51 protein-coding genes (1 of these 51 only partly in view) are annotated in these 54,062 nt (G+C 64.7%); 28 read left to right on the plus strand and 23 right to left on the minus strand.

What is annotated here, in order from left to right:
- On the minus strand, nucleotides 1-667 hold the 5' portion of the coding sequence (ispB, locus tag B552_RS0113565; RefSeq protein WP_019449571.1) for an octaprenyl diphosphate synthase. It extends 263 nt beyond the left edge of the window; the window shows 667 of its 930 coding nt (coding positions 1-667); the start codon lies at nucleotides 665-667; its stop codon lies beyond the left edge, outside the window.
- A 547-nt stretch (nucleotides 668-1,214) separates the two neighbouring features.
- Between ispB and rplU the strand changes: the two genes are divergently transcribed.
- From rplU to proB, 4 genes are all read left to right on the plus strand, one after another.
- Entirely contained in the window at nucleotides 1,215-1,526 is a 312-nt protein-coding gene (rplU, locus tag B552_RS0113575; protein ID WP_008647259.1) for a 50S ribosomal protein L21, read from the plus strand.
- 52 nt (nucleotides 1,527-1,578) lie between these two features.
- The gene (rpmA, locus tag B552_RS0113580; RefSeq protein WP_019449572.1) at nucleotides 1,579-1,839 is read left to right on the plus strand and encodes a 50S ribosomal protein L27; all 261 of its coding nucleotides are present in this window, start codon (nucleotides 1,579-1,581) and stop codon (nucleotides 1,837-1,839) included.
- Between the two features lie 118 nt (nucleotides 1,840-1,957).
- Nucleotides 1,958-3,055, plus strand: a complete 1,098-nt coding sequence (gene cgtA / locus B552_RS0113585) for an Obg family GTPase CgtA (protein WP_019449573.1) — start codon at nucleotides 1,958-1,960, stop codon at nucleotides 3,053-3,055.
- A 39-nt stretch (nucleotides 3,056-3,094) separates the two neighbouring features.
- Nucleotides 3,095-4,213 (plus strand): glutamate 5-kinase, encoded by a 1,119-nt coding sequence (gene proB, locus B552_RS0113590; RefSeq protein WP_019449574.1) that lies wholly within the window; start codon nucleotides 3,095-3,097, stop codon nucleotides 4,211-4,213.
- 77 nt (nucleotides 4,214-4,290) lie between these two features.
- On the opposite strand, the gene B552_RS0113595 is transcribed toward proB, so the two are convergent.
- The gene (locus tag B552_RS0113595) at nucleotides 4,291-4,896 is read right to left on the minus strand and encodes a CNP1-like family protein (protein ID WP_019449575.1); all 606 of its coding nucleotides are present in this window, start codon (nucleotides 4,894-4,896) and stop codon (nucleotides 4,291-4,293) included.
- Nucleotides 4,889-5,644 carry an RNA pyrophosphohydrolase gene (locus B552_RS0113600; RefSeq protein WP_019449576.1) on the minus strand — a complete coding sequence of 252 codons (756 nt, stop codon included), beginning with the start codon at nucleotides 5,642-5,644 and terminating at the stop codon, nucleotides 4,889-4,891. Before B552_RS0113600 ends, B552_RS0113595 begins: the two co-directional genes overlap by 8 nt.
- A 184-nt stretch (nucleotides 5,645-5,828) precedes the next feature.
- Between B552_RS0113600 and B552_RS0113605 the strand changes: the two genes are divergently transcribed.
- The 4 genes from B552_RS0113605 to B552_RS0113620 all read left to right on the plus strand — a co-directional run bounded on the left by B552_RS0113605 (nucleotide 5,829) and on the right by B552_RS0113620 (nucleotide 9,982).
- Nucleotides 5,829-7,550, plus strand: coding sequence for a proline--tRNA ligase (locus tag B552_RS0113605; RefSeq protein WP_019449577.1), 1,722 nt, complete (start codon nucleotides 5,829-5,831; stop codon nucleotides 7,548-7,550).
- 15 nt (nucleotides 7,551-7,565) lie between these two features.
- Nucleotides 7,566-8,324, plus strand: coding sequence for a transglycosylase SLT domain-containing protein (locus tag B552_RS0113610; RefSeq protein ID WP_019449578.1), 759 nt, complete (start codon nucleotides 7,566-7,568; stop codon nucleotides 8,322-8,324).
- A complete protein-coding gene (locus tag B552_RS0113615) occupies nucleotides 8,321-9,214 on the plus strand; it encodes a 2OG-Fe(II) oxygenase (protein ID WP_019449579.1) in 894 nt (297 codons plus the stop codon). The genes B552_RS0113610 and B552_RS0113615 overlap by 4 nt, the downstream gene beginning before the upstream one ends.
- Before the next feature lie 141 nt (nucleotides 9,215-9,355).
- The gene (locus tag B552_RS0113620) at nucleotides 9,356-9,982 is read left to right on the plus strand and encodes a LysE family translocator (protein ID WP_019449580.1); all 627 of its coding nucleotides are present in this window, start codon (nucleotides 9,356-9,358) and stop codon (nucleotides 9,980-9,982) included.
- A gap of 133 nt (nucleotides 9,983-10,115) precedes the next feature.
- On the opposite strand, the gene B552_RS0113625 is transcribed toward B552_RS0113620, so the two are convergent.
- Both B552_RS0113625 and ffh read right to left on the minus strand, forming a co-directional pair.
- Nucleotides 10,116-10,658 (minus strand): hypoxanthine-guanine phosphoribosyltransferase, encoded by a 543-nt coding sequence (locus B552_RS0113625; protein WP_019449581.1) that lies wholly within the window; start codon nucleotides 10,656-10,658, stop codon nucleotides 10,116-10,118.
- Nucleotides 10,659-10,719: 61 nt separating this feature from the next.
- Nucleotides 10,720-12,111 carry a signal recognition particle protein gene (gene ffh / locus B552_RS0113630; RefSeq protein ID WP_019449582.1) on the minus strand — a complete coding sequence of 464 codons (1,392 nt, stop codon included), beginning with the start codon at nucleotides 12,109-12,111 and terminating at the stop codon, nucleotides 10,720-10,722.
- 118 nt (nucleotides 12,112-12,229) lie between these two features.
- Between ffh and ccsA the strand changes: the two genes are divergently transcribed.
- The 8 genes from ccsA (at nucleotide 12,230) to B552_RS0113670 (ending at nucleotide 23,949) form a co-directional block, all read left to right on the plus strand.
- A complete protein-coding gene (gene ccsA / locus B552_RS0113635) occupies nucleotides 12,230-13,174 on the plus strand; it encodes a cytochrome c biogenesis protein CcsA (protein WP_019449583.1) in 945 nt (314 codons plus the stop codon).
- A 15-nt stretch (nucleotides 13,175-13,189) separates the two neighbouring features.
- Nucleotides 13,190-13,480: a PP0621 family protein gene (locus B552_RS0113640; RefSeq protein WP_019449584.1), complete on the plus strand. Its 291-nt coding sequence runs from the start codon at nucleotides 13,190-13,192 to the stop codon at nucleotides 13,478-13,480.
- Complete coding sequence (locus tag B552_RS0113645; protein ID WP_019449585.1) at nucleotides 13,477-15,486, plus strand: histidine kinase dimerization/phospho-acceptor domain-containing protein; 2,010 nt, start codon at nucleotides 13,477-13,479, stop codon at nucleotides 15,484-15,486. Before B552_RS0113640 ends, B552_RS0113645 begins: the two co-directional genes overlap by 4 nt.
- Nucleotides 15,487-15,537: 51 nt before the next feature.
- Complete coding sequence (locus B552_RS27490; protein WP_019449586.1) at nucleotides 15,538-17,187, plus strand: sigma-54 dependent transcriptional regulator; 1,650 nt, start codon at nucleotides 15,538-15,540, stop codon at nucleotides 17,185-17,187.
- Nucleotides 17,180-17,785 carry a 1,6-anhydro-N-acetylmuramyl-L-alanine amidase AmpD gene (gene ampD, locus B552_RS0113655; protein WP_019449587.1) on the plus strand — a complete coding sequence of 202 codons (606 nt, stop codon included), beginning with the start codon at nucleotides 17,180-17,182 and terminating at the stop codon, nucleotides 17,783-17,785. Before B552_RS27490 ends, ampD begins: the two co-directional genes overlap by 8 nt.
- Before the next feature lie 710 nt (nucleotides 17,786-18,495).
- Entirely contained in the window at nucleotides 18,496-21,441 is a 2,946-nt protein-coding gene (locus tag B552_RS0113660) for a ribonucleoside-diphosphate reductase subunit alpha (RefSeq protein WP_019449588.1), read from the plus strand.
- A 129-nt stretch (nucleotides 21,442-21,570) separates the two neighbouring features.
- Nucleotides 21,571-22,758 (plus strand): ribonucleotide-diphosphate reductase subunit beta, encoded by a 1,188-nt coding sequence (locus tag B552_RS0113665; RefSeq protein ID WP_019449589.1) that lies wholly within the window; start codon nucleotides 21,571-21,573, stop codon nucleotides 22,756-22,758.
- A 228-nt stretch (nucleotides 22,759-22,986) separates the two neighbouring features.
- A complete protein-coding gene (locus tag B552_RS0113670; protein ID WP_019449590.1) occupies nucleotides 22,987-23,949 on the plus strand; it encodes a zinc-binding alcohol dehydrogenase family protein in 963 nt (320 codons plus the stop codon).
- A gap of 33 nt (nucleotides 23,950-23,982) precedes the next feature.
- Here B552_RS0113670 and B552_RS0113675 read toward each other — a convergent pair whose 3' ends face one another.
- Complete coding sequence (locus B552_RS0113675; RefSeq protein WP_019449591.1) at nucleotides 23,983-24,921, minus strand: recombination-associated protein RdgC; 939 nt, start codon at nucleotides 24,919-24,921, stop codon at nucleotides 23,983-23,985.
- A 211-nt stretch (nucleotides 24,922-25,132) separates the two neighbouring features.
- Nucleotides 25,133-25,720 carry a YSC84-related protein gene (locus tag B552_RS0113680; RefSeq protein WP_019449592.1) on the minus strand — a complete coding sequence of 196 codons (588 nt, stop codon included), beginning with the start codon at nucleotides 25,718-25,720 and terminating at the stop codon, nucleotides 25,133-25,135.
- Between the two features lie 193 nt (nucleotides 25,721-25,913).
- Here B552_RS0113680 and B552_RS0113685 point away from each other — a divergent pair, with 193 nt between their 5' ends.
- Nucleotides 25,914-26,423, plus strand: coding sequence for a hypothetical protein (locus tag B552_RS0113685; protein WP_237718212.1), 510 nt, complete (start codon nucleotides 25,914-25,916; stop codon nucleotides 26,421-26,423).
- Between the two features lie 72 nt (nucleotides 26,424-26,495).
- Here B552_RS0113685 and B552_RS0113690 read toward each other — a convergent pair whose 3' ends face one another.
- Both B552_RS0113690 and B552_RS0113695 read right to left on the minus strand, forming a co-directional pair.
- Nucleotides 26,496-27,329 (minus strand): aldo/keto reductase, encoded by an 834-nt coding sequence (locus B552_RS0113690; protein ID WP_019449594.1) that lies wholly within the window; start codon nucleotides 27,327-27,329, stop codon nucleotides 26,496-26,498.
- Between the two features lie 114 nt (nucleotides 27,330-27,443).
- Nucleotides 27,444-27,842 (minus strand): 4-oxalocrotonate tautomerase, encoded by a 399-nt coding sequence (locus B552_RS0113695; protein ID WP_026035636.1) that lies wholly within the window; start codon nucleotides 27,840-27,842, stop codon nucleotides 27,444-27,446.
- Between the two features lie 145 nt (nucleotides 27,843-27,987).
- Between B552_RS0113695 and B552_RS0113700 the strand changes: the two genes are divergently transcribed.
- On the plus strand, nucleotides 27,988-28,878 hold the full coding sequence (locus B552_RS0113700; RefSeq protein ID WP_019449596.1) for a LysR family transcriptional regulator: 891 nt from the start codon (nucleotides 27,988-27,990) through the stop codon (nucleotides 28,876-28,878).
- Nucleotides 28,879-28,915: 37 nt separating this feature from the next.
- Here the strand turns inward: B552_RS0113700 and B552_RS0113705 are convergent, their stop codons facing one another.
- The 4 genes from B552_RS0113705 to B552_RS0113720 form a co-directional block, all read right to left on the minus strand.
- Complete coding sequence (locus B552_RS0113705) at nucleotides 28,916-29,602, minus strand: Fe2+-dependent dioxygenase (RefSeq protein WP_019449597.1); 687 nt, start codon at nucleotides 29,600-29,602, stop codon at nucleotides 28,916-28,918.
- Nucleotides 29,603-29,675: 73 nt separating this feature from the next.
- Nucleotides 29,676-31,931 carry a TonB-dependent siderophore receptor gene (locus tag B552_RS0113710; protein WP_026035637.1) on the minus strand — a complete coding sequence of 752 codons (2,256 nt, stop codon included), beginning with the start codon at nucleotides 31,929-31,931 and terminating at the stop codon, nucleotides 29,676-29,678.
- A 274-nt stretch (nucleotides 31,932-32,205) separates the two neighbouring features.
- Nucleotides 32,206-33,177: a tripartite tricarboxylate transporter substrate binding protein gene (locus B552_RS0113715; RefSeq protein ID WP_019449599.1), complete on the minus strand. Its 972-nt coding sequence runs from the start codon at nucleotides 33,175-33,177 to the stop codon at nucleotides 32,206-32,208.
- A 206-nt stretch (nucleotides 33,178-33,383) separates the two neighbouring features.
- Complete coding sequence (locus tag B552_RS0113720; RefSeq protein WP_019449600.1) at nucleotides 33,384-33,845, minus strand: DUF2147 domain-containing protein; 462 nt, start codon at nucleotides 33,843-33,845, stop codon at nucleotides 33,384-33,386.
- Nucleotides 33,846-34,374: 529 nt separating this feature from the next.
- Here B552_RS0113720 and B552_RS28865 point away from each other — a divergent pair.
- Both B552_RS28865 and B552_RS0113730 read left to right on the plus strand, forming a co-directional pair.
- Nucleotides 34,375-34,542: a hypothetical protein gene (locus B552_RS28865; protein WP_019449601.1), complete on the plus strand. Its 168-nt coding sequence runs from the start codon at nucleotides 34,375-34,377 to the stop codon at nucleotides 34,540-34,542.
- A gap of 1,019 nt (nucleotides 34,543-35,561) precedes the next feature.
- Nucleotides 35,562-36,140 (plus strand): histone H1-like DNA-binding protein, encoded by a 579-nt coding sequence (locus B552_RS0113730; protein WP_019449602.1) that lies wholly within the window; start codon nucleotides 35,562-35,564, stop codon nucleotides 36,138-36,140.
- Nucleotides 36,141-36,386: 246 nt separating this feature from the next.
- Here B552_RS0113730 and B552_RS0113735 read toward each other — a convergent pair whose 3' ends face one another.
- The 10 genes from B552_RS0113735 to B552_RS0113780 form a co-directional block, all read right to left on the minus strand.
- The gene (locus B552_RS0113735; protein WP_019449603.1) at nucleotides 36,387-36,854 is read right to left on the minus strand and encodes a membrane protein; all 468 of its coding nucleotides are present in this window, start codon (nucleotides 36,852-36,854) and stop codon (nucleotides 36,387-36,389) included.
- 63 nt (nucleotides 36,855-36,917) lie between these two features.
- On the minus strand, nucleotides 36,918-37,865 hold the full coding sequence (locus tag B552_RS0113740) for a carbohydrate kinase family protein (protein ID WP_019449604.1): 948 nt from the start codon (nucleotides 37,863-37,865) through the stop codon (nucleotides 36,918-36,920).
- Between the two features lie 103 nt (nucleotides 37,866-37,968).
- Nucleotides 37,969-38,469, minus strand: coding sequence for a thiol peroxidase (gene tpx, locus B552_RS0113745; protein ID WP_019449605.1), 501 nt, complete (start codon nucleotides 38,467-38,469; stop codon nucleotides 37,969-37,971).
- 80 nt (nucleotides 38,470-38,549) lie between these two features.
- A complete protein-coding gene (locus B552_RS0113750) occupies nucleotides 38,550-40,253 on the minus strand; it encodes a DUF3426 domain-containing protein (protein ID WP_019449606.1) in 1,704 nt (567 codons plus the stop codon).
- Between the two features lie 9 nt (nucleotides 40,254-40,262).
- Complete coding sequence (gene prmA / locus B552_RS0113755) at nucleotides 40,263-41,183, minus strand: 50S ribosomal protein L11 methyltransferase (protein WP_019449607.1); 921 nt, start codon at nucleotides 41,181-41,183, stop codon at nucleotides 40,263-40,265.
- 49 nt (nucleotides 41,184-41,232) lie between these two features.
- The gene (accC, locus tag B552_RS0113760) at nucleotides 41,233-42,600 is read right to left on the minus strand and encodes an acetyl-CoA carboxylase biotin carboxylase subunit (protein ID WP_019449608.1); all 1,368 of its coding nucleotides are present in this window, start codon (nucleotides 42,598-42,600) and stop codon (nucleotides 41,233-41,235) included.
- Nucleotides 42,601-42,712: 112 nt separating this feature from the next.
- Entirely contained in the window at nucleotides 42,713-43,177 is a 465-nt protein-coding gene (gene accB, locus B552_RS0113765) for an acetyl-CoA carboxylase biotin carboxyl carrier protein (RefSeq protein WP_019449609.1), read from the minus strand.
- 155 nt (nucleotides 43,178-43,332) lie between these two features.
- A complete protein-coding gene (gene aroQ / locus B552_RS0113770) occupies nucleotides 43,333-43,821 on the minus strand; it encodes a type II 3-dehydroquinate dehydratase (RefSeq protein ID WP_026035638.1) in 489 nt (162 codons plus the stop codon).
- A 232-nt stretch (nucleotides 43,822-44,053) separates the two neighbouring features.
- Nucleotides 44,054-44,596, minus strand: coding sequence for a TlpA disulfide reductase family protein (locus B552_RS0113775; protein WP_019449611.1), 543 nt, complete (start codon nucleotides 44,594-44,596; stop codon nucleotides 44,054-44,056).
- Between the two features lie 69 nt (nucleotides 44,597-44,665).
- On the minus strand, nucleotides 44,666-45,397 hold the full coding sequence (locus tag B552_RS0113780; RefSeq protein ID WP_051003561.1) for a hypothetical protein: 732 nt from the start codon (nucleotides 45,395-45,397) through the stop codon (nucleotides 44,666-44,668).
- A gap of 151 nt (nucleotides 45,398-45,548) precedes the next feature.
- Here B552_RS0113780 and mpl point away from each other — a divergent pair, with 151 nt between their 5' ends.
- From mpl to mtgA, 8 genes are all read left to right on the plus strand, one after another.
- Nucleotides 45,549-46,928, plus strand: a complete 1,380-nt coding sequence (gene mpl, locus B552_RS0113785) for a UDP-N-acetylmuramate:L-alanyl-gamma-D-glutamyl-meso-diaminopimelate ligase (protein ID WP_019449613.1) — start codon at nucleotides 45,549-45,551, stop codon at nucleotides 46,926-46,928.
- Between the two features lie 12 nt (nucleotides 46,929-46,940).
- Nucleotides 46,941-47,540, plus strand: a complete 600-nt coding sequence (locus tag B552_RS0113790; protein ID WP_019449614.1) for a YqiA/YcfP family alpha/beta fold hydrolase — start codon at nucleotides 46,941-46,943, stop codon at nucleotides 47,538-47,540.
- Nucleotides 47,541-47,554: 14 nt separating this feature from the next.
- Nucleotides 47,555-48,199, plus strand: coding sequence for a chorismate lyase (locus B552_RS0113795; RefSeq protein ID WP_026035639.1), 645 nt, complete (start codon nucleotides 47,555-47,557; stop codon nucleotides 48,197-48,199).
- Nucleotides 48,196-48,936, plus strand: coding sequence for a 3-oxoacyl-ACP reductase FabG (fabG, locus tag B552_RS0113800; RefSeq protein WP_019449616.1), 741 nt, complete (start codon nucleotides 48,196-48,198; stop codon nucleotides 48,934-48,936). The genes B552_RS0113795 and fabG overlap by 4 nt, the downstream gene beginning before the upstream one ends.
- 156 nt (nucleotides 48,937-49,092) lie before the next feature.
- On the plus strand, nucleotides 49,093-51,243 hold the full coding sequence (locus B552_RS0113805) for an RNB domain-containing ribonuclease (protein WP_019449617.1): 2,151 nt from the start codon (nucleotides 49,093-49,095) through the stop codon (nucleotides 51,241-51,243).
- Between the two features lie 230 nt (nucleotides 51,244-51,473).
- Entirely contained in the window at nucleotides 51,474-52,295 is an 822-nt protein-coding gene (locus B552_RS0113810) for an energy transducer TonB (protein ID WP_237718214.1), read from the plus strand.
- The gene (aroE, locus tag B552_RS0113815; RefSeq protein WP_019449619.1) at nucleotides 52,295-53,194 is read left to right on the plus strand and encodes a shikimate dehydrogenase; all 900 of its coding nucleotides are present in this window, start codon (nucleotides 52,295-52,297) and stop codon (nucleotides 53,192-53,194) included. Before B552_RS0113810 ends, aroE begins: the two co-directional genes overlap by 1 nt.
- A gap of 66 nt (nucleotides 53,195-53,260) precedes the next feature.
- The gene (mtgA, locus tag B552_RS0113820) at nucleotides 53,261-53,962 is read left to right on the plus strand and encodes a monofunctional biosynthetic peptidoglycan transglycosylase (protein WP_019449620.1); all 702 of its coding nucleotides are present in this window, start codon (nucleotides 53,261-53,263) and stop codon (nucleotides 53,960-53,962) included.
- The last annotated feature ends 100 nt before the right edge of the window (nucleotides 53,963-54,062 follow it).

Below are 54,062 nucleotides of genomic sequence, written 5' to 3' on the forward strand. Positions count from 1 at the left end.
GTTTGCCTTCGCGCAGGTCGTCGCCGGCGTTCTTGCCCATCTGCTCGGCGCTGGCCGTGTAGTCGAGCATGTCGTCGATCAGCTGGAATGCCGTGCCGATGCGGCGGCCGTATTCGGCTGCGGCTTCTTCCATGGCCGGTTCCGCGCCGGCAAGCACCGCGCCCAGTTGCGCCGAGGCTTCGAACAGCTTGGCGGTCTTGTAGCGGATCACCTGCAGGTAGCGCTCAACCGTGACTTCGGGGTCGTGCATGTTCAGGAGCTGCAGCACCTCGCCTTCGGCAATCACGTTGGTGGCGTTGGAGAGAATCTCCATGATGCGCATGCTGCCGGCCTCCACCATCATCTGGAAGGCACGCGAATAGAGGAAGTCGCCTACCAGTACGCTGGCTGCGTTGCCGAACACCGCGTTGGCGGTCTCGCGGCCACGGCGCAGTTCGGATTCGTCCACGACATCGTCATGCAGCAGCGTGGCGGTGTGGATGAACTCCACCACCGCGGCAAGCTCGTGGTGGCGATGGCCTTCGTAGCCAAACGCGCGCGCCGACAACAGCAGGATGACCGGGCGCAGGCGTTTGCCGCCCGCGCTGATGATGTATTCGCCGATTTGTTCGATCAGCGGTACTTCCGACGACAGGCGTCGGCGGATGACTGCGTCAACGGCGCGCATGTCGGCAGCGACCGGGGCAAGCAAGGCAGTAGCGGAAGACTGGGACAAGATGAATCACCGTTTCGCAAAACCGGTGGATTATATGCGATGCGGGTGTGCGTTTGGCTGTCGCGGGTAGCAAGGTGGAAGGGAATGTCAGGGTGTGTGGCGGCGCCGCACACCCGGTGCGTGGCCCCGCACACGTCCGGCCTGTTCAGTTCGGCCTATTTATAATGCCGCCATGAACAAGCCTCGCGATTCCCGCCGGCCCGCCCGCCGCACGGCCTGGTGGATGGCGTTTGCCGCCCTGGCTGGGTTTCTGCTGGCCGACCTGACCTGACGTTCCGCGCGCTGGATGTGACCCGGTCGCCGCCGGAAGTGCCTCTGCAGGCTATCTCATTGTTTTCTTTGCGAATTTCCTGGAACTGGTCTATAATCGCCGGTTCCTTCGGTCGCGTTCGTCTACGCGCACCGTCTGCGGCGCACGAAACGGCGCCAACCCCGGGGCGCCGGCACCGGTCTCCCAGGGCAGCATTCAACGTTTCATTCAACATCGAGAGGTTCGACAATGTACGCGGTCGTAAAAACCGGCGGCAAGCAATACAAGGTTGCTGCTGGCGAAAAACTGAAAGTAGAACAGATACCGGCTGACATTGGCGCAGAAATCACGCTGGACCAGGTGCTCGCAGTGGGCGCTGGCGACCAAATCAAGTTTGGTACGCCGCTGGTGAGCGGGGCTTCCGTCAAGGCTACCGTTATCGCCCAAGGTCGTCACGACAAGGTGAAGATCTTCAAGATGCGCCGTCGCAAGCACTACCAGAAGCGTCAGGGCCATCGTCAGAATTACACCGAACTGCGCATCGAAGCCATCGTCGCCTGAGCATCGGCTCGGACACTGGCAACATCGCAATAGGTCTAACAGGAGTTAAGACATGGCACAGAAAAAAGGCGGCGGCTCTACGCGGAACGGCCGGGATTCGGAATCGAAGCGCCTGGGCGTGAAGGTTTACGGCGGTCAGGCCATCAACGCTGGTGGCATCATCGTTCGCCAACGCGGCACGCGCGTGCACGCTGGTGAGAACGTGGGTATTGGCAAGGACCACACCCTGTTCGCGCTGGTCGACGGCCACGTGCAGTTTGCCGTCAAGGGCGCTGCCAAGAAGCAGCAAGTCAGCGTCGTTCCGGCGGCCTGATAACAGCCTTTGCAGCACGAAGGCCCCGCATGCGGGGCTTTTTTTATTCCTGGCGAATATAATCGTTGCGGCAACATTGGCCGGCGATCACGCGCCGGAACCACCACGGAAAACCAACATGAAGTTCATTGACGAAGCCCGTATCGAAGCGATCGCCGGCAATGGCGGCAACGGAAGCGCTTCGTTCCGGCGCGAGAAATTTGTGCCCTTCGGTGGCCCCGATGGCGGTGACGGCGGCCGCGGCGGCAGCGTGTTTGCGCAGGCAGACCGCAATATCAATACGCTGATCGATTTCCGCTACGCCAAGAAGCATGTGGCCCGGAACGGTGAGAACGGCCGTGGCTCCGACTGCTATGGCGCGGCGGGTGAGGACGTTACGCTGCGCATGCCGGTGGGCACGCTAATCACCGACATGGACACCGGCGAGGTCATTGCCGACCTGACCGAGCATGGTCAGCAGGTTTGCCTGGCCGAGGGCGGCATGGGCGGCTGGGGCAACCTCCACTTCAAGTCGAGTACCAACCGTGCGCCGCGCCAGCAAGTCGACGGCAAGCCGGGCGAGCGCCGCATGCTCAAGCTCGAACTGAAGGTGCTGGCCGACGTGGGTCTGCTGGGCATGCCCAACGCGGGCAAGTCCACGTTCATCACGCATGTGTCGAACGCACGCCCGAAGGTGGCGGATTACCCATTCACGACGCTTCATCCGAACCTCGGCGTGGTGCGCGTGGACCACGAGCAGTCGTTCGTCGTCGCGGACATTCCCGGCCTGATCGAGGGTGCGGCGGAAGGCGCCGGCCTGGGTCACCAGTTCCTGCGTCACCTGCAACGTACCGGCCTGCTGCTGCATATCGTCGATATCGCGCCGTTCGACGAGAACATCGACCCGGTGGCCGAAGCACGCGCGATCGTCAACGAACTGAAGAAGTACGACGAAGAGCTTCACGACAAGACGCGCTGGCTGGTGCTGAACAAGCTCGACATGGTTCCCGAGGAGGAACGTGCCGCGCGTGTGAAGGACTTCATCAAGCGCTTCAAGTGGAAGGGCCCGGTGTTCCATATCTCGGCCCTGACCGGCGAAGGCTGCCGCGAACTCATCTACGCGATCAAGGACCACCTGGCCGCGCTGAAGGCCGAGGAGGCCGCCGCGCTGGCCGAACCCGATATCCGCCTCGACGACCGGCTCCATAACGTCGATCGCGACGACAGCGAAGCGTAAGGCAACTACAACAAGGCACCACGGAGACAGGATTCCGCCATGCAATCGGTCATCGCCCAGGCAAAACGTATTGTCGTCAAAGTGGGTTCAAGCCTGGTCACCAACGACGGTAAAGGGCTCGATCACGACGCCATCGCGCGCTGGGCGGCACAGATCGCCAAGCTGCGTGGCACGGGCAAGGAAGTTGTGCTGGTCAGCTCGGGCGCCATTGCCGAAGGCATGCAGCGGCTGGGCTGGGCGCGCCGGCCGAAGGAAATCCATGAGCTGCAGGCCGCTGCGGCCGTGGGCCAGATGGGCCTGGCGCAGGTCTATGAAAGCCAGTTCGGCCGATACGGCATCCGCACTGCACAGGTGTTGCTGACGCACGCCGACCTGGCCGATCGCGAGCGCTACCTCAACGCCCGCTCCACGTTGCTGACGCTGCTGGCGCTCGGCGTGGTGCCGATCATCAATGAGAACGACACAGTCGTCACCGACGAAATCAAGTTCGGCGACAACGATACGCTTGGCGCGCTGGTGACCAACCTGATCGAAGGCGACGCGCTCGTGATCCTGACCGACCAGCGCGGCCTGTACACGGCCGACCCGCGCAAGGACCCGAACGCCGAGTTCGTCCATGAAGCGCTGGCCGGCACGCCCGAGCTTGAAGCGATGGCGGGCGGCGCCGGCACGGCCATTGGCCGAGGCGGCATGCTGACCAAGATCCTGGCAGCCAAGCGGGCGGCGAAATCGGGCGCCCACACGACGATTGCCTCGGGCCGCGAAACGGATGTGCTCGGCAGGCTCGCCGCCGGCGAGGCCATCGGTACGCAACTGCTGGCACCGACCGGCCGCCTGACAGCGCGCAAGCAGTGGATGGCCGACCACCTGCAGCTTCGCGGCCGGGTCGTGATCGACGCGGGCGCCGTGGAGAAGCTTGTCACGGGTGGCAAGTCGTTGCTGCCGATTGGCGTGGTGGAAGTGCAGGGCGAGTTCGCCCGGGGCGAGGTGATCGCCTGCGTCAATCCGGCCGGGCAGGAAGTGGCTCGCGGGATTACCAACTACTCGAGCGCCGAGGCGCGCCTGATCGCGCGCAAGCCGTCATCGGAAATTGAATCGGTGCTCGGCCATCTGAATGAGCCTGAACTGATCCATCGCGACAACCTCGTGCTGATCTGAGCGCGCCGCCGGGAGGCACAAAGAAAAACGGCGAGGCCCGCAAGGACCTCGCCGTTTCTTGTTTCTGTCACTGACGGTCAGAAAACGGGGGCGTATGCCTTCAGGTCGCGGATCAGCTTGTCCGGCTTGCCCGCAACAGTGTGGCCTTCGCAGAAATAGTCCGTTGCCAGCGTGGCAGAGTAGGCATTGCGCGAGCCGGTATCCATGCGTCGCCACATGTCACGGTCCTCGCCGCGATTGGGGATCCACTCGGAGGCCCCTCTGGGCAGCGTTGCGTAGAGTCGACGCTCGAAGGCGTCGCACCGAATGCCTTCGTAGCTCACATTGCGGCCGCCGCCCTTGCTGGTAATGACCACCGTGTAGCGGACCACGTTGTCATCGCCCACGGAGATCGACTTGGGATCCACCGCGAAGCGGAACTCACTGGAGCCATTGACCGAGAACGGAATCAGGTCCTCGTCACGGGGCAGCGCGGGCAGCGTTGCCGCGCCCTCCTTGAACGGCTTGTCGCCGAACGGGTTTATCCACGAACTGGCCGCCTGGCCTTTGCCGCTGGGGGTGTCCGCAGCCTGCTCTTCTTCCTTGGGCAGGCCCTTGTCGGTGGTCTTGCAGGCCGTCAGGGCCAGGCAGGCGCTTGCCAGCAACAGGCCGGCGCACACACGCCGGCTGCTGAAACTAATCATCGGAACTCCGTTGGGTGGGCGCCGGACAGACCGGCGATACGGGTACAGCAGGGGAGACTGCGCGCGAAGCGTCCTGCGCGGCCGCCCGTATGGTAGCCGATGCAGTGGCAGCCGCCGCTGCTTCCGTTGCGTCCGCTGCGTCCGTGGCGTCCGTGGCATCCGTGGCATCCGTTGCCACTGTCACCTCGGGCTTCGGCTGCCGCGCCTGTTCGCCGTACCTGCCGTGGCCGCCGTGATGGTGGCCATGATTGCCGTACGGGCTCAATGGCACGCGTCCGCGATTCAGGAAGCGCGACAACTCGGTCAGCGCCATCTGGTAGACGTCGCGCTTGAACTCGATCACGGCATCCAGCGGCACCCAGTACTGGCTCCAGCGCCAGGCGTCGAACTCGGGATGGTCGGTCGCGCGCAAGTGGACGTCGCAGTCGCGGCAGACCATGCGCAGCAGGAACCAGATCTGTTTCTGGCCCCTGTAATGGCCGCGGATCTCGCGGCGGATGAACTTGTCCGGCACCTCATAACGCAACCAGTCGCGCGTGCGACCGACGATCCTGACATGCTCCGGAAGCAGGCCGACTTCTTCGTGCAGTTCGCGGAACATGGCCTGTTCCGGCGTCTCGCCGTACTTGATGCCACCTTGCGGAAACTGCCAGGAGTGTTCGCCGATTCGCTTGCCCCAGAAAACCTCGTTGCGTGCGTTGATGAGGATGATGCCGACGTTCGGGCGAAAGCCTTCACGATCGAGCATGACTGCACCTCGAATCCTTTAGAATTACGTCGATTATAAAGGATGCGCGCGGGTCGGCCTGACGGCGGGAATGCTGGTTTTCCCCGACGGAATGGGCAGTTTCAGGCGCGTCCCGCCCAATGGATGCCGCACCGCGGCGCGGCCGGGAAGCCCGGTGGCGCCCGGTTTTACGAGAAAGCAACGGATGAAAGCCTCGCAATTCTTCATTTCCACCCTCAAGGAAGCCCCCGCCGACGCGGAAATCGTGTCGCACAAACTGATGATGCGGGCCGGCATGATCAAGAAGCTCGGCGCCGGCATCTACAACTACATGCCGGTGGGGCTGCGCGTGATCCGCAAGGTGGAGAACATCGTTCGCGAGGAAATGAACCGCGCCGGCGCCGTGGAACTGTCGATGCCGGTGATCCAGCCCGCCGAACTGTGGCAGGAAACCGGCCGCTGGGACAAGATGGGCCCCGAACTGTTGCGCCTGAAGGACCGCCACGAGCGCGATTTCGCCGTGCAGCCGACTTCCGAGGAAGTGGTGACCGACATCGCGCGCAGCGAGATCCGCAGCTACAAACAGCTTCCGGTCAACTTCTACCAGATCCAGACCAAGTTCCGCGACGAGCGCCGTCCGCGCTTCGGCATCATGCGCGGCCGCGAGTTCACGATGAAGGACGCCTACTCGTTCGACCGTGATACCGACGGCCTGAAGGCGTCCTACACGAACATGTACGACACGTACGTGCGCATCTTCCAGCGTTTCGGCCTGGAGTTCCGTGCCGTGGCCGCCGACAACGGCGCCATCGGCGGCTCGGGCTCGCACGAGTTCCATGTGATCGCCGATACCGGTGAAGACGCCATCGTGTACTGCCCGACCTCCGACTACGCGGCTAACATGGAGGCCGCCGAGGCGCTGCCGCTGCTGGCCAGCCGGGCCGCGCCGGCCGAGGAACTGAAGAAGACCTCGACCCCTGAAAAGGCCAAGTGCGAGCATGTGGCCGAGTTCCTGGGTATCCCGCTGACCCGGACGGTCAAGTCGATCGTGCTGGCTGCCGACAGCGACGCCGGTGCCCAGATCTGGCTGCTGCTGATCCGCGGCGATCACGAACTGAACGAAGTGAAGGCATCGAAGGTGCCGGGCCTGACCGAATTCCGCTTCGCCACCGAGAACGAGATCGTCGATACCTTCGGCTCGCCCCCGGGCTACCTGGGCCCGATCGGCCCGAAGAAGCCGGTCAAGGTGGTGGCGGACCGCACCGTCGCCAACATGAGCGATTTCTGCTGCGGCGCCAACGATCGTGACTATCACTACACCGGCGTGAACTGGGGCCGCGACCTGCCCGAGCCGACCGTGGCGGACCTGCGCAACGTGGTGGCCGGCGATGCCTCGCCGGACGGCAAGGGCACGCTGGAGATCTGCCGTGGTATTGAAGTGGGCCACGTGTTCATGCTCGGCACCCGCTATTCGGAGTCGATGAGCGCCACGTTCCTTGACGAGAACGGCAAGACGCAGCCGATGCAGATGGGCTGCTACGGCATCGGCGTTACCCGTATCCTCGGCGCTGCCATCGAGCAGAACTACGACGAGCGCGGCATCATCTGGCCCGCCGCGATTGCACCGTTCGCCGTGGTGGTGTGCCCGGTTGGCTATGACCGCAACGAGGCGGTCAAGGCCGAGGCCGACCGCATCCATGCCGAACTGCTGGCCGCCGGCGTGGATGTGATCCTGGATGATCGTGGCGAACGCCCAGGCGTGATGTTCGCCGATTGGGAACTGATCGGCGTGCCGCACCGCGTGGTGGTGGGCGACCGTGGCCTCAAGGAAGGCAAGGTCGAATACCAGGGCCGCCGCGATGCACAGGCCACCCCGGTGGCCGTGGCCGACGTGGTTGCGCACGTGCGCAACCTGCTGGCCGGCTGATCGGAATCGGCAACGATGCGCATGCCCGGCCTGCCGACGCGCAACCGCTGGTCCGCATGGATCGGCGGCCTGTTCTGCGCCGCGCTGGTGGCGAATGCCCACGCGGGCGCACAGAAGGAGGAGGCCTTGGCTGACTCCGTGCGCGGCGCACTGGCCGCAGCAATCGCGGACAACCGGCCGGTACGTCCGGCCTTTGCTTCCGGCTCGGAACGGCTCGGTTACCTGAAATGGCTGGGCGAGATGTCGCGCCGGCTGGAAGCCAGGATTCCCGAGGCGCAGGTGCGTGTCGAGCTGATCGAGACCGTCTACTACGAGGCCAAGCGCGCCGGGCTGGAGCCCTCGCTGGTGCTGGGCCTGGTGCAGGTTGAGAGCAACTTCCGCAAGTACGCGATCAGTTCGGCCGATGCGCGCGGGCTGATGCAGGTGATGCCGTTCTGGGTGCGCAGCATCGGTGACGGCGACACACGCAAGCTGTTCCATCTGCAGAGCAACCTGCGTTACGGCTGCACGATCCTGCGCCACTATCTCGATCGCGAGAACGGCGACCTGTTCCTGGCGCTGGGCCGCTACAACGGCAGCCGCGGACGCCCCGAGTATCCGAACGCCGTGCTGGCGGCATGGAAGCGCTGGCAATACTCCGAAGCGACCGTAACGATCGCGGGCGATCCTGACGCGGCCGGGGCCATCGCTCCGCCGCCGGCGCGCCGCACGCTGCCGCCGGAATCGCCCGCCCGCAATCCGTTCTCCCCGCAACGCCTGGCCAATCCGTCATGACGCGCGATTCCCGCGCAGGTTACTGCGCGTCTTCGCCCGAGCTGGAGCGCTGGCTGGCGCGCCATATCGCGCAAGGCTTCGACGCCGAGTCGCTGGTGCTCTCGATGCTGCGCTCTGGCTACGACGCCACGTTTGCACGCGACACGGTCAATGCGGCAATGGGTCGCCCGCAGCCGGTTGCCACAGGGACTGCACCGGCACTGACCCCCGCGTCGCGGAAGGCAACGCCACGGCCCTCGGCGGCTACCGGCAACAACGTATTCCGCCACGAAGATCGCGAGATTCCGGTCCTGTTCAAGCTGGAATCGCCGCGCATCATGCTGCTGCAAAGCCTGCTCGATCACGCCGAGTGCGATGCGCTTGTGACGCTGGCGCGTAACCGCCTGCAGCGCTCGCCCGTGGTGAATCCCGATACCGGCGACGAGAACCTGATCGACGCACGCACCAGCATGGGCGCGATGTTCCAGGTGGGCGAGCATGCGCTGCTCCAGCGCATCGAAGCGCGCATCGCGGCGGTGACGGGCGTGCCTGTCGATCACGGAGAAGGGCTGCAGATCCTCAACTACAAGCCCGGCGGCGAGTACCAGCCGCACTTCGATTTCTTCAATCCGAAGCGTCCCGGCGAAGCACGCCAGCTGCGCGTGGGCGGGCAGCGCGTCGCCACGATGGTGATCTACCTGAATAGCCCGCCCGCAGGCGGCGCCACGGCGTTCCCGCGCATCGGGCTTGATGTGGCGCCGGTCAAGGGCAACGCGGTCCTGTTCAGCTACAAGCTGCCCGATGGCACGCTTGACGAGCGTACGCTGCACGCGGGCCTGCCCGTGGAAGCGGGCGAAAAGTGGATCGCCACCAAGTGGCTGCGCGAGCAGCCGTATCGAAGCAGCGTCTGAGCCGGGCTTGTCGGGCTTCCAGTGCGGCCGGTGCCTTGCCCAATCCCGTACCGGTACTTATCTCGCCAACTGTACCGGTACTGTATAGGCAGACCTGCCTAGACTGAACGCCTTTCCCCGATTTCAGTTGGAGCGCCTGTCATGGCTCTGCCCGATCTGGCCGCCGGTTCCGGCGTGCTGCTGGCTTTCTGCGCGTTTGCGCTGGTCTCGTCGATCACGCCCGGTCCCAATAACACGATGGTGCTCGCCTCTGGCGTCAATTTCGGCATCGCGCGTACCGTGCCGCACCTGCTGGGCATCAGCATCGGGTTCTCGGTGATGGTGGCGCTGGTTGGGCTGGGCCTGGGCTCTGTCTTTACGGCGTTGCCGTGGACGTGGAACCTGTTGCGGGTGGTGGCTACGGCCTATCTGGTCTGGCTTGCGTGGAAGCTGGCGACAGCCGGCGGCGTGCAGGACCGCGAGGTGGCCAGGCCGATGACCTTCCTGCGTGCGGCCGCATTCCAGTGGGTCAATCCGAAAGCCTGGGTGATGGCAGTGGGTGCGTGCAGCACCTATGTGCTCGATGCCAATATCTGGGTCAATGCACTGGTGATGGCTTGCCTGTTCGCGGTGATCAACCTGCCCAGCGTGGCCACGTGGGCGGTCTTTGGTGCGGCGCTGCGCCGGTGGCTGGCACGGCCGCGTGTGCTGCGGGTCTTCAATGTGACGATGGCCCTGCTGCTGCTGGCGTCGTTGCTGCCGATCCTCGGCGCCCACCCCCACGGATAGAGGCGCCACCAATAAAACGATTCTGGCGTCGTTGCGCGGCCTTGCCGTACCAGTTGTACTGTCTGCGGCCGCGCGTCTAGCCAGAACCGCTGCGCTTCGTTTTCTTGGCGGCTCCCGGGCGCCAAGGCAAACCTCAAACCAGCGCGCGGATCGCGCCGAGGTTGCGCCAGTAGCCCTTCACGTCCATGCCGCAGCCGAACACGTAGCGGTCTGGTACATGGAAGCCGCAGAAGTCCGGGTGCATCGGCTTGATCTTGGTCAGCGTCTTTTCGCACAGCACGGCGGCGTGGAATTCCTTCGCGCCCATGTCCATGATGCGCTGGCGGATGGCCGCCATCGTTTCGCCTTCATCGAGGATGTCGTCGAGCACCAGCACGACGCGGTCCTTGACCGATTCGCGCGGCGCCACGCGCCATTGCATCTCGCCGCCAACGGTCTTGTTGTTGTAGCGCGAGAGGTGGATGTAGTCGAATTCCAGCGGGAACTGCAGTTTGGGCAGCAGCATGCCGGTGAATACGACGGCGCCGCCCATCACCGACAGCACCAGCGGGAATGCGTTGCCCATTTTCTCCGTGATGTCGTGGGCCATGCGGTCCAGCGAGTCCTGCACCTCCTGGGCGCTGACAATTTCCTCGGAGCCGAGCCAGAGTTCGCGGGCCTGTTCAGCGGTCATCATGATCGTTGTCCTGTTCTTGCTTTGCTTGTCTTGCGGGGGGATGGCCGTGCTTTCCCGCCGGTCAGCGGTTGAACAGGCCCTTCATGCCGCCCTTCATGGCGCCCATCTGGCGCATCATCTTCATCATGCCGCCGCCCTTGAGCTTCTTCATCATGCCTTGCATCTGGTCGAACTGGTTCAGCAGGCGGTTGACCTCCTGCACCGGCACACCGGCGCCGGCCGCGATGCGGCGCTTGCGGCTGGCCTTGATCAGTTCGGGTTTGGCGCGCTCGGCCGGCGTCATGCTGTTGATGATGCCTTCCATGCGGCGCACCTGCTTTTCCGCCTGATCCATGTTGGCGCCCTGCGCCTGCTGCGCGAACTGAGCGGGCAGTTTGTCGACCAGGCTGCCAAGGCCGCCCATCTTCTTCATCTGGCCGATTTGCGCCTTGAAGTCCTCAAGATCGAAACCGCCGGTCTTCTTGATCTTCTTGGCCAGCTTCTCGGCGGCTTCCATGTCCACGCCGCGCTGGGCTTCCTCCACCAGCGCGAGGATGTCGCCCATGCCCAGGATCCGCTGGGCCATGCGGTCCGGGAAGAACGGTTCGAGGCCGTCGAGCTTTTCGCCGACGCCCACGAACTTGATCGGACGCCCGGTAATGTGCCGTACGGACAACGCGGCGCCGCCACGGGCATCGCCATCGAGCTTGGTCAGCACCACGCCGGTCAGCGGCATTGCGTCATTGAACGCCTTGGCCGTGTTGACGGCATCCTGGCCCAGCATCGCGTCGACTACGAACAGCGTTTCGGCGGGCTTCAGTTCGGTGTTCAGCGCGGCGATCTCCTGCATCATCGCCTCGTCGATACCGAGCCGGCCGGCCGTGTCGACGATCAGCACATCGTGATAGTGCTTGCGCGCCCAGTCCAGCGCGGCACGGGCAATCTCGATCGGCTTCTGGTCCGGCTGAGACGGGAAGAAATCGGCGCCGACCTGCTCCGACACGGTCTTGAGCTGGGCGATAGCGGCGGGGCGGTACACGTCGCACGATACCGTCAGGACCTTCTTCTTCCTGTTCTCCTTGAGCCACTTGGCCAGCTTGCCCGAGGTTGTGGTCTTGCCGGCACCTTGCAGGCCGGCCATCAGGATGACCGCCGGTGGCTGGACGTTCAGGTTCAGTTCGTTCGACTTCGGGTCGGCAACGGCTTCGTCGCCGCCGATGACCGCGGTCAGTTCGCGCTGCACCACGCCAACCAGGGCCTGGCCCGGCGTGAGGCTGCTGACCACATCCTCGCCAAGGGCTTTTTCCTTGACGCGGGCAATGAAGTCACGCACGACCGGCAGCGCCACGTCGGCTTCGAGCATGGCAAGGCGCACTTCGCGCAGCATCTCGGCGGTGTTGGCCTCGGTCAGTCGGGCCTCGCCGCGCATGGTCTTGACGACCCGCGCCAGGCGTTGAGTGAGGTTATCCAGCATGGCAGGAAGGGGGGAGGAAAATCGGCTTGTGTGCGGGGCGCAGGTGGTGCCGTGGCAGCATTGTGGCGGGAATCCACCAGCGAATCCACCGACAGAGGCACTAAGGTAAACTGCGCAAATGGCCATTGTACTGTATGCCCTGACGGCAATTCTCTACTGCGGCCTGGCCTTTTATGGCTGGGCCACACGCAACCCGCAGCTGGCGGCTGCCGGCGGGGCCTCGCTCGGCCATCCCGGGCGCCCGGGCGCCTCGGCCACGGCTGTGCTGATGCCGCCGCCAACGCCGGCCGGCGGGCGCACCGAAGGCCAGCCGCTCTGGTGGCATGCGCTGGTACTGGCCGCCCTGGTCAGCCACGGCGTACTGCTGCATGAAACGATCTTCCCGGCGGACCGCATGGTGTTCGGCTTCGCGTTCGCGCTGTCCGCGATGCTGTGGCTTGGCGTGGGCATCTACTGGATCGAGAGCTTCTTCTTTTCGCTGGCCGGGCTGGGCCTGATCGTGTTCCCGGTGGCGATGCTGGCCAGCCTGATTCCGCTGGCGTTCCCCGGGTCGCTGATCCTTGGTTACGCGGCGCGCCCGCTGTTCAAGCTTCATTTCGTGATCGCCAACGTGGCTTACGGCCTGTTCACGCTGGCCGCGTTCCATGCGTTCCTGATGCTGCTGGCCGAACGGCGCCTGCATGGCTTCAATCGTCCGGCGTCGAGCGAGTCCGCATCGGCGCAGTGGCTCGGGCGCTGGCTGGACCTGCTGCCCCCGCTGCTGACGCTGGAAAAGCTCCTGTTCCGCCTGATCGCAGCTGGCTTCGTGCTGCTGACATTAACGATCGTGTCGGGTTTCCTGTTCTCCGAGCAGTTGTTCGCGCGCGCGTTCCGTGTCGATCACAAGACCGTATTCGCCATCATCTCGTGGCTGATGTTCGGCGGCATCCTTATCGGACGCCATTTCCGGGGCTGGCGCGGCCGCACCGCGCTGCGCTGGGTGATCGCCTCGTTCGGCACCCTGCTTCTGGCCTATGTGGGCAGCCGCTTCGTGATGGAAGTGGTGCTGCACCGTATCACCTGATCCTCGCGCCCCGACATGGCAAGAATCCTCTTACTGCTGGCCATCGTGCTGGGCATCTTCTGGTGGCTGCGCCAGCGCGCCAGCGCGCGTCAGGCCACGGAGCGGCCGGCGCAGCGGCGCTCGCAGGCCAGCGGCAATGGCGGCAATGGCGGCAACGGCCAGGATACCGAGCCGATGGTCCAGTGCGCCCACTGCGGCGTGCATCTGCCACGCGGTGACGCCATTGCCTGGCACGGCCTGCATTACTGCCGCCGCAGCCATCTGCCCGACATGCCCGGCGAGGGCGACAACGGCGCGCGCTCATGACAAGGCCGGCATCGGCCTGGTCCCGCCTGAACGGCTGGCGCGTGCTGGTCGGGCTCTGGCGCCAGCCGGAGCCGCCCGAATTCCACTGGCGCCTTCAGCGTTACTTCTGCTGGACGCGGCTGGCCGTCGCGCTGCTGTTGCTGGGGTATGCCTGGCTGCCGCTCGAGCGCGCCGCCGTGGGCGGCAGCGGGCTGAGTCTTGCCACCAACGCGCGGATGGCAGCGGCGATGCCGGTCGTGGTGCCATACCTGTGCATTGCCATCGTCACGCTGTTCGGTACCTTGTGGCGCCGCCACTTTCATGTGCGGGTGCGCGCGCAGGTGCTGGTCGACCTGGTGCTGCTGGCGTCGATCTACGCGGTGCTTGGGCACATCGGCAGCAGTGGCGAAGGGCTGGGGATGATCTTCCTGCTGCCCGCGATCGAGGCGGGCGCGCTGACCAGCCTGCTGTTCGCGCTTTTTACCGCGGCAGTCTCCGCGCTGCTGGTGATGGGGCAGCCGTTCCTGCAGACGCTGCTCGCGCGTCAGGCCGACGCAAACCTGCTCGGATCGGGCCTGTTCGGGTTCGTGTTCATGATCGCGGCGCTGGTGATGTACATGCTCGCCAATCGCCAGATCGCCCAGGAGCAACTGGCGCTGGCACGCGAGCAGGAACTGCGCCTGCAGCAGCTTGTGAACCGGCTGATGGTCAACGACATGCAGGATGGCGTGATGCTGGTGCGCGCCAACGGCGTGGTGGTGGCGGCGAACCCTGCGGCGATCGTGCTGCTCGGCGTGCAGCCGCACGAGCGTATTCGCGATGGCCAGGTCCGCGTGGGCGAGCGCGAGAGCGTGCTGTTCGACCTGCGCCGTATCGCGCGCCTGCAGCCGCTGCTGGAAATGCTGCGCGACTGGATTCACAAGAAGGACGATGTACCGCGCATCCTGCAACTGCTGCCGTTGCAGTCACGCCCGTCCTCGGCGCGCAATCCGGTGCATACGCGCCTGCGGCTGCGCTTCGTGCTGCCGGGCCTGGCCGGGCTGCGCTCGACGCTGGCCGGCGCGCTGACTTCGCCGTCGGGGCTCGATTCAGCCGGCTGGCAAGACATGTCGCCCGAGGGCGCGGCGCGCCTGCGGCTGGCCATCGCGCAGAACGAGGCCATGGCCTGGAGCCCCCAGGATGAAGCGCTGCTGCGCAGTGAAATGCGCGACACGGTGCTGGTGCATATTGAAAGCTGGGAGCGCATTGCCGAGCAGGTCCAGCAGGAGAAACTCGCGGCGATGGGCCGGCTGGTGGCCAGCGTGGCACACCAGATCCGCAACCCGCTGGCGGCAATCAGCCAGGCCAACGAACTGCTGGCCGATTCCCGCGGCGGCGACGGCAATATCGACGCCCGCCTGCTGCGCATCATCAGCGACAACGTAAGGCGGCTCGACCAGGTCATCTCGGACGTGCTGCAGCTTTCGCGCCGGCCGCGCACCGGGCATAGCGCCATCGACCTCGCCCGCGCGCTGCCCGAGATCGTCGACCGCTGGCGGCTGGAGATGCGCTCGCGCGCAGGCGCCCGCGCCGAAGTCAACGCCAATGCCGTTCGCATCACCGTGGACCTGCAGGGCCCGGTGATCTTCGACACGTCGCAGTTGCAGCAGGTGCTTGGCAACCTGCTGGACAACGCGTGGCGCTACTGCAGCCGGCTGCCCGGATCGATTCGCATGCTGGCCCACGCGCTCGACCAGCACCATGCCGAGCTGATCGTCTGGAACGATGGCGCCGAAGTCACGCGCGAGCAGCAGCGCAGCCTGTTCGAGCCGTTCTTCACCAGCAACCCCCAGGGCACGGGGCTTGGGCTTTTCATGGCGCGCGAGCTGTGCGGCGCCAACGATGCCCAGGTGCGCTACGGCGCGGTTGCGCTGGACGACCTGCTCGACCGGACCGGGCTGCTGATGGGCGGGGCTCGCGATACACTGCCGAGCAAAGCATTCGTGCTGACGTTGCGCATCGAGATGCCCGACGTCGTCAGCGCGTAGCGATATCGACGATATCGACGATACCAACCAACGGCCAGGACACAGACATCCATGCCCCCCCGATCGCCCGCACCCGACCCGATTCTCGTCATCGACGACGAGGCCGACCTGCGCGAGCTGCTGGAAATCTCGCTGCGGCGCATGGGCCATGACGTGGTGATGGCCGGATCGCTTGCCGAAGCACGCCTGCGTCTGGCCGAACGGCGCTACAGCCTGGTGCTGACCGACATGCGGCTCGGCGACGGCCTCGGTATCGAGATCGTGCGCCAGCTTTCCGCATCGCCCGAGCGCACGCCGGTGGCCGTGATCACCGCATATGGCAGCGCGGACAACGCTGTGGACGCGCTCAAGGCTGGCGCATTCGACTACATCGCCAAGCCGGTTTCGCTGGACCAGCTTCGCACGCTGATTCTCAATGTAATGGGCCGCCAGCAACGCGCGGGTGCCGATGGCGCGACGACTGGCGACGTGGCTGATATCGGGGATCGCGTGGTGGGTTTGCTGCCCGGGATGTCGCCCGCCATTCACGAGGTGAGGCGTTCGCTGCCGCGTCTGGCGCGCAGCATGGCGCCCGTGGTCATCAGCGGTGAGTCGGGTAGCGGCAAGGAGCGCGCCGCCCGTGCGATCCATGCGATCAGCGCGCGATCGGCACATCCGTTCGTGGCCGTGAACTGCGGCGCGATCCCCGAGACGCTGATGGAGGCCGAATTCTTCGGCCATGTCAAAGGCGCCTTCACCGGCGCGGATGCCGAGCGTGGCGGCTTCTTCCAGGCGGCCAACGGCGGCACGTTGCTGCTCGACGAAGTGGCCGACTTGCCGCTGGCGATGCAGGTCAAACTGCTGCGTGCGCTGCAGGAGCGGCGCGTGCGCAAGATTGGCGCGAGCAAGGAAGAAAGCGTGGATGTGCGCGTGATGTGCGCCAGCCACAAGGACCTGGCCGCCATGGTGGCCACCGGCGCATTCCGGCAGGACTTGTACTATCGACTCAATGTGCTGGAACTGCGCATGCCGACGCTGCGCGAGCGTGCGGAGGATGTGCCGGTTCTCGCCCGCGCCATCCTCGAGCACCTGGCCGTGCGCTACAGCGACGCTCAGCCGAAGCGGCTGTCGCGTACTGCGCTGGAGTGGCTGTGTGCGTATCCGTTCCCGGGGAACGTGCGTGAACTCGAGAACCTGCTCGAACGCGCGTACGCGTTTGCCGAGAGCGAGGAAATCGAAGAGATCGAGGTGGCCGATCTGGGGCCGCTGGACGCCGGCATCGAGCGCGCGACGCTGATGCCGGTGCCCGTGCCGTTGGCCGCCGTGCCCGCGCCCGTGCCTCCACCATCGGCCGCCTATCACCAGTGGGGTAGCGCAGGCGCCTGGGCGGCAAATGGCGCCATGCCGCCCGGTGCGATGGTGCCCGAGGCCGCACCCGTGCCAATGCCGGTCACCAAGGCCGACCCTCCGGCCGACGCGCCAGCGGACATCGCGTTCCCGATCAACCTGCCGGCGCACCTGGAGACCGTGGAGCGCGAACTGATCCTGCGCGCGTTGCGCCAGACCGGCTTCAACCGCACCGCGGCGGCGCCGTTGCTGGGCCTGAACTTCCGCCAGTTGCGCTACCGGATCGAGCAACTCGAGATTCGCGATGAACGCGAAGCGCGCGACGGCCGTGACGACAGCGAATCACTGGCCGAGGGGGAGGGCCGCGATGGCTGACGCAGCGGACCGGGCTCACGCGTATCTGCCCGATGCCGACGGCTGGGTCCCGGCCGCGCGCCGCGTGCCGTCACCGAACTTCGATGCCCGCCCCGAGGGCACGCCCGTGGACGTGGTGGTGCTGCACAACATCAGCCTGCCGCCGGGGCAGTTCGGCACCGGCGACATCGAGGCATTTTTCCAGAACCGGCTCGATGCATCGCGCCATCCGTTCTTCGAGACGATCCGCGACGTCAGGGTGTCTGCCCACTTCCTGGTCACGCGCGAGGGCGAGCTTGTGCAGTTTGTCGGCTGCACGCACCGCGCCTGGCATGCCGGCCAGTCCGACTACCGCGGCCGCCAGCGTTGCAACGATTTCTCGATTGGCATCGAGATTGAAGGCACGGACGACCAGCCGTTCACGCTCGCGCAGTACGACACCGTCGCCACGCTGGTAAATGCGCTGCGCGCCGCCTATCCGATCCAGGGAATCGCCGGGCACAGCGACATCGCGCCCGGACGCAAGACCGACCCCGGGCCGCATTTCGACTGGGACCGGTTTGCCAGTCTGGCCGGTCTGCCGGCGGGACTGCTGCCATACCTGCCCAAAACGCGGTGACGGGTGTGGCGGCAGGCTCACTGGGCAACTCAGTGGGCGCGACGGCGTAGGTACTTTCACTGGTGTTGCGCAAACGCCGCAAATCGCTGGTGGCGGTTCAAAGTCCGGAAGTGGCGCCAACAAAACCTTGTGCCCCAAAGGTGTCATCGCCCTGAAAAATACTTGTGCAGTTGCGTGTTCGCCGCCTCATTTCGCACCAATGGCGGCTACAATCGCGCCCCCGGCGACTGCAAGCCCGCCCCATCCTGGGTCACCTATCGGTGATCCATTCCCATTAAAAAATTTTCGAAATTTTGTGCGCCACCGAACGTGATGCCGTGAAGCCTTGAGGCAGCGCGCTTTGCGGGAATGTGGCGCTGCCGCACAGGCCGTCTCAACGCGGCGCCAGCGCTTGTCAAGACTGGTCATTCGATCTCGTTTCACTATACTTAGCCCAGTTTTTGAACGGCACCACAAGATGTAGTGGTGCCGCCGGGGAGCCGCCCCGCAAGTGCACAAGACGCCGCAGCCATTGGCGGCGTCTAACGCATATGGGTTATCTGGGGCGGCGCAGTACCAAGAGTCCCTAGCAAAGTGTCCGCACGAGCAGTTTGGTTCGCATCTGGTCTGGTCTGAATCAAGTGTCGTAAAGAGCGCATTTTGCTAGGGACTTTGTCGTCTCAGTACAAGAACCAGAAGTATTCATACAGGGTTAATACAGGAGTTACCTCATGCAAACGGCCCAAAACGAACAACAAACCACCGGCGTGACTGGCGCAACTGGCGTTGTCGGCGCAGCAGCCGGTACGCAGCAGAATCCCGCCACTGCAGGCGTCAACTACCAGGACTACAAGTTGATCCGCCGCAACGGCGCCGTGGTGTCGTTCGAGCCGAACAAGATCACCGTGGCCATGACCAAGGCGTTCCTGGCCGTGAACGGTGGCCAGGGCGCGGCGTCCGCCCGCGTACGCGAGGTTGTCGATCAACTGACCCAGAACGTGGTGCGCGCGCTGGTGCGCAGCCGTCCGAGTGGCGGCACGTTCCATATCGAGGACGTGCAGGATCACGTCGAACTCGCGCTGATGCGCTCGGGCGAACATGAGGTAGCCCGCGCCTACGTGCTGTACCGCGAGAAGCGCACGCAGGAGCGTGCCCAGGCCAACGCACAGGCCGTGGCCCGCGTGCAGGAAGCCGGCGTGTCGGTCAACGTGACCGATGGCGGCACAACCCACCCGCTGGACCTGGTGGCGCTGCACTCGCTGATCGACAACGCCTGCGGTGGCCTTGGCAATGCCGTGAGCGCTGAGCCGATCCTGAAGGAAACGCTCAAGAACCTGTACGACGGCGTGCCGATGACGCAGGTCTACGACTCGGCCATCCTGGCCGCGCGTACGCTGATCGAGAAGGACCCGGCCTACAGCCAGGTGACCGCCCGTATCCTGCTGCACACGATCCGCAAGGAAATCCTGGGCGCCGAAGTGACGCAGGCCGAGATGTCGACGAAGTACGCCGAGTACTTCCCGAAGTTCATTGCCCGCGGCATCGAGGCCGAACTGCTCGACGAAAAGCTGGCCACGTATGACCTGGCCCGCCTGGGCGCCGCACTGGACGCCTCGCGCGATTTCCAGTTCAACTACCTGGGCCTGCAGACGCTGTACGACCGCTACTTCCTGCACGTGGACGAAGTGCGCATCGAAATGCCGCAGGCATTCTTCATGCGCGTTGCCATGGGCCTGGCGCTCGAAGAGAAGGACCGTGAAGCCCGCGCGATCGAGTTCTACCAGCTGCTGTCGTCGTTCGACTTCATGTCGTCCACGCCGACGCTGTTCAACTCGGGCACGCGCCGCTCGCAGCTGTCGTCGTGCTACCTGACCACGGTGTCGGACGACCTCGAAGGCATCTACGAAGCGCTCAAGGAAAACGCGCTGCTGTCGAAGTTCGCCGGCGGCCTGGGCAACGACTGGACCAACGTGCGCGCGCTGGGCTCGCACATCAAGGGCACCAACGGCAAGAGCCAGGGCGTTGTGCCGTTCCTGAAGGTGGTCAACGACACCGCCGTGGCCGTGAACCAGGGCGGCAAGCGCAAGGGCGCGGTCTGCGCGTACCTGGAGACGTGGCACCTGGACATCGAGGAATTCCTCGAGCTGCGCAAGAACACCGGCGACGACCGCCGCCGCACGCACGACATGAACACGGCCAACTGGATTCCGGACCTGTTCATGAAGCGCGTGATGGAAAACGGCGAATGGACGCTGTTCTCGCCGGCTTCCTGCCCGGACCTGCACGACAAGGTCGGCAAGGCATTCGAGCAGGCCTACCTGGGCTACGAAGCCAAGGCCGCCAACGGCGAACTGAAGCTGTTCAAGAAGGTCCCGGCCATGCAGCTGTGGCGCAAGATGCTGGGCATGCTGTTCGAAACCGGCCATCCGTGGATCACGTTCAAGGACCCGTGCAACATCCGCAGCCCGCAGCAGCACGTGGGCGTGGTGCACAGCTCGAACCTGTGCACGGAAATCACGCTGAACACGAACGAAAGCGAAATCGCCGTGTGCAACCTCGGTTCGGTGAACCTGGTGGCCCACCTGACGCAGCAGGCCGACGGTACGTACGTGCTGGACCACGCCAAGCTGCAGAAGACGGTCCGCACCGCGATGCGCATGCTCGACAACGTGATCGACATCAACTACTACGCGGTGGAGAAGGCGCGCAACTCGAACCTGCGCCACCGTCCTGTGGGCATGGGCATCATGGGCTTCCAGGACTGCCTGCACGTGCTGCGCACGCCGTACGCCAGCGACGCCGCGGTGACGTTTGCCGATACGTCGATGGAAGCGGTCTGCTACTACGCTTACCACGCTTCGACCGAACTGGCCGAAGAGCGCGGCCGCTACAGCACGTATGAAGGTTCGCTGTGGGATCGCGGCATCCTGCCGCAAGACTCGCTGAAGCTGCTGGCCGACGAGCGCGGTGGCTACCTGGACGTGGACCTGTCGTCGACGATGGACTGGGACAGCCTGCGCGCCCGCATCAAGCAGCACGGCATGCGCAACTCGAACTGCATCGCGATCGCCCCGACCGCGACCATTTCGAACATCATCGGCGTGTCCGCCTGCATCGAGCCGACGTTCCAGAACCTGTACGTGAAGTCGAACCTGTCGGGCGAATTCACGGTGGTGAACGACTACCTCGTGCGCGACCTGAAGGAACGCGGCCTGTGGGACGAAGTGATGGTTGCCGACCTGAAGTACTTCGACGGTTCGCTGGCCCGCATCGACCGCATCCCGCAAGACCTGCGCGACATCTACGCCACCGCGTTCGAAGTGGAACCGACCTGGCTCGTGGAAGCCGCCAGCCGCCGCCAGAAGTGGATCGACCAGGCCCAGTCCCTGAACATCTACATGGCCGGTGCATCGGGCAAGAAGCTGGACGACACGTACAAGCTGGCCTGGCTGCGTGGCCTGAAGACCACGTACTACCTGCGCACGATTGCCGCCACGCACGTGGAGAAGTCCACCGTGACGCGCGGTTCGCTGAACGCGGTGTCGTCGGGCGCTGACGGGCAGTCGGGCATCGACGCGGCAGCATCGGCAGCCCCGGCCATGCCGGAAGCCGAAGGCGCGGTCTGCACGATGCGTCCGGGCGACCCCGGCTTCGAAGAGTGCGAAGCCTGCCAGTAATACATTGAGTCACCCTCGGTCTGCTCCCCTCTCCCGCTGTGCGGGAGAGGGGCCGGGGGAGAGGGCGGCGCATCAACCGCTGACGCGCAGCGCCTGAGCCGCCCCTAATCGAATTTCGGAGAAAACAACATGCTGAGCTGGGACGACGACGTTCAAGCCACACCGCAGGCCGCACCGCAGCCTGCCCTGCAACCCGCCGCTGCCGCCGCCACTGCCGACGAGCAGGGTGTGCTGCCGCCGGCCGCCACCGCGCCGGGCATCCTTGGCAACAACCCGAACGCCGCCGCCGCGCAAAGCACGCGCCGCGTGAACGCCGCCGACAAGCGCGTGATCAACGGCGCCACGGACGTGAACCAGCTCGTGCCGTTCAAGTACAAGTGGGCGTGGGAAAAGTACCTGGCCGGTTGCGCGAACCACTGGATGCCGCAGGAAATCAACATGTCGCGCGACATCGCCCTGTGGAAGGACCCGAACGGCCTGACCGAGGACGAGCGCCGCATCATCAAGCGCAACCTGGGCTTCTTCGTGACGGCCGACTCGCTGGCCGCCAACAACATCGTGCTGGGCACCTACCGCCAGATCACGGCCCCGGAATGCCGCCAGTACCTGTTACGCCAGGCCTTCGAAGAGGCCATCCACACGCACGCGTACCAGTACATCGTGGAGTCGCTCGGTCTGAATGAAGCCGAGATCTTCAACGCGTACCATGAAGTGCAGTCGATCCGCGACAAGGACGAGTTCCTGATCCCGTTCATCGACACGCTGACCGACCCGTCGTTCAAGACCGGCACGCCGGAGAACGACCAGAAGCTGCTGAAGTCGCTGATCGTGTTCGCCTGCATCATGGAAGGCCTGTTCTTCTACGTGGGCTTCACGCAGATCCTGGCGATGGGCCGCCAGAACAAGATGACTGGCGCCGCCGAGCAGTACCAGTACATCCTGCGCGACGAGTCGCTGCACTGCAATTTCGGTATCGACCTGATCAACCAGATCAAGCTCGAGAACCCGCACCTGTGGACGCCGGAGTTCAAGGCCGAGATCACCGAACTGTTCAAGAAGGCCGTGGACCTGGAATACCGCTACGCCGAGGACACCATGCCGCGCGGCGTGCTGGGCCTGAACGCGCCGATGTTCAAGGGCTACCTGCGCTACATCTGCAACCGCCGCTGCCAGCAGATCGGGCTGGAGCAGCTGTTCCCGAACGAGGAAAACCCGTTCCCGTGGATGAGCGAGATGATCGACCTGAAGAAGGAACGCAACTTCTTCGAGACGCGCGTCATCGAGTATCAGACGGGCGGGGCGCTGTCCTGGGATTGATGGGTCGGCTGCCGCACCAAGAAGACGGCAGCCAGGACGGGAAATGGGCGGACATCGGGCGAGAGCCTGATGTCCGTTTTTTCTTTTGGCGCTTGTCCACGATCCGCAATCCGCGCCGGCTTCTGATTCCGTGAGGCCACGCTGCCCTGTCTTTTCAGAATCGGCTCAAAGATTTCCGGGGCGTCTCTCCATACGATCGATGGCACACACCACCAAGGAGAGTCATCGATGCAAGCAGTAGTCCAACACCACTTCGGCGAGACACCTCGCTTCACCAGCTTCAAAGACCCGTGTCCGTCCGACGGAGAGGTCATCGTTCGCGTCCAGGCCGCCGTGATTCGCCCGGCGGACATCGCCATTGCAAAGGGACTTCATTCCTGCACGCCGTCGCAGTTGCCGTTCATATGCGGCCGCGATGGCGTCGGGCGGCTGGAGGACGGACGGCGCGTCTACTTCCGCACCGGCCGCTGCCCGTTCGGGGCGATGGCCGAGTATGCGCCCGCAGAATGGGTGGCACCGCTGCCGGATGACGTTGGTTCGGCGGTGGCCGCCGCGCTGGTCGGGCCGGCCTTGACCGCATGGCTGCCGCTGGCAATGCGCGCGGACATCGAACCCGGAGAGACCGTACTGGTGCTCGGTGCGTCGGGCCTGGTGGGCCGCCTTGCCGTGCAGGCCGCGCGGCTGCAGGGGGCGGCGCGTGTCATTGCCGCCAGCCGACGGCCCGAGTCATTGTCCGCACTCGGCGCCGATGCACTGATCGATCTTGGGCAACCTCCAAGTGTCCTCCAGCACACCTTCGCCACTTTTGCGGAAAGCGGTATCGACGTGGTGATCGACTTCGTCTGGGGGGAAACGCTGGAATTGCTGCTGGCGGCGCTGGTGCAGGGCGACGGCATGCCGGCGTCAGTGTTTGACCGAGGCATACGCATCGTGACCGCGGTGGATCGCGGCGCCGGGTGCCTGATGCTCGCACCCGGCGTGCTGCGCGATTCGCGCGTTCAGCTCATGGGCTGTGGCCCGGCGAACCATCCGCCGGGCGGTTACCTGAAGACACTGGCCGACGATATCCTGGCCTGTGCGAGCGACGGTGACCTCACCATGGATTTCGAACTGGAATCCATGGCCAACGTGGCCGATGTCTGGTCGCGTGCCGGCAGGCAGGGCACCCGTATCGTGCTGACGGTCGATTGAGCTTGCCGCCAGGTTGGCGGACGGATCGGGCGATCAGGCCGCTTTGCGGATCTCTGCCTGAGCTTCTGCGCCTTCCGGCTTACGCTCGCCGCCGAGCGCTTCGGTCAGGTCGGCCAGCAGGCCCGCCAGTTCGCCCGCCATCAACGCAAAGTCCGCGTCGAAGCGTTCGTTTTCATCGTGCAGCGTGGCGTCGGCCTGCTCCTTGATGACGTCGAGAGGGTTCACGCGCTTGATCGCCAGGGCATCGGTCAGCACGAACGAAACTCGGTCATTCCACGTCATGGCCAGGCGCGTGCAGCGCTTGCCCGCGGCGATATGGCGGCGCAGGTCTTCGGGGTCGAGCGGGTGGCGGACGTAACGGACCGTGGCCTTGCTTTCGCTGCTCGACTGGAGCTCGATTTCCTGGTCGACCGTGAAGCCGGCCGGCGCGGTGTCCGTGGCAAGCCATTCGGTCATGGCGGCCACCGGCGACTGGTTCACGTGCAGGTTGGCCACGGGCAGCGGATCGATGGCCTTGAACAGCATGCCGCGCACTTCATCGGCCTTGGCCGTACCAGCCGCATCGATGGCCAGCCAGCCATTGACCGGGTCGATCCAGACGCGCGTGTCGCGGCGGATGCTGAAGGCGCGCGGCAGCAGTTCTTCCGTGACCTGTTCCTTCAGTTCCTTGAGCTGCTTGCGGCCGGGCTTGAAGCCTTGCTGCTCTTCGAGCTCGGCGGCACGGGCCTTGGTGACCTGGTTGACCACGGTGGCAGGCAGCAGCTTCTTTTCGGTGCGCAGTACCAGCAGCATCTGGCGATTCACGCAGTGCACGAGCTGGTCGTTGTCGCGCGGCGATGCCCAGCCCTGCGTCTGCATCTCGAGGCTGGTGCCGGGGTAGAACGCATGCTTGGCCAGGCAGGCCTCGACGTCTTCAGCGGAAAGCGTCCACGGTGCGGAAAAACGATGAACCTGGAGATTCTTGAACCACATGTGAATTCGGCCTCGCGTACGAAAAAAAGGGAAGGGACGAATTCTAACGGGTCAGTGCGGAGCCGATGCGCAAAAGAGAAGGCGTCCACAGTGCCGAACCGCGTGGTTCGCGCCATGGACGCCTGCTGGATCACAGTGCCTCGTGTGGCTGGCGGCTATTCGGGCCGCTCAGGGATACCTCGGGCGCTCACGCAAGGTCTTGCGTGGTGTCTCAAATCGTGAGCTTGGAAATTTTTGTGCCCTCCAGGCTCAGGCCTGCCATCAGGCCGGCGTTGGTCATCGCGAAACCGATGATCGGCTGCTGCGCCGTGTTGGTGTCGATCTGGCCGTTGGCGCCGATCGTGGCCAGCGCCACCGTGGCATCCACGCCCACTTGCCAGCCGCTGCTGTGCACAAATTTCTCGTAGGCGTCCTGGGTCATGAACATCAGGATGAATGCCTTCGACTGTGCGCCGACCTGCCAGCCGAATGAGCCGGAGATCGCGCGGTAGTAGCCCCTGTCGGCCCCGCCGGAGCGCAGGACGCCGTCGCCATACTCCCCGCCAACAACAAAGCCGGCCGAAAGCAGTTTGGGGAAGATCAGAATGCCCTTGGCCTTGGCGCCCAGGTCCTGAGCCGATTTGGTGGTGGTGTAGAGGCGATTCAACGTATCGGTGGCGCCGATATCGATCTCGCGACGCTTGGACGCGCTATCGCCACTATCCTTGGGTCCGGTCACGCTGCAGCCTGCCAGCACGCCCAGGCCCGACAGGCCCACCAGTCCAGCGCTGCCGGCTGACAGGAAGGTTCGACGTTTCATGATTTCCTCCAATGAGTCATGTGTTGTAACCGCCTCTAAAGCATAGGTCTGCCATGCACATACGGAAATGCGATTTTGTCTGACACGGGATGGGCCTGCCTCTGACATACATCAGACAGGACTCGGTCATACTTTCTTGCAAATAAGCGCAAGCACTTCTGGAACCCGTATCAAACGACTGTGTCTTTGGAGCATGCAACAGAAAACCGCCCCTAATCCAGCACAAGCCGGCACCGCCGCCCTCCAAACCTCCCGACGCACGGCAAAGCCGTCCCGACGCCTGATCGGGCTCGTCGGCGCATCGCTCCCATTGGCCGTGCTCCTGGCGGCATGCAGTTCGTCGCAGCCGCCGGTCGAGACACCATCAGCTGCGGCCACCCAGGAAGCAGCCCAGCCCGCTCCCGCCTGGCAGGCCGAACGGGCGAAGTACATGGACTGCGTGCAGGGCAATGTCGGCAACGGCATCGCAGGCAAAGGCACGCCCAAGGACGTGGCCGCGGATGCGCTCAATGCCTGCCAGGGACAGCTGAAGGTCATGCACGATGCCTTCCAGTCGTACCTGATGGCCGAGATGAGCTCGTCCCACGGCAAAAGCAGTGCGCGGCAGGCTGCCGATCGGGTCACCACCGATACGCGGGAAAAGGCACGTGTCTATCTCACGCGCTACGTCGAGGTGGAACGCTACAAGGCCGCGCAGCACTGAGACGCGCGGGCACACAGCCGAAGTTGAGGCACCGCGCGATGCGGTGCCGGTCGTCAGGCCCGGATGCGACGCTCAGAGCATCGACAATGGCTGGGCGTGGCGCGGTGGCGGAAACAGCTTGTCCAATGCGGCAAGCTGTTCTGCCGTCAGCACCAGATCGAGCGCGGCGAAATTCTCGCGCAGACGCTCGCGGTTTCCTGTCTTGGGGATCGCGATGACGTCGTCCCGGCTCAGCAGCCATGCCAATGCTACCTGTGCCGGTGAACTCCCGATGGACTGTGCAAGGTGCTGCAGCCCCGGGTTGCGCAGCAATCGGCCCTGTTCGATTGGCGAATAGGCCATGACGGGAACATCGCGTTCACGCAGCCACGGCAGCAGGTCGAACTCGATGCCGCGGCGGCTCAGGTTGTAGAGCAACTGGTTTGCCGCCACCTCATCGCCACCGGGCACTTCCCACAACTCGTCCATATCGGCCAGGCCGAGGTTGCTCACGCCGAAATGCCGGATCTTTCCGGCCTGCCGCAGGGCCATGAAGGCTTCCATGGTTTCCTCGAATGGCACGTCGCCGCGCCAGTGCAGCAGATAGAGGTCGATGCGGTCCGTTCCCAGGCGCCGCAGGCTGCGCTCACAGGCGGCCACGGCCCCTTTGCGGCTCGCATTGTGCGGGTACACCTTGCTGACCAGGAATGCCTCGTCGCGACGCCCCTTGATCGCCTCTCCAATCAGCGACTCGGACAGGCCCTCGCCGTACATCTCGGCCGTATCGATCAGCCGCAATCCCAGGTCCAGACCCAGTTGCAGCGTAGCGATCTCCTCGGCACGCGTATGGCGGTGATCGCCGATGTTCCAGGTACCCATGCCTAGCGCGGGGACGCGCTCGCCGCCGGGCAGTGTGACTTGCTTCATGCGATGACTCCGGTGTGAAGGGCTCAAGACGGATGGCAGCCCTTCACACTAGTGAACATCGGTGCCGAGTACAAGCAAGCCGCCCGCACGACACCTGTGACAGAAATGTGCGCGCTAGCCATGCTGGTGGCGGAATTCCTGCGTCTTGCCGCCGTATCCGTAGGCAGTGGCTCGCACATCGATCACGTGGATATACGACACGGCGTTGACATCGCCGATCACCTCGGACAAGGCCGCGAAGGCCTCCGCCAGAAAGCGTGCCTTCTCGGCCTTGGTATTGGTCTCGTCGCTGATGCTGATGTCGAACTGGAACGCATTGCGCCCTTCGGCGTAATCGGCCAATGACTTCCCGCCGATAAACCACTGCTCGCGCGGAATGTACGAGACCGTGGTGGCGATCACGCCGGCTTCCTTGCCCAGCACGCGCTGGGTCAGTTCGCCAACCGTGGCAACCGCGCGGCGGGTCAGTTCCGCGTCGGGGTGGCCGGAAATCTGCAGGGACAGGTGGGGCATGACAGGCTCCTTGAGCAGGTTGTTTTCGGGTTGCAGCGGATGGATTTCCGGCTGCGGTGATGTCATCGTAGGCGCTGCGGTAATATCGGAAAAGCGGGAATATGCGATAACATCCATCGGATATACCGAATCATTGGGGCCTGCCATGCGTGGATTCGAAACCGATCAGCTCAGAACTTTTGTAGTGGTTGCGGACAGCGGCAGCCTGTCGGCCGCGGCACCGCGGCTGTTCCTGTCGCAGTCGTCGGTCAGCGAGCAGCTGCGCAAGCTGGAGGAACGTGCCGGCGTGCCGCTGCTGACGCGTGGAAAGAAGGGCGCGGCCGTCACGCCGGCCGGGGCGCGGCTGCTTGAGTATGCGCGGCGAATTCTGTCGCTGAACGAACTGGCAATGCAGGAGCTGCGCGGGCAGTCGCTCGACGGCGAGTTGCGGCTGGCCGTGACGGACTACTTCCGCCCCGGCGAGATCGCCGGCATGCTGCGCCGCCTGCGGGACCGCTATCCGTATCTGAAGCTGCACGTGACGGTGATGAAAAGCGCGGCCATCGAAGCCGCCGCGGACATGGATGCATTCGATATCGGCCTGAGCATGCGGCTGATTGGCGCGCGCAGGGAAGGGGCGGCGAACGAAGGTCGGAGGGGCGGAACCGTTCTGCGCCGGGAGGCGCTGGCCTGGGTGGCCGCACCGGAAATTGCCGAGGCCCCGCAGGCCACGCTGCCGCTCGTGCTATTGCCGGATACCTGCTCGATGCATCAGTTCGTCGTGCAGATGCTCAAGCGCAAGAAGCGCGATTTCGAGATCGCCCATTCGGCTTCGGGGGTTGCGGGCCTGCATCTGGCGCTGGCGGCCGGGCTGGGCGTGTCGTGTCTGAATACTTCGGCGATCGGGCCGGGGGTGGCGCCGTTCGATGCGTCGAGCGTGGCGGGGTGGAAGCTGCCGCCGCTGCCGTCGGCGGAGTTCTACCTGCTTGCAGCCCGGCGCGGGGAGGGCGAATTCATCGGCCAGGCGCGGCAGGCGCTGGCCGAGCAGTTCGGCTAGGTTCCTGCCCGAAATTGCCGAGGCCTGGAGCGGAGGCTCAGGTCTCGCTCCACTGCCGCAGCAGGTTGTGATAGCAGCCCACCAGCGTGCGGCGCGCGCGCTCGTCCGCATTGGTCTGGTTCAGCGTCTGGATGGCGTTGTCCATGTCGAACAGCAGTGCGCGCTGGCCGTCGTCACGAACCAGGCTCTGGACCCAGAGGAAGCAACCGATGCGCACGCCGCGCGTGATCGGCGTGACCTGGTGCAGGCTCGTGGACGGGTAGACCACCATGTCGCCCGCGGCAAGCTTGACCGAGTGCACGCCGTAGGTGTCCTCGATCTGCAGTTCGCCGCCGTCGTAGCTGGCCGGATCGGACAGGAACAGCGTTGCGGAGACATCGGTGCGCAACTTGCGTCCGTTGTGCGGGTGGATGCGGACGCCGCCATCGACATGCAGGCCAAACGTCATGCCCTCGCTGTAGCGGTTGAACATCGGCGGATAGACGATGTTCGGCAGCACCGCGCTGATGAACAACGGGTTGCGCTCGAGCGCGCTCAGGACCAGGTGCTGGCATTGCGCGGCCACTTCCGATCGCTCGTCGATCTGCTGGTTGAACTTGACCGGCGCACCCGAGTAGCCTGCGGTGACCCGGCCATCCACCCATGCATCGCCCGCGTGCTCGAGTTGCTGCAACAGCACGGCCAGTTGCTCGGCGTTGAGAACCTGTGGAATGCGGACGAGCATCGTTCCCTCTATATAGATAGTGAGCGTGGATCGGGGCCGCCCGGGTGGCAGCACCCGGCGGCCCCGGCGGCGCTTACATGCGGTAGGTGAAAGACAGCATCGCGGTGCGGCCCGTGCCGGGCACCGAGCGTCCGCCGTCTGACGCGATCAGTGCATCGTAATACTTCTTGTCGAAGATGTTGAACAGGTTCAGGCGCACGTCGTACTTCGGTTGATGGTAGGCGATCATGCCGTCCCAGCGCACGTAGCCGCCCACCTGCACGGTGTTGGTGTTGTTGGCGTAGCGCTGCGACATATAGAACGCGCCGCCGCCAATTTCCCAGCTTGGCAGGATCGCGTAGCTGGTCCAGGCCGTGGCCGTGTGCTTGGGCGTATTGAGCGGCACCTTGCCTTGCGTACCGGCGGCGATGCCGTCCAGGATCACGCCATCCAGGTAGGTGTAGCCGGCGAACACCTGCCACTTCTGCGTGATGCGGCCTGTCATGCCCACGCGGAAGCCGTCGACCTGGATCTTCCCGGTCAGCGCGTAGGTTGTGGCATCGACCTGGCTGCGCGCGTTGTCCTTGGTGATGCGGAAGATCGCCGAGTTCACGGACAGGTCGCCGTTGCGCAGATCCCACTTGCCGCCCGCTTCATACGACTTGTTCGTCTCGGGGTCGAGCGACTGCTGGCCGACCGTGCCAACAAGCTGTTCGAGCGACGGGTTGAACGACGTGCCATACGACACGTAATAGGACTGCTGCTCCGTCGGCTGCCAGATGCCGCCCAGCCGTACGCTGGTGAAGTTGACGGTCTGGTTCGCGTTCGGCAGTACGGTGCTGCCGGCCGTGTTCGACGAATTGATCGAGTTGCTGATGCTGGCGATGTACCGGTCATAGCGCAGCCCTGCCACGGCCTTCCATTGCTTGCTGAACTCGATCGAGTCGTTGGCGTAGACCGCAACCGTATTGGCGGAGCCGCCCTGCAGGTTGCCGACGCTTGATGCGACATTGGACGGCGAATCCTGGTAGATCGGATCGACCACCGGCGTGCAGGCGACGTAGCCGGTCGTCGCGCCGTTTGCATTCAGCGGCGTGCCGCCACAGCTACCGTTGCGGAAGTAGTTCTGGTTGTTGTACCCGTCATGGCCGAACTCCAGGCCCGTCAGCAGCGTGTGCTTGACCGGGCCGGTGGTGAAGTCCGCCGTCAGCTCGGTCTGGTTGAAGATCGAGTAGTCGCTGATGCTGCGGTCGTGGCTCTGCTGGCGCACAAAGAGCTGCGACAGCGGCAGCGTGGTGGTGGTCAGCGGGGTGAAGGTGCCATTGGCGCTGACCGTGCCCACTGCATTCGGCGCGGTTTCGCGCGCATCGGTCGACACATAGTTGAACGCGGTCTGGTTGCGCAGGCGCAGGTTCGGCGAGAACTTGTGCGTAACGCCGGCCGACAGCGACGCGATGTCCTGCCGGGTGCGGTCGTTGTTGAAGCCGTAGTAGGTCTTGCGATCGACATTGACCGGATGGCCGTTGATAGCCGGGAAGCCATAGTCGGGCATGTCCTCGTTGTGCTGGAGCAACGCGGACAGCGTGATCTCGGTGGAGGTGCCGATGCCATAGCGCCACGACGGCGCGATGCCGAAGTCCTGCACCGTCATCTCGTCGCGCGTGCTCGGCTTGCCGTCCTGCGCCATCGCGGAGATGCGGAACGCGGAGGTATCGCCGGTCGGCGTGTTCACGTCGGCGGTGGCGCGCACCAGGCCGTTCGTGGTGACGGACCCACTGACCTCGGTGGCCGCCTTCAGTTGCGGCTTCTTGCTGACCTGGTTGACCACGCCGCCGGTGGAGCCACGGCCGAACAGCATCGACGACGGCCCCATGATGACTTCCACCTGATCCAGCGCGAACGTGTCGCGGTAGTACTGGCCACGGTCGCGGAAACCGTCGAGGTACATGTCGGTACGTGCCGAGAAACCGTTCAGGTTGATGTTGGTGCCGATCTGGCCGCCTTCGGCCGCACCGATCGTAACGCCGGGCACGTTGCGCAGCGCGTCGGCCAGTGAGCTTGCGCCCTGTGAGTCCATCACCGCACGGTTCACGATCGTGACCGATTGCGGCACGTCACGCAGATCGGCAGGCAGCTTCGACAACTGGCTGCCGACTGGGTTGAAATCGTCGTGGATGGCCGAGCCCTGGACCGTGACTTCGCGCAGCGTAGCCGGTGCGGTTTCCGACGAGCTGACCTGCGATGGCGCGGGCGCGGGCACAGCAGGGGCTTGTTGCGCGAGAGCGGCAGGGGCGGCGGGAACAGCAAAGAGGGCCACGAGAGCGGTGGCCACGGGGGTGCGGCGAGTCATTGTCCTGATCCTTGTGAGCGGCGAGCGAAAATATAAATGCGAACGATTCGCGTTGCAATTCGCGTTGTTCGGCGTTCACAGACAGGATGTATAGGTGTTGAATGTTTTAATGAAAAAGCATATGAAACGGAGTTTCGATATAAAAGTGCTTTATTTGTAACTTTGTAGTGCAGATGTCACGTTTTTATGTCGATGACGATGCAAAAGAAACGGCCCGCACGCAGCGGGCCGTATGGATACATTCGATCACCTTGGCTGGTGATCGCACCGATTTTTAATCGGCGCTCATGTTTGCGTTCTTGGCGATGCGGCCCAGGCGCTCGCGCTCGGACTTGATGAACGCGACGAAACTCTCGACGGAACCACCCGCGGGTTCGATGCCGTTCTGGATCAGCCGCTCGCGAATTTCGGGGTTCTGCATGCCTACGGCAAGCTCAGCATTCAGCTTCTTGATGATCGCGGGGTCCGTGCCCTTTGGCGCGAAGATACCAGCCCAATGGCCAATGCGCACTTCAGGCTGGCCTTGCTCGGCCGTGGTCGGAATGTTCGGTGCCGCCGGCATGCGCTTGTCCCACGTCGCGCCCAGCGCCTTCAGCTTGCCCGCCTTGATCTGCGGCAGCACCACGATCGATGCTTCGGACGTTGCCACGACCTGATTGCCGATGACCGCAGTGATGCTTTCCGAGCCGCTCTTGTACGGCACCACGGTCAGCTCCGCGCCTTTTTCCTTGAGCATTTCTTCGACGAAGTGCGGCGTGCTGCCGCTGCCGGCGGTAGCGAATGGCACGCCGCCCTGCTTCTTCGAATATTCGATCAGTTCCTTGATGTTGTTCACCGGCAGCGATGGCGATGCGACGATCACCGACGGGCTCACCGCAATCAGACCCACGGGCACGAGGTCGTCAGGTGCATAGGGCATCTTCGAACGGATCAGGCCGTTGGTCACGGTACCCACCGCGCCGACCAGGAACGTGTAGCCATCGGGCTTGCTCTTGGCCACGTAGTCGGCGCCGACGATGCCGCCCGCACCCGGACGGTTCTCGATGACGACGGGCTGGCCGATGCGCTTGCTTACCGCTTCGGCGCCCGCGCGCGCGACGAGGTCATTGGCTCCGCCAGCCGTGAACGGCACGACGAACTTGATGACATGGTTCGGCCACGCATCGGCTGCGTGTGCAGTGGTGGCAATGAGGGAGGTGGTGCCGAGTGCGAGGGCCAGTACGCGGCCGCGTGGGAAGAAGCGCATGCTTTCTGTCTCCGGTTGTCGTTGTGAAGGGAAACGATCTTACCGAAGGAAGCTGTCATCTGGCTGTACGGCGGGTGACGCGTACGGAGAGTCCCGGAGAGCTTCCGAGTGTTTCAGAGTGTCTCGGAGTGTCTCGGAGTATTTCGGCGGCTCCCGTCTTCCATGATGGTGGAAGAGGGGAGCGATACGGAATCGGTTGCTGTGGCTTACTGCGCGCGCACCCACGTCTGCGTACGGCCGAGCAGGCTGATGCCGATGAAGCCGCGCACGTTGAGCTTCTTGCCGTCGTCCGCCAGCGACATCTTGCACTTGTAGAGCTTGCCGCTTTCGGGGTCGAGAATCTCTCCGCCGGTCCATTCGTTGTCGGCAGTCTTGCGCAAGCCGGTCAGCAGCGTCATGCCGATGATCGGCTGATCCTTGCGTGAGTCGGTGCACTTGTCGCACACCGTCGGCGGGCCTTCATGCGGCACCAGGCTCTTCACGAGTTTGCCGCTGAAGGTGCCGTCCTTCTCGCTGATCTCGATCACGCCGCGTGGCTTGCCGGTGGAGTCGTCAATCGTATGCCACGTGCCTGCCGGCGAGGCTTGGGCAAACGCCATGGCACTGGTAGCAAAGGCGGCGGCAAACAAGGTTGCGCGCAGCAGGGTACGGGGGGCGGTCATGCGCATGGGGATCTCCAGTTCAGCGTTGCAATGGCGGTCCGCCTTCGGTCGGTTTCGGCGGAGCGCGACGCCAATCTACTGTCGCGCGCCGCGCGCCGCAATCTCCAACATCCGTTTGCGTACGCACCGGCACCTACTGTAGCGCTTGCCGCAATCGCCCGCCCGGCGAGGCCTGGCGCGGTTTCTGTCGTGCAGCAATTCCTGCGTACTCAGAAGTTCCGAGATATTCCTCTAGCCCTTCGACGATTGGTGCGATCGCGCCACAGTACGGTTGCGTCTGTACCGCAGTCGTCTCAGTTGCCTCAGTAGGAACCCGAATGGGAACCCGAATGGGAACCCGGACGCCATGCTTCGCCGGTACACACGGCAATCTCTGACGACGCAGCAGACGGGTGTGTCGCGATGACGCGAAGAGTGCCCGCGCGTGCGATGCGTGGTCGCACTGCCGTGACGCGCTTCGACCATCTTCGACATGCGCGCGGCGATGTCATGCGCGTGCTCCAAACCGTCCTCTTCGACGTCATCGACACCCTCGATGACGTCGAAACGCACGCGCGAGGTCGCGACGACGATCGAAACCGTTGCGCTGACGCATCACTCTTTCGTCGCTCTCGCGCAACTGTCCGCTCCACGCATCGCGATGGTCGTTGGCGCGCGCGTGATTGTCGGCATGCGTGGCGATGCGAAGCGCTGTCGAGCGTGAAGTCGCGCGCGGAAAACTGTCGCGGCACGACGAACATCCGATGCATGGCACGTGCGGCGATGATCCGATGCGTGTACTTCGCGATGGTCCGGAAAGCCAGCATTCATGCGGCTTTCCGATCAGCATGGCACGACGATGATATGTGATTTCGGTGTTCGGGGACGCGCCATCTGCCTGGTGCGTGAAGCGTTCGTTCGGATGTGCGATCACGCGTCGTCAACGCGCTCTGCAACACGTCGACTCACAGCGCAGAGACCTCGCGATAGAACTTCGAAGCGAGTGTGAAAGTTGAGATCGGCGTGCGCGTCGACGTCGTTGTCATCGCAGTGCGCGCGTGGATTAGATCGATTCACTCTTGCGCGCAAGTTTTTTTGCACTTTTTTCTTAACATCATCGAACAAACGAATTATGATTCGCCTTGACAAGAGTCTCACTTCATTGCATCGACCGAGTAGCGCGCACGAAGGCAAGCAAGAACGCGAGCGAGAAGGAACGATGAAGCGATGCTTCGATGCAGTGATGGCGGGTAGCCGAGGAGCACCAGAACTTTGACGCAGACCGAGCCGAAGCGGCTTCTTACAACGCGTGCAGTTTCCAGAAGCCCAGTGACGGTATGGGCGAGCTACCCCCGAATGATTACCGTCTGCAGTGCGCGAGGCCATGCCCGTACTGCAGGCCTGCTGACCGATATCTCCTCTTTCCGGGCTGTGCACCGACATGACGGGCGGTGCGGGCCGATCGAATATTCCAGGGCGCGGCATCGCCCGGAAATCCGCTTGAGCGCTGGATTTGCAGCCCGCTCGCGGATTCCGGCCCGCCGCGAGCACACCGCCACGAGCGCGCCGAGTCGCGCCGGTGGCGGCGGTCTCCCTGCAACCGAATTCATTAGCGTGCGGTCGATGCTGTACCGTGCGCCGATGAATCGCTCGCTCGATTGGGGCACGCGACAAGCGCGTCTCGGGTCGGTCGGGTCGCCAATCTAGGTCATTCGACATTTCACGCTAGTGAAGGAGTTATCCATGGCAACTGCTGCAAAGAAAAAGCCGGCGGCTAAGAAGGCCGCCAAGCCGGCCGCCAAGAAGGCCGCTGTGAAGAAGGTCGCTGTGAAGAAGGTCGCCGCCAAGAAGGCAGCACCGGCTGCCAAGAAGGCCGCAGTGAAGAAGGTTGCAGCCAAGAAGGTCGCAACCAAGAAGGTAGCCGCCAAGAAGGCAGCACCGGCCGCCAAGAAGGCCGCAGTGAAGAAGGTTGCAGCCAAGAAGGTCGCAACCAAGAAGGTAGCCGCCAAGAAGGCAGCACCGGCCAAGAAGGCCGCAGTGAAGAAGGTTGCAGCCAAGAAGGTTGCAACCAAGAAGGTAGCCGCCAAGAAGGCAGCACCGGCCAAGAAGGCCGCTGCCAAGAAGGTTGCCGCCAAGAAGCCGGCTGCCAAGAAGGCTGCTGCCAAGAAGCCGGCTGCGAAGAAGGCTGCTGCGAAGAAGCCGGCTGCCAAGAAGGCTGCCGCCAAGCCTGCTGCTGCCCCTGCGGTTGCCCCCGCTGCTGCTGCCAAGACTGCGCTGAACCCGGCTGCAGCCTGGCCGTTCCCGACGGGCAACCGTCCGTAATCGCGTCGCCTCGTGCGAGCGATCACAACCGGGAAGCGCCAGGGCACGCGCTGCGTGCCACACTGACCGGATACGACGTATCCGGTCCGCAAGACGGCAGTCTTGCCAACCCGCCGATGGCATCCGTGCCCGGCGGGTTTTTTACTTTCTGGCCGTCCCGGGTGGCAACTGCGCCGGCGGCTCTCCAAAAGCAAAACGCCGCGGCCTTGCGGCTCGCGGCGTTTCTTTGCAGCAGGTTGGCGCGGTTCAGTGCGTGACGCGCGTCACGCCGCCTGAGGACAGCAGTCGCACGCGATCGCCGGGGCGGAAGGCTTCGTCTGCATCCTGCGTGATGGCGCGCATCTCGCCATCCTCCAGGCGTACGGTGATTTCCAGGCCGCGGCGCTGGGCGACGTGGTTTTCGGTTGCGCTTCCGGCAATGCCTCCGAGGATCGCACCCAGAATTCCCGCGGCAACGGCGCCGTTGCCGCCGCCGATCGTGCTGCCCGCGGCAATGCCGCCAATGGCGCCACCGGCGAGCGTACCTGCGCCCGTGGTCGGGCCCTGGATCATGACGTCACGCACGCCTTCCACCACGCCGAAACGCACGGTCTGCTCGCGCTGCGCCTGGCCGCCCGTGTAGACGCTGTTGGAGTTGGACTGGCTGGCGCACCCGGCGACGAGCGCCGCCGCGCTCAGCACGGCGACACTGCCGATACGAAGGATCTTGTTCATGGCTTCTTCCCGTAAAAGATTCCGTGTCGCCGGTGGTGTCCGAGGTGACGCGCCAGACACCACTCACGCGTAACGGTAACCGTAGGCGGACTGGAACCGGCTGCCGATTTCCTCGCGCGAGATCCAGTGGTTCTGCGGACCCTGCTGGGCAATCTTGATCGAACCCATCAGCGAGGCGAGACGGCCGGTGGTTTCCCAATCGAGCCCGTTTTCGATGCCGTAGAGCAGGCCGCCGCGGAACGCGTCGCCGCATCCGGTGGGGTCTACCACGCGTTCGGCTGCCACGGCGGGAATGGCGTACTGCTGGCCATCGGCAAAGACGCTGGCGCCGCGCTCGCCGTGCGTCACGATGAACGCGCGGACCTTGGCGGCAACCTCTGCACTGGTCCATGCGGTGCGCGACAGCAGGACCTGCGCTTCGTAGTCATTGACCGTCACGTAGCTGGCGAGTTCAACGAACTGGCGAAGGTCCTCGCCGTTGAACAGCGGCATGGCCTGGCCCAGATCGAAGATGAACGGGATGCCCGCTTCGGCGAACTGGCGCGCATGGTGCAGCATGCCCTCGCGGCTGTCCGGCGCCACGATGCCAAGCGCGGGGCGCTTGCCGGCGGCGAGCGCGTCCTGCACGCTGTTGAGCTGCGAGTGGCTCATCGCACCCGGGTGGAACGCGGTGATCTGGTTGTTGTCGAGATCGGTCGTGATCATCGCCTGCGCGGTAAACGTCTCGGGCAGCACGCGGACATGGTCGGTGCCGATCTCGATATTGCGCAGGTATTGCAGATACGGGTCGGCGTCCTGACCCACCGTGGCCATCACGATCGGGTCGCCGCCGAGCATCTTGAGCGTGTACGCGATGTTGCCGGCGCAGCCGCCGAACTCGCGCCGCATGCCCGGCACCAGGAACGAGACGTTCAGCATGTGGATCTGGTCCGGGAGGATGTGTTCACGGAACCGGCCGTCGAACGTCATGATGGTGTCGTACGCGACGGAGCCGCAGATCAGGCTGGACATTCTCTCTCCAAGGGCCCTGGCGCGGGCCGTAACAGATAAGTTAATGAATTCCGCCCGTGCATAGACGGGCGGGAAGTTCGATTACTGTGCGGAACCGAACGATTTACTTCAACGCGGCCAGCGCGGCGTCGTAGTTCGGTTCCTGCTTGATTTCGGGTACCAGCTCGCTGTACTTGACCGTGTCGTTCTCGTCGACCACGACCACGGCACGGGCGCACACGCCAGCCAGCGGACCGTTCTGGATATCAACGCCGTACGCGTTCTTGAACTCGGCGCCACGCATCGTCGACAGCGTTACCACGTTGGCCAGGCCTTCAGCCGTGCAGAAGCGGCCCATCGCGAACGGCAGGTCGGCCGAGATGGTCAGCACAACGGTGTTGGCCAGGCTGCTGGCAGCTTCGTTGAACTTGCGGGCGGATGCCTGGCACACGGGCGTGTCGAGGCTCGGGACGATGTTCAGCACCTTGCGCTTGCCAGCGAAGTCGGCCAGCGTGACGTCCTTCAGATCCTTGCCGACGAGCGAAAATGCGGGGGCCTTGTCGCCGGTGTGAGGAAACTTGCCGCCAACTTCGATGGCGTTGCCGCCGAGGGTCACGTTGCTCATGGTCTCTCCTGTCTGGGATGAAAAATGACGGCCCGCCGGCCCAACGCATGCGTGGCCGGCGTGGCGGGGGGCGTTGTAATTCAGGGGTAGAAGATCAGCACGCGGTAGTTCGCCGCCGCCTGCTGCGTCCGGAATCGTACCCGAACCGGCAGTTCGCTGCCTGCGCGCAGACCCGTGGTGGCGAATGCGCGCTGATCCGGCTCGAGGTATTCCGCCGGTTGAAGCACACGGCGCAGCAGCAGCTGGTCCTGCAGGTCCGTCATGACCAGCTCGATCGCCGGCAGCGCCGTGGTGGCGCGGCCCTGGTTGCGCATGGTGACGGCCAGCAGGTAGACGTCACTCGATTCATCCTGCTTCTGCAGTTGCGAACTGTCGATGCGCAGCGCTTCCAGGTCGCGCCACGGTGGCACGCTGCAGCCGAGCGGCTCGCATGCAGCTTCAAGTACCGGACGCAGCACGGGAAGGCGCCCGGCAATCTGGCTGCGCGCAAGGTAGGCGCCCTGGGCCAGCACGCCAAGCGCGAGTAGGGCAACCGCCACGCGTGCCCAGACACGCCGGCCGCCCGGCAGCGAGGCCTTGGGGCTGGCTGGGCGCGTCTGTTCACGCTCGCGAATGCGGGTGTGTCGCAGGAAATCGGGGGCAAAGGCTGGGCCGGTAGCGGGGCCTGCATCATGTCGCAGCCAGTGACGCGTGGTGGTCTCGCGGGCAACCGCATCCGGGGTGCCGTCACGCGACGTTGGTCCCTCGTCGCCGGTGTCGGCGCTTTCCTTCGCCCAGGCTTCCGCTTCGGCGTCAGTCGGGTCTGCTGCGCGCAGATACTCGCTCGCGCTGCGCACGGGTTCTGTGTGCGGGAACGGATTGGGCGGCGGCAGGGCCTCGTCCACTTCGCTGCCGGACACAGGTGTAGCGTCAGGTGTAGCGGGCGTGGCCGGGGTGGCGGCGGATGACGAGGGCGCATCGGCTGCAAGGGCCTGAGGTGCTCCGCCCGCTTTCAGCGGTGGCCACGTCGCGCGGGCGCTGTAGGCTCCCGATGGCGGCATGCCGCTTGGTGTCTTCGGTGCGAATGCCGCAGCCGGGTCAAGTGATGAGTGTGCCGGGGGCGGCGTGTCATCGAACGCGGAATGATCCAGCGTGGGCCATGGCAGAGGCGGCGCAGTCAGCGGTGTTTCGATCTCCGGGGCCTCGGATGCCGGCTCGGCTTCGCTGGCTTCCGCAGCGGCTTTCACCGCAATGTCGGGCACCGGTTCGTCGGGCACCGCTTCCGCTGCAGCTTCCTCGGTCGCGTCCGCATTTCCGGCGGCTTCTGCGGGATCAACCGGCGCAGTTGCCTCGGCTGGTACGTGATCCACATGATCCGCTGCCGCAACGTGCGTGGCCTCAGCCGGTGCTTCCGGCTCCGGCTCCGCTACACGTTGATCTTCCGGCTCGGGTTCCGACATCATCGTCGTCGGCGAATCGAGCGCGGGCACATCGTAGCCTGGGTCGAATCCCGGCTCGAACGGTGCCTCGTTCTCACGCGCGTGGGCGGTGGCTTGCGTCTGCTCCGCGTGGGCCAGTGCGGCCGCCATCGAAACGGGGGCCGCGACAGGCGCGGGGGTGGCAGCCGGCGGCGATGCAGGTGCAGCGGCCGGGGCCGGCACTTCGATCAGGTGTTCGCGGGCGTCAAAGACGGTATCGCACTGGCCGCATCGGACCAGGCCCTGGCGCAGCCGCAACTGGTCCGCGACAAGCCGGAACGCGGTGCGGCAGGCCGGGCAGCGCGTGACGAGCTTGGCAGCGGCCATGATATTGAATCAGGAACGATCGGCAGGCGTGGACGACGCAGGGCGCGAGCCGTGCAGGCACACCCAGCCATCTTCGCTGCGCCAGACCGACATGGCAATCCATGGCGCGTACGCGGCGGCCACTTCGTCGGCCTGCCGTTCGAGCACGCCCGACAGGATCAGGCGGCCGCCCGGGCGCACACGTGCGCTGAGCATTGCAGCCATGAGCTTGAGCGGATTCGACAGGATATTGGCCACCACGAGGTCGTAAGTGGCTTCCGATACCGATTCCGGCAGCGCGAACGTGGCTTCCACGTGGTTGCGTTCGGCGTTGTAGCGCGACGCTTCCACGGCATTGGGATCGATGTCGATGCCGACGGTGTCGCCGGCGCCGAGCTTCCTGGCCACGATCGCCAGGATGCCCGAGCCGCAACCGTAGTCGAGCACGGTCTCGCCGGCACGCCCGTTCTGCTCCAGCCATTGCATGCACAGGCGTGTGGTCGGATGGCTGCCCGTGCCGAATGCCAGGCCCGGATCGAGCTCGAGGATCACGGCGTCAGGGTCCGGCGCTTCATGCCACGACGGCACCACCCAGATCCTCTCGCCGATGCGGATCGGTTCGAACTGCGACTGGGTCAGGCGCACCCAGTCCTGGTCTTCCACGGTGCGCAGTGAATAGGGCGGCACCGGGTCCACATTGAGCGTATTCGCGGCGGCGGTCACCAGAAGCGCGGGATCGGTCTCTTCGTCGAAGAGCGCCACCACGCGCGAACGGTTCCACGCCAGCCGCGTGGGCTCAAGCCCGGGCTCTCCGAAGAGCGGTTGCTCGTCGGGCGTATCGGCATCGGCGTCTTCCACCGATACCGACAGCGCGCCGAGGTCGAACAATGCATCGGACCAGGCCTCAGCCTGTTCCTGCGCAATTTCGATCACACATTCCTGGAAAGCCACGGGATTCCTTTGCTACTGATTACTGCTTTGCCGGCCGATCGGCCACGCCTCAGGCTTTCTCGCCCTGGGCGTTGGCCTTCTGGGCCAGACGGTGTTCAAGATAGTGGATGCTGGTGCCGCCTTCCACGAAATTGGCATCGAGCATCAGGTCGCGGTGCAGCGGCACGTTGGTCAGGATGCCGTCCACCACCATTTCCGACAGCGCAATGCGCATGCGGGCGATGGCCTGGTCACGCGTGGCGCCATACGTGATGATCTTGCCGATCATCGAATCGTAGTTGGGCGGCACGAAGTAGCCATCATACGCGTGCGAGTCCACACGCACGCCGGGGCCACCGGGCATGTGCCATGCGGTGATGCGGCCCGGCGACGGCGTGAACTTGAACGGGTCCTCGGCGTTGATGCGGCATTCGATCGCGTGGCCGCGCAGTTCCAAGTCCTTCTGGCGGAGGCGCAGCTTCTCGCCGAAGGCGATGCGGATCTGCTCCTGCACGATGTCGATGCCCGTGATCATCTCGGTGACCGGGTGCTCCACCTGCACGCGCGTGTTCATCTCGATGAAGTAGAACTCGTTGTTCTCGTACAGGAATTCGAACGTGCCTGCGCCACGGTAGCCGATCTTCTTGCACGCTTCGGCGCAGCGGTCGCCAATGCGTTCGATCAGGCGGCGCGGGATGTGCGGGGCCGGCGCTTCCTCGATCACCTTCTGGTGGCGGCGCTGCATCGAGCAGTCACGTTCGCCCAGCCAGATGGCCTGCTTGTGCTGGTCGGCCAGGATCTGGATTTCCACATGGCGCGGGTTCTCGAGGAACTTCTCCATGTAGACCTCGGGATTGCCGAAGGCGCGGCCCGCTTCTTCGCGCGTCATGTTGACGGCGTTGATCAGTGCGGCCTCGGTGTGCACCACGCGCATGCCGCGGCCACCACCGCCACCGGCGGCCTTGATGATCACGGGGTAGCCCACGCGGCGGGCGGTCTCGAGGATTTCCTTCGGGTCGCTCGGCAGTGCGCCATCGGAACCCGGCACGCACGGCACGCCGGACTTGATCATGGCCTGCTTGGCCGACACCTTGTCGCCCATCAGGCGGATGCTGTCGGAGGTCGGGCCGATGAACACGAAGCCGGATTTCTCCACGCGCTCGGCGAAGTCGGCGTTCTCGGAAAGGAAGCCGTAGCCCGGGTGGATCGCCTGGGCGTCCGTGACTTCGGCGGCCGAGATGATCGCCGGCATGTTCAGGTACGACAGCGGCGAAGGGGCCGGGCCGATACAGACGGCTTCGTCGGCCAGCTTGACGTACTTGGCTTCCTTGTCGGCTTCCGAGTACACCACCACGGTCTTGATGCCCAGCTCGCGGCAGGCGCGCTGGATGCGAAGGGCGATTTCACCGCGGTTCGCGATCAGAATTTTTTCAAACATGGTCTCTCTCTGCGAGAACAGGGGCGAGCCCGCGTACGCCATTTTCGGCGCACCGGGCTTCACGCTGCGGCAGGGCCATCGAGCCGGGCCGCGTCAGCCGGAAGGGCCGGAATCAGCCGATCACGAACAGCGGCTGGCCGTATTCCACGGCCTGGCCGTTTTCGACGAGGATTTCCTTGATCACGCCAGCCTTGTCGCACTCGATCTCGTTGAGCAGCTTCATGGCTTCGATGATGCAGACGGTCTGGCCTTCCTTGACGGCATCGCCCACATTGACGAACGGCGCCGCGCCCGGCGACGGTGCGCGATAGAACGTACCGACCATCGGCGAGGTCACCACGTGGCCAGCCGGAAGCTGCGGGGCATCCGCTGCGGCGGCAGCCGGCATGACGCCTGCGGCTGCGGCCGGAGCGACGGCCGCCGGCAGCGCCTGGAACTGGGGCATGGCCATCGGGGCCACGACCTGCGGAGGTTGCTTGACGATACGTACCTTGCCGTCGCCCTCGGTCACTTCGAGTTCCGAAATGCCGGATTCGGCCACCAGGTCGATCAGCGTCTTCAGCTTGCGCAGGTCCATCTTCTTATCCTCCAGAATCGGGTTGTCCGGTCACCCTCGAGCACGGAGGGGACGGCGGCGGTCAGTCGTTGATTGGCTCGCCATGCGCAGGACGCATGGCAAAGCCCCTTTTTATCCAGATACTGCTTGTGTGCGGCTAATGTGTCGGTGCGGCGCTAGCCGGCCGATGCGGTCTGTTCCTGCGCAAGCGCGTAGTCCAGTGCCAGCAGGTAACCCTGCCAGCCCAGGCCGCAGATCACCCCGATCGCCTGATCGGAGAAATAGGAGTGATGGCGGAACGGCTCGCGGCGATGCACATTGGACAGATGCACCTCGACGAAGGGGATGGCCACTCCGGCCAGCGCATCGCGCAGGGCCACACTCGTATGGGTGTAGGCCGCCGGATTGATGATGATGATGTCCACTCCCTCGCCACACGCCGCATGAATGCGGTCCACGAGGACCCCCTCGTGGTTCGACTGGAACGTATCCAGTTCGATGCCCGCTTCAGCCGCGCGCTTTGCCAGCGCTTCGTTGATATCGGCCAGCGTCGTATGCCCATACGTCTGCGGTTCGCGCGTACCGAGCAAATTGAGGTTCGGACCATGCAGAACCAGCACTTTGCGGTAGCGGGCGGAGCGGCTTGCAGTAGGGGAAGAAGACACGGCGGCTCGACCAGTTCAACGAAATTGCGCGGAGATTACCGTAGCTTAGAGGGATTTGTCTAGCGTGGGATACAAGTCGGTATGTCGACCCGGAGGCATTTACGTCTCGCTGGGTGCCTTTTGGGGCGCAATTTGCGAGTGACTGAGGGTTTGCCCGCACGTTCGCGGCAATTTGATGAACGTTCGGGTTCAGATCGATGAAATTCGTTCCAGTTTCAAGTTTTGACTGGGATCAGGCGCCCGGCAGCGCCGCGCGCAGTTCATCGGCGTGCACGCGCCCCATCTTGCGGTATTTCACGGTGCCATCGGGGTTGATCACGACCGTGTAGGGTAGTCCGCCCTGGGCGTTGCCAAAGCTCCGCGACAGCTCGGTACCGGCAAAGCCGGCAACGGCGAGCGGATAACTTACTGGCACTTTCTTGAGAAATTCCTGGATGTTGCTGGCCGAATCGATGCCGATGCCGATGAATTCCACGTTGCGCGGCGCGTACTCACCATGCAGCGCGGTCAGTTCCGGCATCTCTTCCACACAGGGGCCGCACCAGGGTGCCCAGAAGTTGACCACGAGCGTCTTGCCACGGAATTTCGACAGATCCAGTTCCGTACCGGCCGGATCGGGCAGCCTGGTGTGGAACAGCGTCTCCACTGCCTGATCCGAGACCGGCTTGGGCGTCAGCACGAAGTGGGCGGCAAGGGCGCCTGCCGCTGCCGCGACGATGGCGACGATGACCCACAGGGTGACGGACGAGCGGCGGGCGGGGGCAGATACGGTCATGTTCGGTTGGCGATGAATACAGTTCTATATAGATAGAGGGCAGGTGGGCTGGCTAGCGGCGGCGGGCGCTTACTCGCCAACGTCATCAACGTCGCCAGCATCGCCATCATCGGCAGCAGCGGCTGCAGCGGCTGCAGCGGCAACGAGGGCGCGCACGGCGCCGGCGTCGGCGCGGGCCACGCGGCCGCTGGCATCGGCCTTGACCGCGCCGCGTTCGTCGTCGGCATCATACAGCGCAAGATGGAGTCCCACTGGGCTGCCCAGTACGGTGCGGACTTCACCGGCCAGCACGCGAGCCTCACGGACGGCGGGCCACTGGCCGCGCCACAGGAAGCTGAGCGTTTCGACCTCGCCACGGCCGGCAAAGTGCCGGCTTTCACTGGTTTCGAAGTCCACGCCAGCGTTGAGCAGGTGCAGCGCCACGTCCTTGGGGCTGTCGCAGAAGCACTGGATATATATGTCGGAGTGCTCGGTGGCCGTGCCATTGAGCACCGCGCCAACGAGATAGGGGCGGAAAGTGGCCAGATCGTCCATGGCCAGCAGCGCCACGCGGCGCAACAGTGCCAGGATGCGCGGCTGGTGCTCGCCATGGAACAGCGCCTGATAGGCGCGCACCTCTTCCTCGACCATCTCGTTGTCAGGCAGCCATTCGCCGGCCACGCGCACGTCGCCAAGGATCTGGCGGGCGGCCTTGCGCTTGGCCGTGGCGTAATCGGCGCCATCTTCGGCAATCATGCGGGCTGCGGCCTGGGCGATTTCCTCGCGCAGGTGGGCGGGGTCGGAAGGCATACGTCGGGGCATGACGCGATGATACCTGCATGAGAGTCGGCGGAGCCGCCGACCCGCGCGGGGTACAATCGGTGCCTTCTTCAGTGTCCGCACGGCGCCGCGCGCCGGAAGCGGTCTTGCACATCTCCCGAAGGCATTCCCGTAGGTATCTCCCGAAGCTCCCATGCATATTCACATCCTTGGCATCTGCGGTACGTTCATGGGCGGCCTCGCGGTCCTGGCCCGTCAGGCAGGGCACCGTGTGACTGGCTGCGACGCCAACGTCTATCCGCCGATGAGCACCCAGCTGGAAGCCCAGGGCATCGACTTGATCGAGGGGTTTGACCCCGGGCAACTGTCGCTGGAACCGGATCTGTTCGTGATCGGCAACGTGGTTTCGCGCGGCAATCCGCTCATGGAAGCGATCCTCAACCGCAACCTGCCGTATGTTTCCGGGCCGCAATGGCTGGGCGAGCACGTGCTCAACGGCAAGTGGACGCTGGCGGTGGCCGGCACGCACGGCAAGACCACCACCACGTCGATGCTCGCCTGGATTCTCGAGGACGCCGGTTACAACCCCGGTTTCCTGGTGGGTGGGGTGCCGCAGAACTTTGGCATTTCCGCGCGCCTGACCGAATCCGACTTCTTCGTCATCGAGGCCGACGAATACGACACCGCGTTCTTCGACAAGCGCAGCAAGTTTGTCCACTACCGTCCGCGCACGGCGATCCTGAACAACCTTGAGTACGATCACGCGGATATCTTCCCCGATCTCGCCGCGATCGAGACCCAATTTCACCACCTCGTGCGCACTGTGCCTGGCCAGGGCCGCCTGATCGTCAACGGCATGGAACCGGCGCTCGCTCGCGTGCTGGAACGCGGTTGCTGGAGCGAAGCGGAGCAGTTCGGCGTGGGCGACTGGCGCGAGGGCGATGCAAAGACCGCGGCGCCGGCCGGCAAGGACGCGTTCGACGTCTGGTTCCGAGAGGAACGGCAGGGCACCGTGGTCTGGGACCTGCAGGGCACGCACAACCGCATGAACGCGATTGCCGCGATCGCCGCGGCGCGCCATGTCGGTGTGCCAGTGGCGCAGGCCATCGAATCGCTGGGCCGCTTCGCCAACGTCAAGCGCCGCATGGAAGTGCGCGGCGTGGCGAATGGCGTGACCGTCTACGACGATTTCGCACACCATCCCACGGCTATCCAGACCACGGTCGAAGGCCTGCGCCGCCGCGTTGGCAATGCGCGCATCCTGGCCGTGCTGGAACCGCGTTCGAACACGATGAAACTCGGCGTGATGGCCGCCCAGCTTCCTGCCAGCCTTGCCGATGCCGATCTTGTGTTCGGCTACGGCGCACCGTCAGGAAAGGATGCACTGGGCTGGAACCTTGGCGAAGCGCTGGCGCCGCTTGGCGACAAGGCCGCCGCGTTCCAGGACCTCGGCATGCTGGTGGAAGCGGTGCGTGCGGCCGCCCGCCCCGGCGACCACGTGCTTGTGATGAGCAACGGTGGCTTTGGCGGCGTGCACCAGAAGCTGCTTGACGCGCTCGGCGCAGCGGCCTGACGGGGAGTTCACATGCTGCTGTACCTGCACGGCTTCCGTTCCTCGCCGCAATCGTTCAAGTCGCGGCTCGTGCAGGAACGGATGCGCGCCTGGGGGCTGGAGAAGTATTTCGCCTGCCCGATGCTCAATGTGTCGCCGTCCCTGGCGATTGCCCAGGCCGAAGCCGCGATCCGCGGCGCGCGTGCCGGCGGTGAGACCGACATTGCAATCATCGGCTCGTCGCTTGGCGGATTCTATGCACGGTGGCTGGCGGAAAAACACGGTTGCCGTGCGGTGCTGCTGAATCCGGCGATCCACCCGTGGACCGATCTGGAAGCCTATCTCGGCGAACAGCCGCTTTATCACGGCGGCGGATCGGTGGTGGTGGAGCGCAAGCATCTGCAGGAACTGCTGGACCTGCGCGTGGACGCGATCACCCGGCCGGAACGCTACTACCTGCTGGCCGCCACCGGGGACGAAGTGCTCGACTATCGCGAGATGGTCGCGGCCTGCCCAGGCGCCCGCATCAGGATTATCGAAGGCAGTGACCACGGCATCAGCGAGTTCGAGGATTACGTCGACGACGTGCTGGCATTCTGCGGCTATACGCCCAACGGAAAGACCTCCGCATGACTGGGGTATCCGGCGTGCAAAGGCTGCGTGCGGACTGGCACGCGCATCTGGCGTATGACGCGGCAATTCCGCTGAATCAGCGCCGCTGGATTACCGGCGAAGGCTCGCTGACCGCACGGCTGATGTCGGCGTCGGCCACCTTTCGCGTGAAACGGCTTGCGCAGGCGCCGCAGCGGCCGTTCGCCGACGAATGGCAGGCGCTTGGCCTGATCCGCCCGGTGCCTGCCATCACGCGCGAAGTGCTGCTGATCTGTGACGAAGTGCCGGCCGTATTCGCACATACGATCGTCGATCCCGGGTACGCACGGCGCGACTGGCCGTTCCTGCGCGGGCTTGGCAATCGCCCGCTTGGCGGTGCGCTGTTCGTCGATCCGCGTGTGCGGCGCGACCCTTTCCAGTTTGCACGGCTCACACCGTGCCACCCGCTGCGCCAGGCGCTGCAGCGGGTCTTGCCGGCGCTGGCGTCGGTACCGATGCTGCCCGCGCGGCGTTCGGTATTCCGGCGCGGCGGCGGCGCCATGCTCGTGACGGAGGTCTTTCTGCCAGATCTCCTGCAACGCGCAGCGCCTGACAACACTGGCGCGGGCGGCACCAGACTGCCCCGCCGGATCGACACACACACCACACTACCCAAGCAGGAAGAGAGACCAGGACCATGAAATTGCAGGGACGCGTAGCGATCATCACCGGCGCCGCCGCCGGAATCGGCTTTGCCACCGCGGAACGTTTCGCCGCCGAAGGCGCGAAGATCGTCATGTGCGACGTGCAGGAAGCGCGCGTGAAGGAGGCCGCCGAACGGCTGGCCGCCACGGGCGCGCAGGTGGATGCGCACAAGGTGGACGTCACGCGCCGCGAAGAGGTGGATGCGATGGTGGCCGCCACGCTGGCGCGCCACGGCCGCATCGATATCCTCGTCAACAACGCCGGCATCACCAAGGATGCGCGGCTGGCCAAGATGACCGAGGTGCAGTTCGATGCCGTCATCGACGTGAACCTGAAGGGCGTGTTCCACTGCGCGCAGGCCGTGGCCGGCATCATGAGCGAGCAGGGAAGCGGCGTGATCCTGAACGCGTCGAGCGTGGTCGGCCTGTATGGCAATTTCGGCCAGACGAACTACGCTGCATCCAAGTTCGGCGTGATCGGTTTCACCAAGACCTGGGCGCGTGAACTGGGCCCGAAGGGTGTGCGCGTGAACGCGGTGTGCCCTGGTTTCGTCAACACCGAGATCCTGCAGTCCGTGCCGGACAAGGTGCTCGATGGCATGAAGGAGCACTGCTGGATGCGCCGCCTGGCCGAGCCGTCCGAGATCGCCGCGATCTACGCGTTCCTGGCCAGCGACGACGCCAGCTACATCAACGGCACGACGATCGAGGCCAGCGGCGGCATGTCACTCTGATATCGCGCTGATGTTGTGTTGATATCGCGTTGATGTCGTTCTGATCGGGGGCACCCCGCCCACCACGGCCGTGGCGGGCGGGGTGCGGTATCATCCCCGGTCGTATATCCGCCGGACATTCGCATGCATTGTCCGGCACTTCTGAAAGTCCAATCCATGCAGTTGCTGTTCGAAGAAGGCGGCGAAATCCGCGCCGGCACCGTGCTCGCCCAACAGGGCGAGGCCTACCAGGTCGAGTTGCCCGCAGGCAAGCGCACCAAGGTCAAGGCGAAGGATGTGCTGCTGCAGTTTGCCCAGCCTTCGGCAATCGAAATGGTGCGGCAAACCGGCGAACTGACCGCCGAGATCGATCTCGACTTCCTTTGGGAATGCGCGCCGGCCGAGGAGTTCGGCTTTGCCGACCTGGCCGCCGAATACTATGGCGCGGATGCGGGCGCGGTGCAGCAGGCCGCGCTGGCGATGGCGCTGCATGGCAATCCGGTTTATTTCCGCCGCAAGGGACGCGGCCGTTACCTGCGTGCGCCGGAAGACCAGCTCAAGGCCGCACTGGCCGCGGTGGAACGCAAGAAGCAGCAGGCACTGGTGCAGGGCGAATACGAAGCGCAGCTCAAGGCAATGACGCTGCCGGAATCGTTCCGCGGCAAGGTGCTGCAACTGCTGTTCAAGCCTGACAAGAACAGCCTCGAATTCAAGGCCATGGATGCCGCGTGCACGGCGGTGGGCATGTCGCCGATGCGGCTGATGGTGGCCGTTGGCGGTGTGGAAAGCCCGCGCGCGCTGCACGAGGCCAAGTTCCTGGCCGACTGCTTCCCGAAGGGCACCGGGTTCGCCGACGTGGATGTGCCCGAGCCATCGGCCGATCTGCCGGTGGCTGATGTGCAGGCCTTCTCGATCGACGATGTCACGACGACCGAAATCGACGATGCGCTGTCGGTGACGCCCACGGGCGATGGCAAGCTGCGCGTCGGCATCCACATTGCAGCACCGGGGCTTGGCATCCGGCGCGGCGAGGCGCTCGACGCGATTGCGCGCCAGCGGCTGTCCACCGTCTACTTCCCCGGCGACAAGATCACGATGCTGCCCGACAGCGTGGTGGACCGCTACACCCTGCAGGAAGGCCGCACGTGCCCGGCGCTGTCGCTGTACGTGACGGTCGATCCGAATGGCGTGGACGGCATGACCATCGTCGGCAGCGAAACGCGCGCCGAGCTGGTGCCGATTGCCGCAAACCTGCGCCACAACCTGCTTGACGATGTCGTTACCGAAGCCGCGCTGGCCGCGGGCACGGGCGACTACCCGTTCCGCGAGGAACTGACCGAGCTGTACCGGCTGGCCAACCACCTGCACGACGAGCGCCAGCGTGCGCGTATCGCCAGCGGCCTGCGTCCCGAGACGCACAATCGCGCCGATTTCAACTTCTATATCGACCAGCTCGAAGCCGGCGGCGAGCGTGTGCGTATCGAACAGCGCCGCCGTGGATCGCCGCTGGACAAGATCGTGGCCGAGCTGATGATCCTGGCCAACAGCACGTGGGGCAAGCTTCTGGCCGACCACGGCGTGCCGGGCATCTATCGCACGCAGAAAGCCTGGGGCATGCACCGCACGCGCATGCAGACGTACCCGGCGCCGCACGAGGGCCTTGGCGTTGCGCAATATGCGTGGAGCACGTCGCCGCTGCGTCGTTATGTCGACCTGGTCAACCAGTGGCAGATCATGGCGGTGGCCCAGCACGGTGTGACGGCCAAGCTCGTGGCGCCGTTCAAGCCCAAGGATGCGGACCTGCTGGCCGCCGTGGCCGATTTCGAAGGTACGTATGCGGCCTATGCCGACCACCAGTCGACCATGGAGCGCTACTGGTGCCTGCGCTGGCTCAAGCAGGAAGGCCGCGACAAGATGATGGCAACCGCGCTCAAGGACGGTGCGGTGCGTTTCACCGAAATTCCGCTGGTCACGCGTGTGCCGGAACTGGCGCAGGCGGCACGTGGCACGCAGGTGCTGCTCGAGGTGGCCTCCACGGACGAGATCTCGCTCGAGGTGTCGTGCCGCGTGCTGGAAGTCTTTGCCGGTGAAGGCGAGGTGCCGGAGGAAGAGCTCGACACCGACGACGAAATGGCGGAAGTGTCGGCGGAGGCTGCGGCCGAAGCTGCCGCCGAGGAAGCAGCGGAGGGCGCCGCCGAGGGCGCCGCAGAGGGCACAGCCGAGGGAGCGGCGGAAGCACCGTCCGAAGCCGGCTCCGAAGGTTCCGATGCCAGCCAGGACGGCGAGGCGTCGGCAGCACGCGACACCGGCGCGAATCCGGCCGGCTGAGTATTCGGTAAACCGGTCGGCTCCCTTACAATCGAAATCTGTTCCGGCCATCCCCCCCCGCCGTGGGGTGGCCGGCCGAAAATCGACTCCCATCGCCGTCCGTTCAGCCCAACTCAAACGTGAACGCCGTACTCCCCGCTCCCCTCCAGCACCCACGCGAATGGTGGCAATCGTCCAGCACGCTGGTCAAGGCGCTGGCCGTCTCCGTGGTCATCCACGCGCTGTTGCTGATGGTGCGGATCGCCGCGCCTGAGGTGTTCGAGATCAAGCGTTCCGATCCGCAGCTCGATGTGGTGCTGGTCAATTCGAAGTCGGCGGAGAAGCCGCGCAATCCGACCGTGCTCGCGCAGGCGAACCTCGATGGCGGTGGTGACCATGATGCCCAGCGCGCCACCACGCCGCTGCCCGCGCAGACCGAATCGAAGGACGGCGACCTGATCAAGATGACGCAGCGGCGCGTGGAGCAGCTCGAGGAAGAGCAGCGCCGCCTGATGACCCAGTCGCGCGAGGCGGCGCCCACGGTGCGCAGCCAGCCGGTCAAGCCGGGCGAGCAGCGTACCGACATACCGACGCGCGGTCAGGACGACCATACGTCGACCGATGAAATGGCCAAGCTCGAAGCCGAGATCGGCCGCAATCTCGAGCAATACGCCAAGCGCCCGAAGCGCATGCAGCTGACTGCGACCAGCGCGCAGGGCGTTGATTACGCGCAGTACTACGACCGCCTGCGCCGCAAGATCGAGCAGCGTGGCACAAGCGATTTTCCGCAGAAGAACGGCAAGCCGATCTATGGCCAGCTGATCCTGGTGATCAACGTCAACCGTCTGGGCAAGCTTGGCTATAACCGCGATGGCTACAACGTCGAGGCCATCGACGTTGCCAAGAGCTCGGGCGATCCCGCGCTCGATCGCCAGGCCGTGGCCATCGTGCGCGCGGCCGCCCCGTTCGGCGCCTTCACACATGAGATGCAGGCGCGCCAGGACATCCTCGAAGTCATTTCCACTTTCAAGTTCACGCGCAGCGGACTGGATGTCCGCCTGCAAGGCCGCTGATGACCGCAGACCAGAATTCCTCGCCCGACGCAACGCAGGGTATCGACCGCTACGTCGTTGTGGGCAACCCGATTTCGCACAGCCGCTCGCCGGCGATCCACGCCGCATTCGCACGCCAGACCGGCGAGGCGCTGCAGTACGACCGGCTCGAAGCGCCTCTCGAAGGCTTTGCTGAAACGATGCGCGCGTTCCTGGCCGGCGGCGGTCATGGCTTCAACGTGACCACGCCGTTCAAGCTCGAGGCATACGACCTTGCCGATCGCCTCACGCCGCGTGCCGAGGCAGCCGGCGCGGTCAACACGATGTGGATCGAGGACGGCCTGATCCACGGCGACAACACCGACGGCGTGGGCCTGGTGCGCGATATCCAGGACAACCTTGACGTGTTGCTGGAAGACAAGCGCATTCTGGTGCTCGGCGCCGGCGGCGCGGCGATGGGCGCGATGCTCCCGCTGATCGAATGCCGCCCGTCGCGCATCGTGGTGGCCAACCGCACCGCCTCGCGCGCGAGCGACATGGTCGAGGAATTCGTGGAAGCGGCCGACCAGTACGGCGTGGAGTTGTGGGCTGGCGGCCTCGATGCGCTGGAAGCGCTCTCGGAAGATGAGCGCTGCGACGTGGTCATCAACGCATCGGCCAGCAGCCTGCAGGGCGAACTGCCGCCGATACCCGAGCATCTGCTCGGCGAAGGCGTGCTGGCGTACGACATGATGTACGGCGCGCAGCCGACCGTGTTCCTTGCGTACGCGGCCAAATGCGGCGCGCGCACGGCAGACGGACTTGGCATGCTGGTCGAGCAAGCCGCCGAGGCGTTCTACAACTGGCGTGGCGTGCGTCCGAAGACCGCGCCGGTGCTGGCCGAGCTGCGCGCCGCGCTGCAGGCCGAAGCCGCCCGCTGACAGCGGACCGCCTTGGCCCGAACTCCCGCCAGATCGTCCACGAAGACCGCCGGCGCAGCCAGTCCGTTGCGCTGGCTTGGCTATCTGGCCGGCTGCCTGATCGCCGGCATCGTTGCGATGCAGGTCTATTTCTTCCTGCAGATCGCCGCGTGGCAGTTCATCAATCCGTCGACGACGACGTTCATGCGCGCAGAGCGCTGGCGCCTGTGCGGCCTGAATTTCTGGAGCTGCAAGGTCGACCGCAATTGGGTCCGCTATGACGATATCTCGCGCAACATCAAGCGCGCGGTGATCGCCAGCGAGGACGCCGACTTCGTCAATCACCCGGGCTACGAACTCGATGCCATGCTGGACGCCTGGGAGCGCAACAAGCAGCGTGGGCACGTCGTGCGTGGCGGATCGACGATTACCCAGCAACTGGCCAAGAACCTGTTCCTGGCATCCGAGCAGAACTACCTGCGCAAGGGCCAGGAACTGGCCATCACGTGGATGCTGGAGCTCTGGCTGGACAAGCAGCGGATATTCGAGATCTACCTGAATTCGGTGGAATGGGGCGAGGGGGTGTTCGGCATCGAGGCCGCCTCACAGCACTACTTCCACACCTCGGCCGCCAAACTCAGCGTGGGCCAGGCGGCCCGCCTGGCCGCGGCGCTGCCGGCCCCGAAGTGCTTCGACAAGAAGCAGTACTGCGCCAACGTGCACGTGAACTTCCGCGTGAAGGCGTCGATCATCGCCAGGCGGATGGGCGCGGCGGCATTGCCTGACTAGAGATTGCTTTCTCCCCTCTCCCACTTGTGGGAGAGGGGCGGGGGAGAGGGCCAGCGGTTAAATATGCGAGGCCGCAATTTGAACCTCAAAGCCCTCTCCC

Source organism: Cupriavidus sp. BIS7, assembly GCF_000292345.1.
GTDB lineage: Bacteria > Pseudomonadota > Gammaproteobacteria > Burkholderiales > Burkholderiaceae > Cupriavidus.

Excerpts from the sequence above, each read along its gene's own strand:
- rplU (WP_008647259.1), top strand. The coding sequence starts at position 1,215 with ATGTACGCGGTCGTAAAAACCGGCGGCAAGCAATACAAGGTTGCTGCT.
- rpmA (WP_019449572.1), top strand. The coding sequence starts at position 1,579 with ATGGCACAGAAAAAAGGCGGCGGCTCTACGCGGAACGGCCGGGATTCG.
- cgtA (WP_019449573.1), top strand. The coding sequence starts at position 1,958 with ATGAAGTTCATTGACGAAGCCCGTATCGAAGCGATCGCCGGCAATGGC.
- proB (WP_019449574.1), top strand. The coding sequence starts at position 3,095 with ATGCAATCGGTCATCGCCCAGGCAAAACGTATTGTCGTCAAAGTGGGT.
- B552_RS0113595 (WP_019449575.1), bottom strand. The coding sequence starts at position 4,896 with ATGATTAGTTTCAGCAGCCGGCGTGTGTGCGCCGGCCTGTTGCTGGCA.
- B552_RS0113600 (WP_019449576.1), bottom strand. The coding sequence starts at position 5,644 with ATGCTCGATCGTGAAGGCTTTCGCCCGAACGTCGGCATCATCCTCATC.
- B552_RS0113605 (WP_019449577.1), top strand. The coding sequence starts at position 5,829 with ATGAAAGCCTCGCAATTCTTCATTTCCACCCTCAAGGAAGCCCCCGCC.
- B552_RS0113610 (WP_019449578.1), top strand. The coding sequence starts at position 7,566 with ATGCGCATGCCCGGCCTGCCGACGCGCAACCGCTGGTCCGCATGGATC.
- B552_RS0113615 (WP_019449579.1), top strand. The coding sequence starts at position 8,321 with ATGACGCGCGATTCCCGCGCAGGTTACTGCGCGTCTTCGCCCGAGCTG.
- B552_RS0113620 (WP_019449580.1), top strand. The coding sequence starts at position 9,356 with ATGGCTCTGCCCGATCTGGCCGCCGGTTCCGGCGTGCTGCTGGCTTTC.
- B552_RS0113625 (WP_019449581.1), bottom strand. The coding sequence starts at position 10,658 with ATGATGACCGCTGAACAGGCCCGCGAACTCTGGCTCGGCTCCGAGGAA.
- ffh (WP_019449582.1), bottom strand. The coding sequence starts at position 12,111 with ATGCTGGATAACCTCACTCAACGCCTGGCGCGGGTCGTCAAGACCATG.
- ccsA (WP_019449583.1), top strand. The coding sequence starts at position 12,230 with ATGGCCATTGTACTGTATGCCCTGACGGCAATTCTCTACTGCGGCCTG.
- B552_RS0113640 (WP_019449584.1), top strand. The coding sequence starts at position 13,190 with ATGGCAAGAATCCTCTTACTGCTGGCCATCGTGCTGGGCATCTTCTGG.
- B552_RS0113645 (WP_019449585.1), top strand. The coding sequence starts at position 13,477 with ATGACAAGGCCGGCATCGGCCTGGTCCCGCCTGAACGGCTGGCGCGTG.
- B552_RS27490 (WP_019449586.1), top strand. The coding sequence starts at position 15,538 with ATGCCCCCCCGATCGCCCGCACCCGACCCGATTCTCGTCATCGACGAC.
- ampD (WP_019449587.1), top strand. The coding sequence starts at position 17,180 with ATGGCTGACGCAGCGGACCGGGCTCACGCGTATCTGCCCGATGCCGAC.
- B552_RS0113660 (WP_019449588.1), top strand. The coding sequence starts at position 18,496 with ATGCAAACGGCCCAAAACGAACAACAAACCACCGGCGTGACTGGCGCA.
- B552_RS0113665 (WP_019449589.1), top strand. The coding sequence starts at position 21,571 with ATGCTGAGCTGGGACGACGACGTTCAAGCCACACCGCAGGCCGCACCG.
- B552_RS0113670 (WP_019449590.1), top strand. The coding sequence starts at position 22,987 with ATGCAAGCAGTAGTCCAACACCACTTCGGCGAGACACCTCGCTTCACC.
- B552_RS0113675 (WP_019449591.1), bottom strand. The coding sequence starts at position 24,921 with ATGTGGTTCAAGAATCTCCAGGTTCATCGTTTTTCCGCACCGTGGACG.
- B552_RS0113680 (WP_019449592.1), bottom strand. The coding sequence starts at position 25,720 with ATGAAACGTCGAACCTTCCTGTCAGCCGGCAGCGCTGGACTGGTGGGC.
- B552_RS0113685 (WP_237718212.1), top strand. The coding sequence starts at position 25,914 with ATGCAACAGAAAACCGCCCCTAATCCAGCACAAGCCGGCACCGCCGCC.
- B552_RS0113690 (WP_019449594.1), bottom strand. The coding sequence starts at position 27,329 with ATGAAGCAAGTCACACTGCCCGGCGGCGAGCGCGTCCCCGCGCTAGGC.
- B552_RS0113695 (WP_026035636.1), bottom strand. The coding sequence starts at position 27,842 with ATGCCCCACCTGTCCCTGCAGATTTCCGGCCACCCCGACGCGGAACTG.
- B552_RS0113700 (WP_019449596.1), top strand. The coding sequence starts at position 27,988 with ATGCGTGGATTCGAAACCGATCAGCTCAGAACTTTTGTAGTGGTTGCG.
- B552_RS0113705 (WP_019449597.1), bottom strand. The coding sequence starts at position 29,602 with ATGCTCGTCCGCATTCCACAGGTTCTCAACGCCGAGCAACTGGCCGTG.
- B552_RS0113710 (WP_026035637.1), bottom strand. The coding sequence starts at position 31,931 with ATGACTCGCCGCACCCCCGTGGCCACCGCTCTCGTGGCCCTCTTTGCT.
- B552_RS0113715 (WP_019449599.1), bottom strand. The coding sequence starts at position 33,177 with ATGCGCTTCTTCCCACGCGGCCGCGTACTGGCCCTCGCACTCGGCACC.
- B552_RS0113720 (WP_019449600.1), bottom strand. The coding sequence starts at position 33,845 with ATGCGCATGACCGCCCCCCGTACCCTGCTGCGCGCAACCTTGTTTGCC.
- B552_RS28865 (WP_019449601.1), top strand. The coding sequence starts at position 34,375 with ATGACGTCGAAACGCACGCGCGAGGTCGCGACGACGATCGAAACCGTT.
- B552_RS0113730 (WP_019449602.1), top strand. The coding sequence starts at position 35,562 with ATGGCAACTGCTGCAAAGAAAAAGCCGGCGGCTAAGAAGGCCGCCAAG.
- B552_RS0113735 (WP_019449603.1), bottom strand. The coding sequence starts at position 36,854 with ATGAACAAGATCCTTCGTATCGGCAGTGTCGCCGTGCTGAGCGCGGCG.
- B552_RS0113740 (WP_019449604.1), bottom strand. The coding sequence starts at position 37,865 with ATGTCCAGCCTGATCTGCGGCTCCGTCGCGTACGACACCATCATGACG.
- tpx (WP_019449605.1), bottom strand. The coding sequence starts at position 38,469 with ATGAGCAACGTGACCCTCGGCGGCAACGCCATCGAAGTTGGCGGCAAG.
- B552_RS0113750 (WP_019449606.1), bottom strand. The coding sequence starts at position 40,253 with ATGGCCGCTGCCAAGCTCGTCACGCGCTGCCCGGCCTGCCGCACCGCG.
- accC (WP_019449608.1), bottom strand. The coding sequence starts at position 42,600 with ATGTTTGAAAAAATTCTGATCGCGAACCGCGGTGAAATCGCCCTTCGC.
- accB (WP_019449609.1), bottom strand. The coding sequence starts at position 43,177 with ATGGACCTGCGCAAGCTGAAGACGCTGATCGACCTGGTGGCCGAATCC.
- B552_RS0113775 (WP_019449611.1), bottom strand. The coding sequence starts at position 44,596 with ATGACCGTATCTGCCCCCGCCCGCCGCTCGTCCGTCACCCTGTGGGTC.
- B552_RS0113780 (WP_051003561.1), bottom strand. The coding sequence starts at position 45,397 with ATGCCCCGACGTATGCCTTCCGACCCCGCCCACCTGCGCGAGGAAATC.
- mpl (WP_019449613.1), top strand. The coding sequence starts at position 45,549 with ATGCATATTCACATCCTTGGCATCTGCGGTACGTTCATGGGCGGCCTC.
- B552_RS0113790 (WP_019449614.1), top strand. The coding sequence starts at position 46,941 with ATGCTGCTGTACCTGCACGGCTTCCGTTCCTCGCCGCAATCGTTCAAG.
- fabG (WP_019449616.1), top strand. The coding sequence starts at position 48,196 with ATGAAATTGCAGGGACGCGTAGCGATCATCACCGGCGCCGCCGCCGGA.
- B552_RS0113805 (WP_019449617.1), top strand. The coding sequence starts at position 49,093 with ATGCAGTTGCTGTTCGAAGAAGGCGGCGAAATCCGCGCCGGCACCGTG.
- B552_RS0113810 (WP_237718214.1), top strand. The coding sequence starts at position 51,474 with ATGGTGCGGATCGCCGCGCCTGAGGTGTTCGAGATCAAGCGTTCCGAT.
- aroE (WP_019449619.1), top strand. The coding sequence starts at position 52,295 with ATGACCGCAGACCAGAATTCCTCGCCCGACGCAACGCAGGGTATCGAC.